The 57,671-nt window shown below is 61.7% G+C and carries 53 protein-coding genes (1 of these 53 running past the window's edge); 29 read left to right on the forward strand and 24 right to left on the reverse strand.

Annotated elements, in window-relative coordinates:
- Window positions 1-354 precede the first annotated feature (354 nt).
- The 8 genes from AC1DZV_RS09815 to AC1DZV_RS09850 all read left to right on the forward strand — a co-directional run bounded on the left by AC1DZV_RS09815 (window position 355) and on the right by AC1DZV_RS09850 (window position 5,292).
- Window positions 355-1,257, forward strand: a complete 903-nt coding sequence (locus AC1DZV_RS09815; RefSeq protein WP_476953571.1) for a DNA/RNA non-specific endonuclease — start codon at window positions 355-357, stop codon at window positions 1,255-1,257.
- A 212-nt stretch (window positions 1,258-1,469) separates the two neighbouring features.
- The gene (locus AC1DZV_RS09820) at window positions 1,470-2,117 is read left to right on the forward strand and encodes a helicase associated domain-containing protein (RefSeq protein WP_476953572.1); all 648 of its coding nucleotides are present in this window, start codon (window positions 1,470-1,472) and stop codon (window positions 2,115-2,117) included.
- Window positions 2,118-2,324: 207 nt separating this feature from the next.
- Window positions 2,325-2,657, forward strand: coding sequence for a hypothetical protein (locus AC1DZV_RS09825; RefSeq protein WP_476953573.1), 333 nt, complete (start codon window positions 2,325-2,327; stop codon window positions 2,655-2,657).
- Window positions 2,638-2,949: a hypothetical protein gene (locus AC1DZV_RS09830; RefSeq protein WP_476953574.1), complete on the forward strand. Its 312-nt coding sequence runs from the start codon at window positions 2,638-2,640 to the stop codon at window positions 2,947-2,949. The genes AC1DZV_RS09825 and AC1DZV_RS09830 overlap by 20 nt, the downstream gene beginning before the upstream one ends.
- 12 nt (window positions 2,950-2,961) lie before the next feature.
- Complete coding sequence (locus AC1DZV_RS09835; protein WP_476953575.1) at window positions 2,962-3,336, forward strand: hypothetical protein; 375 nt, start codon at window positions 2,962-2,964, stop codon at window positions 3,334-3,336.
- A gap of 43 nt (window positions 3,337-3,379) precedes the next feature.
- Complete coding sequence (locus tag AC1DZV_RS09840) at window positions 3,380-3,664, forward strand: hypothetical protein (protein ID WP_476953576.1); 285 nt, start codon at window positions 3,380-3,382, stop codon at window positions 3,662-3,664.
- 76 nt (window positions 3,665-3,740) lie between these two features.
- Window positions 3,741-4,694, forward strand: coding sequence for an ATP-dependent DNA ligase (locus tag AC1DZV_RS09845; RefSeq protein WP_476953630.1), 954 nt, complete (start codon window positions 3,741-3,743; stop codon window positions 4,692-4,694).
- 70 nt (window positions 4,695-4,764) lie between these two features.
- Window positions 4,765-5,292, forward strand: coding sequence for a hypothetical protein (locus AC1DZV_RS09850; protein WP_476953577.1), 528 nt, complete (start codon window positions 4,765-4,767; stop codon window positions 5,290-5,292).
- Between the two features lie 489 nt (window positions 5,293-5,781).
- On the opposite strand, the gene AC1DZV_RS09855 is transcribed toward AC1DZV_RS09850, so the two are convergent.
- From AC1DZV_RS09855 to AC1DZV_RS09870, 4 genes are all read right to left on the reverse strand, one after another.
- On the reverse strand, window positions 5,782-5,994 hold the full coding sequence (locus AC1DZV_RS09855; RefSeq protein ID WP_476953578.1) for a hypothetical protein: 213 nt from the start codon (window positions 5,992-5,994) through the stop codon (window positions 5,782-5,784).
- A 76-nt stretch (window positions 5,995-6,070) separates the two neighbouring features.
- On the reverse strand, window positions 6,071-6,943 hold the full coding sequence (locus tag AC1DZV_RS09860; protein WP_476953579.1) for an NgoMIV family type II restriction endonuclease: 873 nt from the start codon (window positions 6,941-6,943) through the stop codon (window positions 6,071-6,073).
- Complete coding sequence (locus AC1DZV_RS09865) at window positions 6,943-7,902, reverse strand: DNA cytosine methyltransferase (protein WP_476953580.1); 960 nt, start codon at window positions 7,900-7,902, stop codon at window positions 6,943-6,945. The genes AC1DZV_RS09860 and AC1DZV_RS09865 overlap by 1 nt, the downstream gene beginning before the upstream one ends.
- A 58-nt stretch (window positions 7,903-7,960) precedes the next feature.
- A complete protein-coding gene (locus tag AC1DZV_RS09870; RefSeq protein WP_476953581.1) occupies window positions 7,961-8,758 on the reverse strand; it encodes an HNH endonuclease in 798 nt (265 codons plus the stop codon).
- Window positions 8,759-8,959: 201 nt separating this feature from the next.
- Between AC1DZV_RS09870 and AC1DZV_RS09875 the strand changes: the two genes are divergently transcribed.
- The 3 genes from AC1DZV_RS09875 to AC1DZV_RS09885 are packed head-to-tail and all read left to right on the forward strand — an operon-like array spanning window position 8,960 to window position 17,373.
- Window positions 8,960-10,996 carry a hypothetical protein gene (locus tag AC1DZV_RS09875; protein ID WP_476953582.1) on the forward strand — a complete coding sequence of 679 codons (2,037 nt, stop codon included), beginning with the start codon at window positions 8,960-8,962 and terminating at the stop codon, window positions 10,994-10,996.
- The gene (locus tag AC1DZV_RS09880) at window positions 10,986-11,894 is read left to right on the forward strand and encodes a hypothetical protein (protein WP_476953583.1); all 909 of its coding nucleotides are present in this window, start codon (window positions 10,986-10,988) and stop codon (window positions 11,892-11,894) included. The genes AC1DZV_RS09875 and AC1DZV_RS09880 overlap by 11 nt, the downstream gene beginning before the upstream one ends.
- Window positions 11,895-11,952: 58 nt before the next feature.
- The gene (locus AC1DZV_RS09885) at window positions 11,953-17,373 is read left to right on the forward strand and encodes a DEAD/DEAH box helicase (RefSeq protein WP_476953584.1); all 5,421 of its coding nucleotides are present in this window, start codon (window positions 11,953-11,955) and stop codon (window positions 17,371-17,373) included.
- Between the two features lie 137 nt (window positions 17,374-17,510).
- Here AC1DZV_RS09885 and AC1DZV_RS09890 read toward each other — a convergent pair whose 3' ends face one another.
- The 3 genes from AC1DZV_RS09890 to AC1DZV_RS09900 form a co-directional block, all read right to left on the reverse strand.
- Window positions 17,511-18,752 (reverse strand): UPF0158 family protein, encoded by a 1,242-nt coding sequence (locus AC1DZV_RS09890; RefSeq protein ID WP_476953585.1) that lies wholly within the window; start codon window positions 18,750-18,752, stop codon window positions 17,511-17,513.
- Window positions 18,753-18,828: 76 nt separating this feature from the next.
- Window positions 18,829-19,131 (reverse strand): antibiotic biosynthesis monooxygenase family protein, encoded by a 303-nt coding sequence (locus AC1DZV_RS09895; protein WP_476953586.1) that lies wholly within the window; start codon window positions 19,129-19,131, stop codon window positions 18,829-18,831.
- A gap of 49 nt (window positions 19,132-19,180) precedes the next feature.
- Window positions 19,181-19,903: an AAA family ATPase gene (locus tag AC1DZV_RS09900; protein WP_120949988.1), complete on the reverse strand. Its 723-nt coding sequence runs from the start codon at window positions 19,901-19,903 to the stop codon at window positions 19,181-19,183.
- Window positions 19,904-20,602: 699 nt separating this feature from the next.
- Here AC1DZV_RS09900 and AC1DZV_RS09905 point away from each other — a divergent pair.
- Window positions 20,603-20,803 carry a hypothetical protein gene (locus AC1DZV_RS09905; RefSeq protein WP_476953587.1) on the forward strand — a complete coding sequence of 67 codons (201 nt, stop codon included), beginning with the start codon at window positions 20,603-20,605 and terminating at the stop codon, window positions 20,801-20,803.
- Between the two features lie 420 nt (window positions 20,804-21,223).
- Here AC1DZV_RS09905 and AC1DZV_RS09910 read toward each other — a convergent pair whose 3' ends face one another.
- The 12 genes from AC1DZV_RS09910 to AC1DZV_RS09965 all read right to left on the reverse strand — a co-directional run bounded on the left by AC1DZV_RS09910 (window position 21,224) and on the right by AC1DZV_RS09965 (window position 32,677).
- On the reverse strand, window positions 21,224-21,724 hold the full coding sequence (locus AC1DZV_RS09910; RefSeq protein WP_476953588.1) for a HEPN domain-containing protein: 501 nt from the start codon (window positions 21,722-21,724) through the stop codon (window positions 21,224-21,226).
- Complete coding sequence (locus AC1DZV_RS09915) at window positions 21,721-22,845, reverse strand: DUF262 domain-containing protein (RefSeq protein ID WP_476953589.1); 1,125 nt, start codon at window positions 22,843-22,845, stop codon at window positions 21,721-21,723. Before AC1DZV_RS09915 ends, AC1DZV_RS09910 begins: the two co-directional genes overlap by 4 nt.
- Before the next feature lie 423 nt (window positions 22,846-23,268).
- Window positions 23,269-24,228, reverse strand: a complete 960-nt coding sequence (locus AC1DZV_RS09920) for a hypothetical protein (protein ID WP_476953590.1) — start codon at window positions 24,226-24,228, stop codon at window positions 23,269-23,271.
- A 270-nt stretch (window positions 24,229-24,498) separates the two neighbouring features.
- A complete protein-coding gene (locus tag AC1DZV_RS09925; RefSeq protein ID WP_476953591.1) occupies window positions 24,499-25,047 on the reverse strand; it encodes a recombinase family protein in 549 nt (182 codons plus the stop codon).
- A 195-nt stretch (window positions 25,048-25,242) separates the two neighbouring features.
- Window positions 25,243-26,970, reverse strand: a complete 1,728-nt coding sequence (locus tag AC1DZV_RS09930) for a hypothetical protein (protein ID WP_476953592.1) — start codon at window positions 26,968-26,970, stop codon at window positions 25,243-25,245.
- An 89-nt stretch (window positions 26,971-27,059) separates the two neighbouring features.
- On the reverse strand, window positions 27,060-27,428 hold the full coding sequence (locus AC1DZV_RS09935; protein WP_476953593.1) for a hypothetical protein: 369 nt from the start codon (window positions 27,426-27,428) through the stop codon (window positions 27,060-27,062).
- Entirely contained in the window at window positions 27,425-28,339 is a 915-nt protein-coding gene (locus AC1DZV_RS09940) for a ParA family protein (protein WP_476953594.1), read from the reverse strand. The genes AC1DZV_RS09935 and AC1DZV_RS09940 overlap by 4 nt, the downstream gene beginning before the upstream one ends.
- Window positions 28,340-28,593: 254 nt before the next feature.
- A complete protein-coding gene (locus tag AC1DZV_RS09945) occupies window positions 28,594-30,375 on the reverse strand; it encodes a hypothetical protein (protein WP_476953595.1) in 1,782 nt (593 codons plus the stop codon).
- 210 nt (window positions 30,376-30,585) lie between these two features.
- Window positions 30,586-30,789, reverse strand: a complete 204-nt coding sequence (locus tag AC1DZV_RS09950) for a hypothetical protein (RefSeq protein ID WP_243182081.1) — start codon at window positions 30,787-30,789, stop codon at window positions 30,586-30,588.
- 240 nt (window positions 30,790-31,029) lie between these two features.
- Window positions 31,030-31,338 (reverse strand): hypothetical protein, encoded by a 309-nt coding sequence (locus AC1DZV_RS09955; RefSeq protein WP_476953596.1) that lies wholly within the window; start codon window positions 31,336-31,338, stop codon window positions 31,030-31,032.
- Between the two features lie 11 nt (window positions 31,339-31,349).
- Window positions 31,350-32,114, reverse strand: a complete 765-nt coding sequence (locus AC1DZV_RS09960) for a hypothetical protein (RefSeq protein ID WP_476953597.1) — start codon at window positions 32,112-32,114, stop codon at window positions 31,350-31,352.
- On the reverse strand, window positions 32,111-32,677 hold the full coding sequence (locus tag AC1DZV_RS09965; protein ID WP_476953598.1) for a hypothetical protein: 567 nt from the start codon (window positions 32,675-32,677) through the stop codon (window positions 32,111-32,113). The genes AC1DZV_RS09960 and AC1DZV_RS09965 overlap by 4 nt, the downstream gene beginning before the upstream one ends.
- A 379-nt stretch (window positions 32,678-33,056) precedes the next feature.
- On the opposite strand from AC1DZV_RS09965, the gene AC1DZV_RS09970 reads away from it, so the two are divergent.
- Genes AC1DZV_RS09970 through AC1DZV_RS10025 form a run of 12 tightly spaced genes read left to right on the forward strand, consistent with a single transcriptional unit; the run spans window position 33,057 to window position 45,526 of the window.
- The gene (locus tag AC1DZV_RS09970) at window positions 33,057-34,124 is read left to right on the forward strand and encodes a CHAP domain-containing protein (protein WP_476953631.1); all 1,068 of its coding nucleotides are present in this window, start codon (window positions 33,057-33,059) and stop codon (window positions 34,122-34,124) included.
- Complete coding sequence (locus tag AC1DZV_RS09975; RefSeq protein WP_476953599.1) at window positions 34,121-34,636, forward strand: hypothetical protein; 516 nt, start codon at window positions 34,121-34,123, stop codon at window positions 34,634-34,636. The genes AC1DZV_RS09970 and AC1DZV_RS09975 overlap by 4 nt, the downstream gene beginning before the upstream one ends.
- 40 nt (window positions 34,637-34,676) lie before the next feature.
- A complete protein-coding gene (locus tag AC1DZV_RS09980; RefSeq protein WP_476953600.1) occupies window positions 34,677-36,152 on the forward strand; it encodes a MinD/ParA family ATP-binding protein in 1,476 nt (491 codons plus the stop codon).
- A 33-nt stretch (window positions 36,153-36,185) separates the two neighbouring features.
- Window positions 36,186-36,800 (forward strand): DUF6668 family protein, encoded by a 615-nt coding sequence (locus AC1DZV_RS09985; RefSeq protein ID WP_476953601.1) that lies wholly within the window; start codon window positions 36,186-36,188, stop codon window positions 36,798-36,800.
- Window positions 36,801-36,811: 11 nt separating this feature from the next.
- On the forward strand, window positions 36,812-37,081 hold the full coding sequence (locus AC1DZV_RS09990) for a hypothetical protein (RefSeq protein ID WP_476867135.1): 270 nt from the start codon (window positions 36,812-36,814) through the stop codon (window positions 37,079-37,081).
- A gap of 25 nt (window positions 37,082-37,106) precedes the next feature.
- Window positions 37,107-37,859, forward strand: coding sequence for a DUF8175 domain-containg protein (locus AC1DZV_RS09995; protein ID WP_476953602.1), 753 nt, complete (start codon window positions 37,107-37,109; stop codon window positions 37,857-37,859).
- A gap of 1 nt (window position 37,860) precedes the next feature.
- Window positions 37,861-39,144, forward strand: coding sequence for a TrbL/VirB6 family protein (locus AC1DZV_RS10000; protein WP_476953603.1), 1,284 nt, complete (start codon window positions 37,861-37,863; stop codon window positions 39,142-39,144).
- On the forward strand, window positions 39,131-40,639 hold the full coding sequence (locus AC1DZV_RS10005) for an SCO6880 family protein (RefSeq protein ID WP_476953604.1): 1,509 nt from the start codon (window positions 39,131-39,133) through the stop codon (window positions 40,637-40,639). Before AC1DZV_RS10000 ends, AC1DZV_RS10005 begins: the two co-directional genes overlap by 14 nt.
- Window positions 40,639-42,225 carry a helicase HerA domain-containing protein gene (locus AC1DZV_RS10010; protein ID WP_476953605.1) on the forward strand — a complete coding sequence of 529 codons (1,587 nt, stop codon included), beginning with the start codon at window positions 40,639-40,641 and terminating at the stop codon, window positions 42,223-42,225. Before AC1DZV_RS10005 ends, AC1DZV_RS10010 begins: the two co-directional genes overlap by 1 nt.
- Window positions 42,222-43,991, forward strand: a complete 1,770-nt coding sequence (locus AC1DZV_RS10015; RefSeq protein ID WP_476953606.1) for a type IV secretory system conjugative DNA transfer family protein — start codon at window positions 42,222-42,224, stop codon at window positions 43,989-43,991. The genes AC1DZV_RS10010 and AC1DZV_RS10015 overlap by 4 nt, the downstream gene beginning before the upstream one ends.
- The gene (locus AC1DZV_RS10020) at window positions 43,988-44,416 is read left to right on the forward strand and encodes a DUF4913 domain-containing protein (RefSeq protein ID WP_476953607.1); all 429 of its coding nucleotides are present in this window, start codon (window positions 43,988-43,990) and stop codon (window positions 44,414-44,416) included. Before AC1DZV_RS10015 ends, AC1DZV_RS10020 begins: the two co-directional genes overlap by 4 nt.
- 51 nt (window positions 44,417-44,467) lie before the next feature.
- Window positions 44,468-45,526 (forward strand): PDDEXK nuclease domain-containing protein, encoded by a 1,059-nt coding sequence (locus tag AC1DZV_RS10025; RefSeq protein ID WP_476953608.1) that lies wholly within the window; start codon window positions 44,468-44,470, stop codon window positions 45,524-45,526.
- A 568-nt stretch (window positions 45,527-46,094) separates the two neighbouring features.
- On the opposite strand, the gene AC1DZV_RS10030 is transcribed toward AC1DZV_RS10025, so the two are convergent.
- Together AC1DZV_RS10030 and AC1DZV_RS10035 are read right to left on the reverse strand one after the other, a co-directional pair.
- The gene (locus AC1DZV_RS10030; protein WP_476953609.1) at window positions 46,095-46,772 is read right to left on the reverse strand and encodes an AfsR/SARP family transcriptional regulator; all 678 of its coding nucleotides are present in this window, start codon (window positions 46,770-46,772) and stop codon (window positions 46,095-46,097) included.
- Between the two features lie 595 nt (window positions 46,773-47,367).
- On the reverse strand, window positions 47,368-47,595 hold the full coding sequence (locus tag AC1DZV_RS10035) for a hypothetical protein (protein WP_476953610.1): 228 nt from the start codon (window positions 47,593-47,595) through the stop codon (window positions 47,368-47,370).
- 346 nt (window positions 47,596-47,941) lie between these two features.
- Between AC1DZV_RS10035 and AC1DZV_RS10040 the strand changes: the two genes are divergently transcribed.
- The 4 genes from AC1DZV_RS10040 (at window position 47,942) to AC1DZV_RS10055 (ending at window position 52,213) form a co-directional block, all read left to right on the forward strand.
- Window positions 47,942-48,925 (forward strand): hypothetical protein, encoded by a 984-nt coding sequence (locus AC1DZV_RS10040; protein ID WP_476953611.1) that lies wholly within the window; start codon window positions 47,942-47,944, stop codon window positions 48,923-48,925.
- Entirely contained in the window at window positions 48,925-50,313 is a 1,389-nt protein-coding gene (locus AC1DZV_RS10045; RefSeq protein WP_476953612.1) for a peptidoglycan-binding protein, read from the forward strand. Before AC1DZV_RS10040 ends, AC1DZV_RS10045 begins: the two co-directional genes overlap by 1 nt.
- Window positions 50,314-50,764: 451 nt before the next feature.
- Entirely contained in the window at window positions 50,765-51,073 is a 309-nt protein-coding gene (locus AC1DZV_RS10050; protein ID WP_476953613.1) for a hypothetical protein, read from the forward strand.
- 84 nt (window positions 51,074-51,157) lie between these two features.
- The gene (locus AC1DZV_RS10055; protein WP_476953614.1) at window positions 51,158-52,213 is read left to right on the forward strand and encodes a hypothetical protein; all 1,056 of its coding nucleotides are present in this window, start codon (window positions 51,158-51,160) and stop codon (window positions 52,211-52,213) included.
- 284 nt (window positions 52,214-52,497) lie between these two features.
- Here the strand turns inward: AC1DZV_RS10055 and AC1DZV_RS10060 are convergent, their stop codons facing one another.
- Both AC1DZV_RS10060 and AC1DZV_RS10065 read right to left on the reverse strand, forming a co-directional pair.
- Complete coding sequence (locus AC1DZV_RS10060; RefSeq protein ID WP_476953632.1) at window positions 52,498-53,031, reverse strand: ATP-binding protein; 534 nt, start codon at window positions 53,029-53,031, stop codon at window positions 52,498-52,500.
- 510 nt (window positions 53,032-53,541) lie between these two features.
- On the reverse strand, window positions 53,542-54,684 hold the full coding sequence (locus AC1DZV_RS10065) for an endonuclease/exonuclease/phosphatase family protein (RefSeq protein WP_476953615.1): 1,143 nt from the start codon (window positions 54,682-54,684) through the stop codon (window positions 53,542-53,544).
- Between the two features lie 463 nt (window positions 54,685-55,147).
- On the opposite strand from AC1DZV_RS10065, the gene AC1DZV_RS10070 reads away from it, so the two are divergent.
- Window positions 55,148-57,487, forward strand: coding sequence for a hypothetical protein (locus tag AC1DZV_RS10070; protein ID WP_476953616.1), 2,340 nt, complete (start codon window positions 55,148-55,150; stop codon window positions 57,485-57,487).
- Between the two features lie 55 nt (window positions 57,488-57,542).
- Here the strand turns inward: AC1DZV_RS10070 and AC1DZV_RS10075 are convergent, their stop codons facing one another.
- Window positions 57,543-57,671, reverse strand: the 3' portion of a protein-coding gene (locus tag AC1DZV_RS10075) for a hypothetical protein (RefSeq protein WP_476953617.1). The gene runs 621 nt beyond the window's last position; only the last 129 of its 750 coding nucleotides appear in the window; its start codon lies beyond the right edge, outside the window — the gene reads right to left on this strand; its stop codon occupies window positions 57,543-57,545.

The raw sequence follows: 57,671 nt of genomic DNA on the forward strand, positions 1-57,671 counted from the left end.
ATTCCTGGAGGAAATCAGCGACGCAGGAGCGCCGGAGGGAAATTCCTGCACCGCAGGCCCCGGTGGAGCTTGCGGAACCGGGGTTAGACGGGGTGGAGCGGACGCCTAGAATCCGCAGGACAGCAACCAAAAAACGTCGCAGACGTAAGGAAGGGCCAGGGATGACCGGAGCCCTGCGACGGACAGCACTGGACCCCACAGCCGGCCGCGCCAGCGGACGCCCGAAAGCAGTGTCTCTGGACCCGCGGTGCACGCCAGCCGGGCCAGGGGTTTCCCGTTCCGCCTTCGGCCCCTGGACCGTTGAGCGGGCGGCTCATTCACTTCGTTGTCACCGGCGGCTGTTAGGGTCCGGGCATGGATGAACTGTTGTTGGGACCGGGCCCCGCTGCTGCACGCGACATGTCGGACCGGGCCGGTTTCGACGCCGGCTTCCTCAGTGTGCCGGTGCCCGTTCCGACCCTGGCAGGGGTCGAGACGGTCCTTCTGCCCTACACGCATTTCTCGGTGCTCATGCGGCTGGACAAACGCCTGGCCGCGGTGACGGCCCTGGGGATTGACGGGGCGAAGCTGATGGACCTGGACCGTTCCGGTATCCAGTGGCGGCTCGATCCCCGGCTGGGCGAAGACCAGCAGACCGGCGAGAGGGTCTACGCCCGCAACGATATCGACCGCGGCCACCTGGTACGCCGGGCCTCAGCCGTCTGGGGCGAGACCCGGGACGAGGCCGCCAGGGCCAACGAGGACACCTTCCACTACACGAACGCAGCGCCCCAGGCGGCAATGTTCAACCAGGGACTGGGCCTCTGGCTCGGTCTGGAATCGTACCTGCAGGACAACGCAGCCGACAACGGCCGGCGGCTCGTCGTGTTCACGGGCCCGATCTTCAGTGACACCGACCCCGCCTACCGCGGTGTGAATATTCCGCTGCGGTACTTCAAGGTCGCCGCTTTCCTCCATCACGGGGACCTCGCCGCCACCGGCTATATCGTGGACCAGACACCCGAACTCGCGAACCTGCCCGACGTCCCGCGGCCCGGCGCCATCGACGAGGCTCCCCCGCTTGGCCCGTTCCGCACCTTCCAAGTCCCCGTCCGAGACATTGCAGCCCTGACAGGCCTGAACCTGGACCAGCTCGTGGCCGCAGACCGAATGCCAATCTCCCGCGCCCTGACCACCGCACCAGTCACCTCCACCTGGAGACGGCTGAACTCGCCGCTGGACCTCGACCTGGACTTCGACCTCAACGGCACGGACTGACATCCCCCGACCTGACCTAACCCGGCACCGGAGCCACCCCGGCAAGGCAGGCTCCCACGGTGGCAAAAGCAACAGTTTGGGCACGGCAAAGACCTGCGACGGCCGCCCACACCAGACCGGGCAGCCGGCCGCGTCAGCGGGCGGCCATAAGCAATGCCTATAGGCCGGGTGCACCCCCGACTTGCGGGGAGGGCCGTGGCAGGATGGGGCCCATGGACAGGCGGTTGCGGCGCGCCCCGGACGCCGAATGGGTGCTGATGTACCGGCTCGGGCTGAGCCGGCAACGCATCGCTGCCCTCGTCCGCGCCGAACCTGCCGCCGTCGGATACCACCTGGCCATCGCCCGCCGCCAGGATCCGGGCCTCGAGGCCGAACACCACGCCGCCGCACCCATGCCGTACCCCCCGCCCACGGATCTCGCCCGTATGGATGAGGTCATCGCCTGGGTCACGGCCGAAGGCCGGCTGCCTGAAGGCCGTTCCGGCGACCGCGGCGAACGGTCCATGGCGCGGTGGCTGTCCGAGCGCCGGCGCGAAGCAGCCGAAGGCACCCTGAACCCGGCCTACGGCTCCGGTCTCTTCCGGGTGCCGGGGTGGCTGGAGAACCGCAGGGAAGTTGAGGATGATGCCCGCTGGCACCATCGCCTCGCCCAGCTCGTGGACTTCCGGGAGGAAGGCAACGACTGGCCACGCCACCGGAAGACCGACTCGGACCGTGAACACACCCTCGGGGTGTGGATCCACACCCAGCGGTACAAACGCCGCCGCGGCGAAATCGACCCTGCGAAACTCAAACTCCTGGACGACGCCGTTCCCGGATGGCAGGTAGGGAGGACCAGAGGCCGCCCTCCCCGGCAGTAGCCGCTGGTTGTGCCCATTGTGGGCAGGCGGAGCCCTGGCGAAGCTCAAGGCTGTCCACACTGGGGGTGCAACCGGCTGTAATGTCGGTCCCTGCGTGCAGAGTAGTTCACAGCGGCTTCTTCCAGGCCGCTTTTTACGGCCGCACATGTTAGAACACACTTTCCCAACAGAAAATATGCAATCGAAGATCAGTTCTAGACTAATGATATGAACCCGGAGCAGGCGAGCCGGCTGCAGGCGCGGTATGCGCGGCGGGCGTCACCGATTGGGCTGACGGTGGAAGAGCTCGATTTCGAGCACTTTCCGTCCAAGAACGGGTTCCCCGGGATCCCGGTGAAGGCGTGGATCCGGTTTCCGAACTGCGCCGAGCTGGTGGACGGCGAGGTCTACGCCTGGACGGCCAAGGCCGTCGAAGTGACGTGGAAAGACGGTCCGGTGACCTACCGGACCTGGGTGTGGAGTTCGGCGGTCACCCGCCGGGAAGAAATGATGACCAGGAACTTGGGAGAGCGCGTAGACCGTGACAGCAGTAGCGAATGAAACAGCCCTGGACGTTGCCGTGGACGTCCGGTTCACCCCGGCCGACACACCCCTGGCCGTCCGGCACGAGGACCGCATCTGGGCCGTGGCGGCCGATCCGGTGCACTGGTTCACACGGGACGCCTGGTGGGACACCCGGCGCACCGCTGCCGTCGGCAGCGGTGACCTGGTGAGCATCGAATACTGGCGCATCCAGGTCCGCCTCGGGTCCTCAAACTCCGCGCTGCGGACCTTCACGCTGCGACGGAACCCGCTCTCGACCCAGTGGTTGCTGGAAGACATCAGCGACTAGGCCACGGCGACAATGAACACCCAGCCGATCGGCGATCAGACCTGGGAAGGGATCCGGGCAGAATTTACGCTGCCTACTTTGGAACAGGTGCGCCGCCGGCTCTCCGAGTTCATCGAAGACCCCGAACCAGTCATGCGCCAGCTTGTGCGCATTTTCATCGACGACGGCACCTTCTGCCCGGGATTCCAGTTCCTCCGCGGCGGACAACTCCACCCCACGGTCGTTGCGCTCTTTCAACGAGCGCTGGAGCTGCAGATCCCGCATAACTACTTCACGCTCTGGATGGTCACCCCATCCCGGGTCCTTGCCGGAGCACGCCCCGTCGACCACCTGAAAGGCGGCCCCGCTCACCTGCTGCGCGCGCTGGAATCCTACCGCTGGCGCTAGCACTCGCTCTTGACCGCGCTGGCGCGGTGGGTAGCGTTGGCCCATGGGACTCATCTACGACAACCCCGACCTCGCGGCCCTGACGCTGACGCGGCTCGCCGCGGAAGAATCCGAAGGACCCGGCGCCCTGGAAGGGCGCATGCTCGACTATCTGGACGGCTTGGAACAACGCAACGGCACGCCCTACCTCGAGCTGGTGGCCATCACCCTCGCCCGGGTCCACTTCAAAGCCCTGGACGACCTGGCCCGGGCCACCGGCGAGGATTCGGCAGCTTTGCTGGACGTTGCCGAGGTCGAGGCGCTGGAAGGCCTCGATGGCGGTAGCTAGACCGCCGTCTGGGTCCGGGCTGCCGACCGGCCTTGTCCCGCCGCTGAAGGTGGCCCTGGCCCGGCCCATCACGAGGATGCCGCGAGCTGATGCGTTGCCCGGGAGTCTGTCCTATGAGCCCAAATGGGACGGTTACCGGGCCGTGGGAATCCGTGACGATAGTGGGGCCTCATTGTGGTCCAGGCAAGGCAAGGACCTGACCCGTTACTTCCCTGAACTCGTTGCCGCCATCGCATCAGACATCCCTCCCGGGTGCGTGGTCGACGGCGAAGCGGTGATCTGGGCCGGGGGCAGGCTGGACTTCTCCGCATTGCAGCAGCGCCTGGGCGCCGGCCCTAAGACCCTCCCCGGACAGGTTCGGCAGACTCCGGCCAATTACGTGGCCTTCGATGTTCTGGCCGTGGCCGGACATGATGCGAGGGCACTGCCCTTCCGTGAGCGGCGGGCGCTCCTGGAAGAACTGGGCCGCGGGTGGGAGCCCCCGCTGTCGCTCTCCCCCGCCACCACGGATCCGGACGAAGCTGCCCGGTGGTTTGAAGACCTGCCTCGCACCGGGATCGAGGGACTGGTCATCAAAGGCACCGACCAGCCCTACACCCCGGGCGGCCGCTCCTGGCTGAAGCTCAAACACAGGGAAACCGTGGAAGTGATCTGCGGGGCGGTCATCGGACCGATCACCCAGCCCCGGGAGGTCGTGGCCGGCCTCGTTCTGGACGGCGAACTGCGGATCGTCGGCCGCTCCACTCCGCTGAAAACAGCCGCCGCCCGTGAGCTGGCACGCTGGCTGGAACCGCCGCGGCAGGTGCATCCGTGGCCCGAGACGGTGAAGGGCACGGCCCTGGACCGGTTCAACCGCGACAAAGAACCCGTGACGCTGACACTGGTGGAACCAGTGGCCGTTGAAGTCTCCGCCGACACCGCCTGGTCAGGCCGGTCCTTCCGGCACCCGCTCCGCCTGCTCCGGGCACGGCCGGAACTGTCGGCGGCAGATATCGGCCTTCCGCCGACGCTCGGACCCCCCACTGAATAAGATGCCGTGGAAATTGTCAGAGACCCCTGACAAACTGTCTGTCAGGATTGCCTGACAGAAGGATGTGGTCATGGGCTGGGTATCGAACGACAACGAACATGAGGGCTGGGCGGCCGCCGTCGCACCGGACGGGCGCTTGTCCTCATCATCATCTGGCGCAGGAATGCTCGTGGAAGGCACCACCGGCCGCTACAAGCCGGACAAGATCTTGCCCGGCCACGAAGTGGTCCCGGACAGCGAGATCATCGGCTGGCGCGGAGCCTGCAGCTGCGGCTGGCGAGGCGAGATGTGGGAACGGGTCACATCCCCGGCCGCCGCCGATCTCACACACCGGCGGGACTACGTTCCCCCACACGAATTCGCCGACGCTTCCAGCAAGGTCGAAGACGCCATCCACGACGAGTGGAAAGCCCACATCGCACCGTCGGAAGCGGTCCTCGGTGTGGAAGCGGCAGCGCGTGAATACCACCAAGCCGGCCACCGGCTGGACAAGACAGTCGCGGCCGCGAAGGCCGCAGGGGCATCCTGGGCCGATATCGGCCGCGCAGTAGGCATCAGCCGGCAGTCCGCACACGAACGCTGGGCCGACAAACAGTGAGCCTAAGCTCAATCACACTGTGGGTGGTCCTGGCTCAAGCCGCCACCCCCGGTCCGGACTGATGCTCTTCCATTCGCTTTTCACCTGTCCACTAAAGGGGACGAGACACCCTAGTCACGGCCCGAGTATTCAGGCAAGGACGGCGTCTCAGCTCCGACGAATCGGACCCCAAACTACAGCCCAACTGTCTGCACACGGGCTACGGTATTTCCGAACAACAAACTCGGAAGGTCCTTATGCACCCAGATGCCCAGCACCAGCGACCCACTCAACTTGAGGGTCAGACGTCCATTAATGACTACATCGCCCCAACTCCGGCGATAATTCCGGTCGAATTGAGACAACCAACTGACGTTGAACTGGCCACCTTCCTAACAGGAGAGACGCCCTAGCCTACGTGCAGCGCGCGTCTGCCGACTATCTGGGGTGAAGAGACAGACAGCAGCTCTAGCCGGATGGACTTCGACGCGTTACCGAGCCCCGCAGGTCCTAAGTGCCTGCTAAACGACGTGGCAATAAGTCGACTTCAACAGCCAACATCCACTCACCGTCTCCAAAGCGGATCTCGAACACTTGCATCCCCTTCGGATCAGCGCCTCTTGAGTGAGCCTCAAAGTAAGGCCATCCATCTCGGGTTTGTGCCACCGCGTCCCGCGTCTCGACAGCATAAAACCACCCCAGCGGTTCCTGCTGCGCGCCCATTGGCCACTTCCTTCAACTGTGCCTGGGAGTGATCCCGTCGGCCAGCATCACATTCTGGCTCAGGTTATATCGGGATTTAGACGGCGAGATCCAGAGGCAGATCGGCTATGTCCTTTAAGCGCTTGCCCTCAATCATCATGGTAAGCAGTTCGACGGCATCGCCATGCCCGACGTCTTCGACGGATGCCACCAGTTCAGGTAGTGCGAAGTGGTAGACGCAATCAATGTCACCCGTTCCAAGGGCCACGGAAGCAATCCGTGAGGGAAGTGGCTCTCCGGTAACTACTGTGATGTGTGGAAGCCGCCCCTTCCGGTTCCGGATAAGGTTGAGCGCCTCCGACCGCGAATTCTGAGCCCTATCGCTTCGGATCGTCCATTTGCATGAAACGACTGCGTGGAGGATTCGGCGCTGTTGGTTGAAGGAACGTAACGGTGTATGCAAAGCGATGGAGTCATCAATCAGAAGGTCGTCTGCATTGATGACGGCATCATCCACCGGCGCTCTGGATACAACAACGTCGGGGGCGATTGCATACCCGTTGCCCAGAACGGCCCGCAGCTGCGGGTTGGTTTTCACCGCGAGATCCAGATCCACGAGGTGAGCGTATTGCTCGTACACCGCGGCTTGGGCTGCCGAGCCTCGTCCGCTGACCTTGCGAATGTCCCATTCCCCAGGTCTGAGCATGCCAAGACGGGGGAAGGTTGCCGACACGAAGTTGGCGCATGCCTGTTCAAATCCTCCGCCGGAGGTCTGACCTGCAAGACGCTCGCTGACCGTCTCGACTTTCAGCGCCGTAGCAACACGTTGGGCGTACTGCTTGCTGGCTTCGTTGCTTCCATCAGCGTTGCTGGGGATGCCCGCCGCATTGACCGACAGGATGCCGCTGTTAAGTAAGCCGGCATGAAATTCCCTACGTGCCTCCGCGAAGGCTGCTTCAGTCTGCTTCACTACGCGACAGCGTGCAGTCGCCGTGTTGCTATGGCTTTGTGGATCTGACGGCCCACAGCGGCGGCTACGGGCGGCGGGAAAGCGTTGCCGATCTGGCGGTACGCCGCAGTCTTACGGCCGGAGATCTGCCAGTCATCCGGGAAGCCCTGGATTCGGGCCGCCATTCGTACAGTCAGGCGCGGCATGCCCTCGTGGTCTGCGCCCGGCACGTCGTCGGCTATGGTCCGGCCTTCCACGCCGAGCGAGGCCCATGCGGCACGAGCGCGGGTCGGGCCTAGATCCGGCCCGCCGTGCTTCTTAGAGCCGCCAACAAGAGTGGGTGCGATCGAAGACGCCCGGGCGGCCCACTCATCGGCACCCTCCCAGCCCTTGGAAGCCATGAGGTCCTTCAGGAGCTCGCCCACGGTGGGCGGCATGATTTCGCCAGGAACTGGCCAGTGAAAGTGCTCTGAAAGGTCGTTACGGATGCCGACAAAGACAACGCGGGGGCGAAGCTGGGAAACGCCGTACTCCGATGCGTTCAGAAGCCGCCAACCGGGCGTGTATCCCAGTTTCTTCAGTTGGGACTCGACGTCTTTACGGTATGTGTCGAAGACCGCGTCCAGGAGGCCGCGAACGTTTTCCAGCATGACGGCTTTGGGGCGGATCTCGTCGACGAGATGGATCGCTTTGGGAAAGAGGTTGCGCTCGTCCTCGGCGCCCAGTTGCTTTCCGGCCTTCGAGAACGGGGGGCAGGGCACGCCCCCGGCCAGCAAGTCCACACCCTCGTAAGGCTTACCGGACCAGTCGAGGAGGTCCTTTTCCAGGACATTCCACTGGGGGCGGTTCATGCGAAGCGTTTCGCATGCTGGGGGCTCGATTTCGACCAAGGCTTCATGCCCGAAGCCCGCCATTTCCAACCCCAGGGCTTGTCCCCCAGCCCCTGCACAGATCTCGACTGACGTTAACTCTTCGGCCACTTCGTTCCTCCCGCTGATTGCGCCTCTAAGACTACCTTGGGGGGACCCGCCGACATTCTCACGCGCCGGGGCCGGAGACCATCACTTGGAGTTTTTCTATGAGTTCAGCGCGCTCTGTCGGGGACAGACGCCGAGTGTCGTCGTAGACCACGTCCAGCTTGTCCCGCGAACGCTGACCAGCCAGGAGCCAGGACAGGATCCTTGCCTTTTCGGGCCTCTTGAGATTGGTCACGTCGGGCAGAACCTCTTGGAGGGACTTTGGCACCCGGATTTCTTGCCGCGATGGCTCGTTGCAGGGTTTGCATTCCGTCTGCAAGTTGTCGAGGTCTGAGCTACTGCCGCCGTGGGCGTTGGCGATTCTGTGCCCCACGGTCATGACAGCCGAGGAGCCTGGTTTGCCCGGGTATTCCTCCCCACTGCCAACATTGCAGACCCGACAGCGACGTCCGTCTCGTTCGAGAACGCGGCGTTTGACAGACTCGGAAATGTTATTGCTGGAGGCACGGGGTGTGCCTAGGCCGGGATGCCAGCCGACCGTCTGAATTTTGTAGGTGCCGACCGGGATGCTGCCGTCGTCCTTGTTGCTGGGGATCACCCAGCCGTCACGCGATCGCAACTGACGTAACCGACGGTTTAGGTGCTCGTCGTCGTTGGCGACGTCCGAGCCCAGGGCCGCACGAAGCTCACGCATAGTGAACGTGGTCCCGATAGGCCGATTGAACGCCAGCCAAGCGCAGATTTTCAGTTCAGCGCCGTATTCCATCTTCTTGCCGGGGTGCGTAACGAGCTCCCACCAGAGGACTCCGTTCGGGGCGTACGCTTCGGGCGGGTACTCGTCGACGAGTTCGGCAGACATTCCTAATTAATAGCCGGCGTTTGCAAATACTTTGGATAAGTCCGCGAATCGGGGTCGTGCCCCACCAGCCTGAAATCAGCGCCGAAGTGACGGACGCTTCAATGGCCTCAACCCAGTCGCGTTCAGTGATCGTTTGTTCCGTCTACTGCGCCGCTGTCCTGGCCAACACTGAGTGTCAGTGACACCGAATACAATCATGACGTGGGGGACGAGGAAGTTTTGGGGATTCATATGGACTACGACAGGTGGCAGTCAAAGCTGTCCGATGAATTTTTCCCGATGAACCAACCCGATGAACCCGTCATTATGTTTCTCGATGATGAAGAAATGACGCGGATTTGCCCTCTCCTACCTGATCCTGTGGAGTCGCTGCGCTCGGCTGTTCTCGCGGAGCTCCGGCAAACCGACAAGTCAACAATATTCGAGCCTATCGACCGGCGGCTCGCCTCCTGGAGGAAGGGTTCGCAGGATCAACCCCCACCGTGCCTGCCTCTGTTGGCCGCCACCGTCATCGCAGGATCCAGAATGCGAAACGACGGGAAATTCTCCTCTGCCGCTTATTACCCTCGGCTGGTCACCCTGATGACGTCCGGTACAAACAGACTCACCGCCACGGGTATCCAGAAGCACTTCGATGTAGTTGCCGAGATGTGGCAGACACTCGATACCTGGATAGAACGAAACCACGACCTCTTAGGCCCGAGCACTATCCGCACTCACGACACCTTCAACAAAATCGGCTATCCGCTTTCGCAAACCGTGTTGAAAGCGTCCGACCGGGATCGGTTGTCCGGTTTTTTTGACCGGCTCCGTGTTGATCGGAACCACAGGTCGTCACCGGATCAGTTGTTGGCCCTACTCCGCCTGTGGCTGGACAAGCCACGGGGATTCTCCACGGCATTCGTGGACCTGGTTCAAAAAGGCTCTGGAAATCCATTGCTCTTGGCGGTGATTGCCAAATTAGCTGCTGAGCAAAGTTCCGGTCCGACTGCGGCCAAGGGCCGGGTGCGTTTGGACCTGAGCCTGTGCATTGACCCAGAGGACTGGTCGATCAGCTGGGTGATCCCTGTTGATCCGCGGTTGGAAACGGACGAGCTTAGGCAGGACAACGGTTCACTCTTCTCAATCCAAAAACCCGATTACGGTTCTGTCTACGACGTTGTACTGGGCAGCCTCCCCCAAAGCGCTAATCTGATCAATCACCGTTTTCGGGCAACAGGAGCCCGATCTGTCCTGACCAAGAATGTGCGTCAAATGTGGATCTTGCGCATCGACCCTTCATCGGGCCACTGGCAGTCGGTGCCAGACGCCACTCCGGACGAGCCCCACCTGTTCGTTGTGCAGGACACCGATGTAGCGGAAATGGAAGAGCTTCTCACCAAAAGTGCCGCGTCCGGGTACTGGAAGCTTCGCGGCAAGGTCCTCCCAGGATGGGCCGTATATGTAGATGTGTCCCTCGTGGAGCCGATTGACCTGTCAGCGGCAGGGTCGTTCAACAGCCTGGGCCAGCTCCTGAAGCCACCTCCCAGCTCTCGGCCCAAACTCGCGAACGGTCTTGAGTTGCGGACGGATGTCGGGGGCCGCCACTACCTGCTGGGGGGCGAGCCGGATGTGCAGCTCCCAGAGGAATCTTCTGACGAGTACGTTCACGTCGTCCTTGACAACAGACTGCCCGGAACACGAGTGAAGGCCAACGGTTCCCTCTTTCCCCTTCGGCTCGCCGGACCCTTTACGCAGGGGAAGCACTCAGTTTCTGTCGCTGATTTCACCTTGGATTTTTTCGTCCACTCCACCGGTTCTGCCGCTCAGTGGGAGGCGGCGCAGACCAAAGGTCACGACGATGTCATGCCTCCCGGTCCTATGCCAGAAGCGGGGGCTCCCGAGTATGTGCTCTGTAAACGGGGACGGGATGCCGCTGTATGGTTCGTATATTCCTCGGGACTGGTACGAAGGTGTGGTGAGCCTCCTATTCCCTCCTTCGTTACAAGTCTCGGATTTCCCGAGTCCTACCAGTGGAAAGTCTCTGTCCCGAAGGGTACAACCTGGGTTTTGACTGAACGGGCAGGAAAGTTTTCGCAGCCCCAGCGGATTGCGACTGCCCCACCGAACTTCGGATCGATAGATGGTCCGGCCCAGGCTTTTTGGCGCCGGGCCGCTAGGGAAACCATCGGTAACCCGGACCGCTTGTGGAGATCATATTTGTCACAGTCAATGGAGGACAGCATCTATGGACGGTGATCTCGTCTTAGAGTGGTTGAGTTTTCGTGGTCATGGCCGCATTTCTGACGTGACGTCATCAGTCGCCGCGTTGATGACCGGCCTTCCGCGGGCCAGAACGAATGCGGCTCGAGCGTATCTGCGGCGTCTGGAGGTGCTGGGGCATCTGGATTTGTTGTGGTCGGAGAGCAAATGGCGAATTCGACCAACAGTGTTGACGCAACTTCCAGGGTCCTCGGCGTTTGCATTGGTCATCGGCAAACGAACAGCGGAACTAGAGGACCGGCTTGAAGAGGAGGCGGTTCTGCACAAGGTGGGACCCCCGAAAATCGGGACAGCGGCGCTCGGCGACCCAGAGATCCTTCTCCTTGAATACGACAGTGAAGCAGAACTCGGCGAGGTGGCCGCCAACGTAGGAGCATCGTTCATCCCGTGTGCTGCTTTGTCGGTAGCAGCGAATCTTCCTCTGCTTGGTCCCGGGCCTCGATCAGCAGGACCCAACACTTTCGGGTCAGCAGTTGAGATGTTCAACATCTCCCAACGGGAGTTCACTCACGTTGAGGCTTTTCGCCGGGATGGACTGTTCAGGCAAACGGTGAACGGACGGTGGCAATACTGGTTGTTCAGATCTGGACTCTGGTCCTCAGTCGGCTATGCGGAAGGTATGTGCCTGACCATGTCCGAGGTGGACAGCAAGTGTCTCCAGTTGAAGATCCTCGAAGACGTCGAAGATCCCATCGGGACACTCCGTGTCAATGCCACCCTCCCGCTTCCGGTGCAACACCGGCAAGCGCTGGCCCTGTGTAGCGGGGTCAGCCCCGTGAGGCCTCCGGGCGGAGCGTGGACCTATGAAAATGTACCCAACTCTGTTGCTCTAGCCGTCGCTCGATCCATTCACCAACACCTGCAAGTGCGCTAGAGCATATGCAGCGCTCCCGCTCGTTCTACAGAAAGCCGACATCATGCCTTTGGACATAGTGGAAACGTTCAACCACTTGCGGGAGTCATATTTTCGTTATTACGACACACCGTTCGGACTTGCCGATGAAAACCTTGAAGCAGAACGACGTCGGATCCTCGACAAGGACAACGGCGTCTACAGGGAACCCTTCATCGAACTGCGCCCCGAATACCTGGCTTCCACTCAGTCCTTCGAGGATTCAGTACAAAAGGCCCACGCCTCGAAGGACCTGGCTGAGTTCGCGCGAACCGGTCTCATCCCTGCCGGTCGGGACCTGTACACCCACCAGGAGTCAGCCCTGATATCGGTCGTAAAGGATAAACGCAATGTGGTAGTGACCGCGGGCACTGGTGCAGGTAAGACCGAGGCCTTTCTCCTGCCTCTACTTTCTAACCTTTTGGCCGAATCAACCTCCTGGACCGGTCATGGATCATCTTTCGCGACGTGGTGGAGAGGGGCAAATAGTCCGTTCGTGCCACAGCGGGAGACAGAGGCTGGACGCACCAAAGCTGTCCGCTCCATCATTTTGTATCCGATGAACGCGCTGGTTGACGATCAGCTAATCCGGCTGCGCAAGGCACTGGACAGTGATGCGGCCCGGATTTGGTTGGATAAGAATAGGCGCGGGCACCGCTTTTACTTCGGTCGGTACACCGGGGCAACGCCCGTCACAGGAGCACTGGACAACAAAGTTGCAGTGGGGAATCTACGCTCGTATCTTCAAGATATTGATCATCGCAGCACCCAGATGCAGCAGCTCGATGACGAGTCTAAGTACTTCATGCCCCGTCTGGGCGGAGCCGAAATGGTCTCCCGGTGGGACATGGCCCACGCTGCCCCCGACATTCTCATCACCAACTATTCGATGCTCAACGTCCTGCTCCTGCGCGAGCGTGACAGTCGATACTTCGACTCAACCCGTGAGTGGCTTCAAGCCAGTTCTGACCATCGATTCACATTCATCGTCGATGAACTGCACTCCTACAGAGGTACCGCCGGAACAGAAGTCGCGCTGCTCATCCGCAACCTGAAGATGAGGCTCGGACTGGCTGAAGACTCCAACCAGTTCCAAGTCATCGCCGCCTCCGCCTCCCTGGAATCTGACCGGGACGAAGCCTTCGTCGAGGAATTTTTTGGTGTGCCGCGCGAATCATTCGATTTTCTTTCCGGACAGCTCATCCGCGCACAGGATCCGGCTCTTGACCTGTCGGAAACGGGATTCGCAAGCCCGGAGGGAGTCCCGGGCCACACGGACGAGCTCACGGGAGCCAGTGCCCTGAGTAACGTCTTCTTCCTGGCCGACAATGGCGAGCCTCAGTCAAAACCGCAGGCGAAGTCTCTAAAGCAGATGGAGCATCATCTATTCCCGGCGCTGCCTGAAGGATCACGCCGTCAGGCAGTACAGAAGCTCTTGAAAACTGCTGCAGCCTCTCCGGAAAAAACAGGCGCGATCAAATGGCCTTTACTGCGAAGCCATCTTTTTTTCCGGAACGTACCGGGTATGTGGGCCTGCACCGACCCGGCGTGCCCTGAAGTTCCGGAAGGAGGCAGTCAGACGCGTCCTGTAGGGCGCCTGTACTCCGAACCGGTCAGCCGGTGCCTATGCGGCTCCAGAGTACTGGAATTCCTGTACTGCCAGAATTGTGGAGACGTCTTCCTGGGAGGGTACGTACCCGCTGGGTCGACCCAGCCTCCGGGGAAGCCAGTAACCCTGCTGGCAGACCTGTCCGACATCGAACATCTACCCGATCAGGTGGGTCTCGAGCGGACAGCCAATAACTACCTTCTTTACTGGCCTCAGAAGCAGAACCCGGATCTGGAGGATCGGGAATGGAGTGCAGACGGCAACAAGGTAGAGTACGCATTCAGACGCTCGATCCTCAGGCCGGAGACGGGCGAGCTCCGTCCGACCGGAAGTAATGACCACACCGGCTGGACGTTCCAGGTGGCCACACCAGCAGGCAAGCGCGGCCAGAACTCGGGTGTGTTCAAGCGAAACCCCGAGCAGTTGTCGCCGTTCCCGACGAGGTGCCCTAATTGCGCCGATGACTGGGAGATAACCCACACCGCCGATGGGGTCGTGCCGGCGGCAGACAAGAAACGTCAAAGATCACCCATTCGGGCCATGCGCACTGGTTTCGAGAAAATAAATCAGGTGCTCATCACAGAGCTACTTCAAGACCTCGAGCCCGCGAACCGAAAAACCATCGTCTTCACGGACAGCCGACAAGACGCAGCCAAGTTATCGTCCGGAATCAGCCTCCGTCACTACCAAGATCTGTTGCGGTTGCTCCTCCGTACAGAACTTGCGGCATCAGATCAGGTTGCAGCCGATATTCCGGTAGCCAAAGAACATATCGTGGATGGAAAGAAGACAGCAGAGTCGAGGGACGCGATCAAACGCCTTCGCGCCAAGGATCTGAACGCATTCACCCTCCTGCAGGACGTGTGGGAACTTGAGAGTGACGTGCCGGAAACGGAGGCCATCCGCCAGCTTGCCCAATCTCCTTCACTTCCCGTTCTTACTGACCGCGTTAGTCAGAGGCTGGTGGAGATGGGCATAAATCCCGGCGGTCCATCGGCTTCCCTCCAGCAAACTGACGAGAAGGTCCCCTCATCCTGGTCGCTCATCTACCGCTGGGAACCTTCACCAGCACGGAAAACAGACCTATCCACTGCCCAGAAGAAGCTCGAGGGTGCCATAGACAAAAACTTGCAGAAGGAGATCATTGACGGGTTATTCTCCGGGGTAGGACGCGATTATGAGTCTCTAGGCTTAGGTTGGGTTGGACTCGTCGGCTCTGTCAGCGCCGCTGAGAATGTTCCCTCCTCTCCGGCTGCCATCGCACAGTCCAGCCTGCGCATTCTTGCCGGAATGCGCCGATTCGCCGGTATGAGAAACGTATCCGACACGCCACCGAGGAAGCTGAAGACCTTCTGGCAGGCAGTCTCGGTGAAGTTCGATATGGACATTGATGACGTTCAGACGTTGGTCCGGAAGGTATGGGGCGACGCAGTATCCAACTTCCTCATCCACGCCGAGATGGCAACCATCTACCAGCCCTCCAGCAGTGAATGGACGTGTCAGACTTGCCGACGGCGGCACCTGGTATACGGGTGCGGTCTGTGCACGTACTGCGGTAAGGACCTCCCAGAGGCGACTGCTCATGGGACAGATCTTGATTACTACGGGCATAAGGCCACTTATGGCCAGGGCCAGTTCCGTCTCACCGCGGCTGAACTTACCGGCCAAACCGATCGGCTCGCCGCCCAATCCCGACAAGCCCGGTTCCAGAATGTTTTCCTCAACCAGACGGAGAACAAGAAGTCCGATGGGATTGAGCTACTCTCCGTCACCACAACGATGGAAGCGGGCGTCGATATTGGCGCCCTCGATTCCGTCATCTTGGCCAACATGCCACCTACCCGCTTCAACTACCAGCAGCGCGTAGGGCGTGCCGGCCGACGTCTGACGCCCATGGCGGTGTCACTCACCGTGTGCAGGGGCCGCAGCCACGATGAGTATTACTTTGGACGGCCCGAACTCATCACCAATGAACCGACACCGCAGCCATACCTGGCCCTCAACCGTCCCGAAATTTATACACGTGCTTTGAGAAGTGAAACGCTTCGGCGTGCATTCATCGGCTTTACCGACGCCCTTTCTCTGGATGACGGATTCTCCGGATTAGGTAACAACACACATGGCCAGTTCGGGTTGGTGTCGGACTGGGCCAGGGTGAAGCCACTGCTAAGTCGATGGCTCAATGACAACTGGTCAACAGTTGAGGAGGCGGCGACTGGTTTGGCGACGTACACGAACCTAAGCCAGGATGACTTGGACATCGCACGTGCCAGTATCGCCTCCCTGGCTGAGGATATTTCCGTAGTTGCCTTCAGCGACATCCCCGGCCATTCCGACCTTAGTCAGCGGTTGGCCGAAAGCGGCCTCCTGCCGATGTTCGGGTTCCCCTCAAAGGTGCGGGACCTCTACCTCAAAAAACCAAGCTCCGCTTTCCCCTGGCCGCCGGACAATGTGATCGACCGCGATGCAGCGATGGCAGTTAACCAGTTCGCTCCGGGCAGTGAGCTGGTGCGCGACGGGAAAATTTATCCTGTCATCGGAGTGGCCTCCTTCTACCCCGCTGGTCGCACAGTCACGGCTGAAGACAATGCATTGGGCGACGAACGACTAATCGATGTATGCAGGCAGTGTGCATACGTGGAAGAAAAACCAACAGGCTCAGAATACGCAGCAGGCTATTGCCCACAGTGCGGAGCTGACCCCGGAACCTTCAGTACCATCGATCTCCGGGAGCCCAAAGGATACCGCGCAGGCACCCCCCGAGACTTCGACGGCAACTTCTCCTGGTCACCCAAGTCGACCTCTACCCGGGCCGTGGCCGACCTCCAAAAACTGCTACCCGTTTCCCTCCCCGGTTCAGTCGCATATTCGGGCCGCGGGAAGAGGTATGTGATCAATGACAACTCCGGCAAATCCTTCCAGTTCAAGCAAGCCCTCCCGAACGATTACTGGGGCGGCTACATAGCCATAGCTCCTGACGGGACGAGCGCGGTGCACACCGACCAGTCCGAACCTTCCATCGCTGCTGCGCTGGGAACTATTCAACCGACGGACTTCCTGTTCTACGGACCGCAGTCAGCAGTAATCAAACCTCAGGGGCTACGGCTGGATCTGAGCACCGGAGCGCCTCAACAACACGGCGCGTATGACTCTATTCAAGGCCGCCGAGCCGCTTGGTACTCACTGAGCTTCCTGATGAGGACAGTGGCTGCGAAGAAGCTAGACATTCAATCCCAGGAATTCAACGCCGGAATCTATACCGGGCTGAAGGACGGCGAGCCAACCACGTTCGCTTTTCTTGCCGACACCTTGGAGAACGGCGCGGGCTTCAGCAGCCACTTGGGAAGACCCGAGATCCTTCACGAATACCTCGCTGACATTGACACCTACCTGGACGAACTGGCGGGTGAGCACTCCCGGGAGTGCTCGTCTTCCTGCTACCGCTGCCTGCGCGATTATTCCAATATGGCCTACCACGCACTTCTTGACTGGCGTCTAGCCAAAGACCTGAAAGCAGTACTCGACGGCCGGAACCTGACCATTGAGCTGGACAAGCATCGGCAAGCAATCAAAAACTGGGCCGCGGTCTACAACGTCTCCACACTCGAGAACAACTTCGCCGCCTGCGCCCTGTGGGACAAACCAGCTGAAGGACGCATCGCTGTGGTGCTGCGGCATTCACTGGAATCAGGAGAAGCTGATTTGATGTCGGACAGACTAACAAGGGCGGCGGCACAGATTATTGCAGAACATCCCGGCCTAGACGGATTGGTTTATGTCGATACGTTCATGCTTGACCGCAACCCAAGCCATGTCATCAACCTGTTCCGAAGTCTGAGGACGAACTCATGAGCCTCCGTCTGTCCCGCCGCTGGAGACCGTAAAAACGCCAACGGGCTGTGACGTTGATCGGTTACTCAGCTGCTCCACGGTTGAGGGTATGAGACGGGCGGTACGGTCTTGTGCCGACGCTGACTGGGCCGGGCTCGCTAGCCCACGCGGATGCCATTGTCAGCGAGGAACTCGCGGGCACGGCCCATCTGGCGGTCGGTGGAGAAGGCGTGCCACTGTTCGCTGAGGTTCTCGCCGTGGAGGAGGTCGCGGAACCGGTAGAAGGCGCCTTTGCCTTCGATCGCCCGTTCCAGCCGCTCTCGGAGGGCCTTATCGTGCTGCCGCTCGGCGAAGGCCGCCATGTCCTGCCAGCCGTTCCGTGAACCGGTGCGGTTGAGTCGAAGCCAGCGGTCCGGTTCCTCCTCCACGTCGATGGCGGCGTCTTCCCCGACCATCATCGGGTCAGTGGCGGTCTCGTCGTACACCTGCCCGGTGCGCAGGTCGAGGTAGCCACCGGTCGACAGGTCGGGATCCCCTTCCAGCACGGTACTGAGCATGTCGAGGTCTACCGGCATCACACGGCCTGCTAGCGGCTCGCGGCGCAGACCGGCCAGCAGGTCCTCGGCCAGCAGCCGGTCACCGGCGCCGTCGCGCCACGTCAGCCGGTTGATGACCGACAGTGCCACCGGCTCGGCGTCCCGGCGTCTCTGCTGAAGCGCCATCGGTATGCCGGCGCCCACCTGTTGCAGAGCATCATCGATGTCACGTCCCGTCACCGCTTTGAGGAAGCGGGCCGCATCTGCCGCCGCGATGGCTCCACGCAGCTCAGACAGGTCGAGCCCCGGCACCTGCACCTCTGCGGGCCACTCGTGCAGCAGCATCGGGTGCGGCCGGCCCGGCCTTCCCGGCGCCCGGCCCTCCCCGTCGTCGGCCGCCCACCGGCGCCCATACTGGTCCGGGATGCTGCCCCAGCCCCAGTACGGCAGGGGGACATCAGGCCGGACACCCAATACCTCCAGCGGGTCGACCTTCACCTCCCCGACCACGCACCGGTGCATCCACGCGTCACCGAGGTCGAACGTGAACTGAAATTCAGCCCCCGGCTCCACCGTCCGGGCGACCTTGGCAGTAGCAATGTCGATCGGTGCGATGATCGGGCCGCGGAACGACGAGGTCATTTCGGCTCCCGTCTCTTCATCAGTGATGACCCGGCCATCGGCCAGGGTAAACAGTGACAGGTGCGAGCGGTCCCACCGGGCGAAGGCATCGTTGATGGCATCGGCGAAATCCATGAAGGTGTGCGACGGTCCCACGGCGAAGACGCGCCCGGGCCACGGCCACAGCTCCTCACCACGACCACCGAGCAATTCCACAGTCACCGACAACCAGGTTCGTGCCATACCCCAAGGATGGCATGCGCCGCGGCTACCCCGTTTGAGGATCCCCTTCCGGGGTGCCGCCCACGCTAGGCGCGCTCTACTGAGGAGCTGAGCTCACGAGCTCGTAGTGTTCGACCAACGGAAACGGCTCGTAAAACTTGTGCAGAAGCTCCCGCCACTCCTGATACTGCTGGGATCCCCTGAAGCCAACGGTGTGGTCCTCCAAACTGTCCCACTGCACGAGAAGTAGGTACGTGTTGGGGGTCTCGATCGAGCGCGAGAGCGACAACGAGACGAAGCCGGGCATCGACGCAATAATCAAACGAGCGCGGTCGAATGCTGCCTCAAAATATTCTTCCTGGCCGGAAATGACGGGAAGCAGCGCGTGTTCGGTAATCATCGGGCAAGTCTCGCAGATTCCCGCAGAGGGATCCCTGACCGGGACTTCCCTAAAGGTGGCGCAGGTATCTTTCAGGCGAGTCCAGGAACGACCGCCAGTTGGAAACCAGATCGAGGTCGGACCATTTCTGCTGCCGAAGTCCCCACGGGCCGACTTCGAGAATCTGCGCGCCCGGAAGTGCTGCGAGGACAGGCGAGTGTGTTGACATGATGACCTGTGAGGAGCCTTCGGCGAGGAGATCTTTCAAGACAGTGAGGAGGCTGAGGCATCCGGCGAAGGAGAGCGCCGATTCCGGTTCATCGAGCACCCACAATCCACGTCCTCGGAAACGATCCACCGCCAGTTCCAAGAACGATTCGCCGTGTGACATGTCGTGGAACGAAATGTCCGGACCCGACGTGCTCGGGTTCTTCTCGAGGTAAGTGAAGAAGCCGTGCATTGTCTCCGCCCGCAGGAAGTAGCCGCGTCTTGTGGCACCGGCGTTCCGGACGAGCTGCAAGTGATCGGCAAGGATGGATTCGGTAGATCTGGTGCTGTGGCGGGCCCCTGTAGATCCGCCTTCAGGAGACAATCCATAAGCCAGCGCGATGGCTTCCACGAGAGTGGATTTTCCCGACCCATTTTCACCGACGAAGATAGTGGCCGGAGTCAGATCGAGCCCCTGGTCGAGAACCTGGGCGACAGGGGCCAGGGCACCCGGCCACCGACCGCGGCCGAGAAGGTGGGCCGGGTCTTCAGCCACCCGTCTGATCGGGAAATTATGTGGAGGCATGCCCCATTCTTACAGGCACCTCTCGCCGTCTTCCCCCAACGGAGAGGGGGTGAACGGGAGGCAAGAAGTGCCCCGAACCATCGACGGCACCCCTCCGGGCACCCATCACCCTCGAAACACAGCGAATAATGTCTCGCACCCCGTCCGTACAGACTTGCCCGTAAGCCGGTCGATTACCGTGCTACGGAAACCCGGCGGCACAGCCCGCGCAGTTGCTGATTCAGGCTACGTACGTAAGACCCGCACGATGAAATGCACGGTGATGGGGGGATTACTGCAACTATGCCCTCATGAAGATCGGCTTGCCCAAGTCTCAACGAACGACCAGGACCTGACCGCCCAACGCAATGCCCTACGTCAAGGTCAGCAAGCGCGCCCTCGACGTTGACCCACTCCGTCAACTGTTCCGTCCGATACTGCATTAACACGGCATCATCGGGACTGACCGTAGAACCGAGCAGGGATAGCTGGTGGTACGCGTCGGCTTCGTCCGCTTCGGTCAGTCCGGCGCGCGGAATGCGACGGACCGGCAGCGCCCAACAGCCGGCCGCGAAGCGGACGCCCTTTATCAGTGCGAGCCCTGCGAGCATGTTTCTCCCTGGGTGCCGCTTATCAGGACTCGGCCCCCGTCCCCCACGGCGTCGGGATTTGGCTTTACCTTCGTCAGGACAGATCAATCGAGAGCAGAAGGACATTGCCGTGAACTCAGAGAACACCAGGTTGGACCTCGCCCGGATGACCGCGAGGGTAGGAGTGCTGGAAGGTGAGCCGGTATCTCACATCATGGCCGTTGCCAGGCACGAGGCGGAGGAGATCAGCCTGTCCTTGTCGGAATCAACGTTGCGGGCATGGGCACATGCCGTTCATTACGGCATGGATTTCAGGTTTCCGCTGCGCTGACTCCGGTCGCTTGCCGGGCAGGCCGCATCAGTTACGCGGCTCGTCACGTTCCGGCCCTGTGGAGGTAAGGCTCAGTACGCGGAGCCGGAAGAAGGGTTCCCCAAGTCATTCACCGGACGGAACCCGCGCTGGTAGGGCAAGCAGTGGCCCTACGGGACGGTGGGGGTGAGGACGTAACGGCCTCACTCCCCCGCCCGTCCCCCAAAGGGTATGGATCACTGGCCCCCATGCAACCCGCTGAGTGATTGTTCCCCGACCCAGCACGGGGTGGGCCGACCTCAGCCGGGCTCCGCTTGCTAGGACTCAGCGTCGTGGTGCCCGGCCCCGGTTCTCGGGATGTATCCGGGCTTCAGCGACTTGACGGAGCTGGTCGGGGCTGAGGGGGGTCATCCTGTTCTCGAGCCGAATCTTGTCTGGATCCTACTTCTTCGGGTCGAAGCAATCGACGAGCCAGTCTGCGATGTCTACTGCGTAGTCACACAAATCCAGAGCTTTCCTCCGTGTGACTCCCTCGCTTTGGCCGTGGGCTATCTTGTTGCGTCGATCGACAAGAAAGTCGAGCTCACGTTGGTAGAGGCCGAGATCCTGCCCGATGAAACTCTCAAAGTCCGCTGCCCACTCCGAATCGAATCGGCGAAGTACTTCGAGCATTGTTCCCGACTTCGGATTTCGGCCGCGGAAGAGACCGCCTCGGACGTATGACGCGACGTTAAGCCTGGAGTGGGCGGAAACAAAACTTGCGATGGATTCATCGAACGAGAACTCGACGTGACCGCAGGAGCGCACAACGAGGAATCTCGCCAGTTCCACATCTGCGCCTGTGCCGTCAACAACTAGTCCATTCACCAGTTCTCGGAGAGCGAGTAGCTTTCGCCTGCTATTTTCGAGTTCGACGGATGGCCAGCGAGTGGGCGTGGTCATACCGCGCAAAAGGCCTTGATTGCTGCCGCAATTCGACCTCGCACTAGTTCCTCATCTGCACTGGGGCCGGTAACAAACTTCTGAAATGTCGGGTCTTCACGAAGATGTTGGTGTACGTCGCTGAATTCCTCAGTAGTGAGAGGCGCTTGGGACAGACGACGCATCACACCCACGAACAAGGCATCCGTCCACGCGTTGTTGACTTGGCGTGATGCACGGCGCAGAGCCGGGGCTCCCTCCGCCTCGTTGATTAGTTTTGCCGCCGCCCGAAAGAGACGGCCTGCTTCCAACACTTCAGGACGCGTAGATTTTCGGTTGCTACCAACAAAAGTGTTCAGGAATGTCTTCTGCGGGCGAGCATACTCATCCACGTCGACATACATAGCCAAGATTCGAGCCACCAGCTCCTGGTCGCGGATACGTTGGTTTGGGGGGCCGTAGAGTGCGCGCCAGTTGTCGTCGCAATTGAGATCTTGCAGATAGTCGATGAACTGTCCTGCGAACAATGCGACACGGATTTCATGGGCCGTCAGCTGTGTCCCGCCAGAGTTGAGTCGCTCGAAAATCTGGTAGATGGCATCGAGATTTTCCGAGTCTCCAGAAACCGCCACGATAGTAGCCTGAATGAAAGCGTTGTCCAGGGACCGGCGAAGTTCGGGTGGAAGACTCTTGTATGTCATGCCTTCAAACTTCGCAGCCACGTTCTTAAGCGCAAACGTGCGGTCTTTGAATATGCCGCTATAGAAGTGTTGCAGCGTGCGGAGCCGTTGTTGGCCGTCCAGCACGAGGAACACGTTGTCCGTTTGCCGCACAAGAAAGATGCCTGGGATCGGGTAGCCCAGCAGAAGTGATTCCAGGAACCTGTCCATTTGAGAGCGGTTCCACACAAAGCTCCTCTGAAAGCCGGCCGAGTCAATACCGGGATCCTCGTGACCGAACTGCGGGATCTTGATATCGCCATTGTTGAGCCGTCGAACCAGACCGTCGATGTCGAAGTCTTGTCCGGAGTAACTGACGCTTGCAACTTCCGCCTCGGCCTCAACCAGATCTGATTGTTCCTCGATGCTAAGTTCAAAATCGGAGAGCTGTTCGGGGTCGTCTATGGTCCAAGCGTCGGTCATACCGGACAGCCTATATCGCTGAGTTGATGCAACCGAACGAGCGACGTGGTGGTTGATTCCGTAGGAACGAGCTGGCATTGCGGGAAGTCGGCGGCGACCGCATAAAGACCTCAAATATCCAGGATGCCCTGAAGCATGCCGGCCGGGTCCTTCAACGGATTGCACAGGATGGCGTGTAACCCACCGCAGAAACAGCTTCGCAAGAACGATCGATTATTTGTAGTGCGCCAAGGCTCAGGAGTCGCTCGTGGCCTGCCCTTGTCCGCCCTTGACCCTCGTTTCTCAACGATGGGTCCTAGTCCGAACGATTTGAGTCCGTACATGACTCTAGGACTGATGGTGTAGCCGACTGGTCCGCTGAGGTACGCAGCGGCCTCTTGGGTAGTCATCTCCATGCCTGCACCAACGTCATGCAATGGATCGCTACTCATCAACAACCTTCTGAACGAGTCGCTTGAGCTCCTCAGCCCCGGTGTCCTGATTCCAGACCACAATCGACGCTCCTTCAGCTGCAATTGCTTCCAGGGATCTGGGCGACAATTCAGCATCAGTGATAAACAGACACTTTTCTGCACCAGCCCGGGCACTCAGGTCAGCCATAGAGCGGGCTAGCTTTCCCCAAGTTCCGGCCGAAGCGCCTGACAGCCGGAACTCGAGTCCAATCTTCTTTTTTCCACTGGTGAGTATGGCGTCCGGGAAACCGTTACTGCGGGCGACAACATCTAGTCCTAGACCAATTAGCCCCTCTATACCCCGAGCTTCGTAGTCGAAAGCTGCGAGTGCTCTCAATGCCGGCGTGGCAGCTCTGGGAGAGTTTTTTGAAGCCTTAACGAAGTTGCGAAGAGAGCTGGCTTCCTTCTCATCTATGGCTGGTTGCTGCGATGAGGCTTCCTCTGCGGGGCCCGAAGGACTGAGATGGTGATCCATGATCCCGCCTACCGCATCTTTTTGGAATGAAGCCCTTGCCGATTTCACTAGGGACGTCAGCAGGTCGACGGCGAGGGGTCTTGCCAGCTTGGAATCGGATCCATCCTGGGGCATAACTCGATCTGTCACCCACTCGAATTGCTCCCACCACGCTTCATCGGCTGCTTTCTCCTTGGCGTGAGAGAGCTGCCGTGCCAGGGCGTTTGCGCCGATTACCGCGGCAACTACTGCAGCAAAGCCACCGACGGCCGGGCTCGTCACGAAACGTGCACCAAATGAAACCCAGTCATCGTACGGTCGCCAGAGAAAGAGTAGACAAACAGCTTCGATGCTGATCACGAGAAGCAGCGCCACTGCGTAGAAGGTTGCGCCCCAGTACAGCCAGTTGGGCAGGCGTCTCTTCGGCCCTACGTCGATGTCGTCTTGCACCGTTTTATCGATGCCCAGGTTATTCACATGAGTGAGTATATGCAGGCCTGCATTGCGGGCTCATTCGGCTACTAACTACTGCTCGATGTTGCCGCCTCGTGAGCGATCTACGCTGTATCCACCGCGGCAGGCGGGCCCCGGGTGGGTGTTGCCTGGACCGCTGGGAAAGGTCATGGCCTGGAGTTTGAGGTAGCGAAGGACAGCACGGATCGTCAAGTTTGGCGAGAGAGACTCGGCCAGCCCACCACCTCAAGGCTCGACCCGCGTTCTCATCGCCGGGGCTGCTCTCCATACTGCCTAGAGAAGGTACCGGTAGACCGTTGCGCGGGAGACTCCAAGCATCTTGCCGATGTCCGTGGCGCTGATGCCTTTGCCTTTGAGCTCCCTGGCTCTGGCAGTGGCGGCGTCGTCTACTTTGCGGGGCCTGCCGCCGTGGCGATTGTTGGCCGCGGCTGCAGCGAGGCCGGCCCTGGTGCGTTCGATCATCGTGTCGCGCTCCAGCTGAGCGAACGCGGCCATGATCGTCAGCATCGCGGTTCCCATAGGCCCGGTAGTGTCCAGCCCTTCGGTCAAGGATCGGAACCCTGCGCCCTGTTCCCGGATGTTCTCGATGATATCCAGGACGTGGCGGGTGTTGCGGCCTAAGCGGTCGAGCTTCCACACGGTGAGTACGTCGCCGGCCTCCAGCCGGTCCAGAGCTTTGGACAGCTGAGGGCGTTCAATCGTTGAACCGCTGACACCGCTATCGGCAAAGGTCCGGGCTGCGCCGGCGGACTTGAGCGCAGTGAGCTGCAAATCAAGGTTCTGTTCCGTAGTGGAAACCCTCGCGTACCCGATCACAGCCATGGCCGCCCCGCTATTCTCTAAATGCCAAGCAATTTGCCATTGTGAGACTACCTGTTGTTGGACGGCATTCTGAGACAGTGGAGGGGCGTGTCGAACCGCGAGATCCTCGATACTCCTGACGCGCTCTGAAGAACCGCCCGACCGTCTCAGTAATCGATCGTTTGTGAGACTGAGTTGAGGATGTGGGACAAGGGATTAGCGCGGGTCAGCTGGTAGTAGCTTGCCGAAGTTTCTGTGCTCCGGTATTCCGTGCAGACCCCACGGTTCTGCGATTACCTGGTCCTCGGGATTCATCCTGGAGGGGCTGTAGATACGGAAGGGTGCATTGTCGGCAGGGCGCAGGTGGACTTTCCGTCCGGCTCCCTTGCCAGCACGTAGCGCCTTCAGATGCCCCGCGGACCCATCCGCACGCGCATGGGCATGGTAAATGCCCATACTCCCCACGAAGAGTTCTTCACCGAGGACATCTATCGCCCACTCATCGTTCCCAATAAACAACGCGACTCCTTCGCCGAAAATGCCGGAGTCTTCAATTTCCCTCTTTCCGTTCAAAGTGATGTTGAACCCGTGTGCATCGGGAAGCGCCACACAGCGACCTTCCAGCATTTTGCGGGTTACCCGGATCCAGACACGCTGAAGAGCTGTCGGTAGTTCGTCGGGGAATTCAAACGCCACGTTGAGATGGGTCTCTAGGAAGGCAAGGTCATCAATAAGCTCCCGCACTGCGGGTTCCGGAGTGTACGCGGAGGCGAGTTCAGGAACTCCCAAGTTGGTGGTCTTACCGTCCAACGTGAGGGAGATCTTCTTGGCGTGCGATAGAGATTCCAGAAACGTCATTGTTTTCTGTATGTCGCGCGCAGCGAAACCCGCCGGCTTGAAACTAATATCAACAGTCCCTGGCTCGGCGAGGTCAAGGGGGAACCGCCACCGCTGACTGAGGCCTCCAACAAATTGGCATAGAAGGCTGCCTCCCTCTGTTCCTGAAGTAACGCGCGAAGTCCGTCCAGAGATGCTACTGATCCTCCGATCCTCAGCGTCGAATGAAGTTGCCGTGATCTTGAGGTCTTTTCGTGAAGACTCAGCCGGGAGCAGTTGAAGCTCGGCAGGGCCCGCTTCGCCGGCAAACCATTGGGGGCCGACTTTGGTAAATGATGTGACAACGTGGTCGGGCAAAACCAAGGGCTTTATCAAGCCGTAGCCAAGGGAGTCTTCAAAGTTCTGCCGCAGTTCGGCATCATCCGGACCGAACGCGGTTTCAACGACGAAGGAAAGCGGTTCCCGCTCAGAGGAGTCTGTCCTTTTCGCGTACAACTCCTCTGTGACCACGCCTGCCTTTACCGACCAGCTCCTGCCCCAATAGGCGCTGGTACCGTCGGCCTGACTATCTAGCCGAAGGGCTTCTGCAGCCAGGTCTCCCGGCTTTGCAAGCACTGCCTGCTCCCTGCCTACCCGGGAAAGCGCATCCAGCCCTGCGTCTCGGGTCGCCCAATCGTGAACGTTCGGATGCTCGGCAAGTAGAAGGTTGAGTTTTGTCGCATCGACGAACCGGATAATCACTTTCCGGCCTTTGGCCATAGCCCAGACGGACTTGCGCTCGTTTGGCGTTAAGTTTGCGGGGACCACGAGTGTCCAAACCGGCGGATTGTTGGCCATCGCAGCCTCAAACGAGTGTTTTATTTGCGTCTTGCGGGCGCTAAACCTGTTGGAAAAGCCCTCCGGGAACCACTTAAGTTGGAGAATCTCTGTAATTTGGCCCGTTCGTTCTACCCTTACGTCGATGTCGGTCCCACCGTCTCCGCCCCGCCCGTCAACTGCTTGGGCTACTAGACCATCCTTTGTTCGGTCGCGGACGATCAGTGATTCAGTGATTTCGTTGAAATCAACTTCAGTGATGGTTCGCCAGTTGATTTTTGACGACAGCACGTGAGCTCCTACTTAGGTTGGTACTGAAGGCTCCAGTCGCAACCAGTGACTGCCGGTTAGCGGGCTGTATATGGTCAGGCTGTGCTGCTTCAGCTGTCTTTGAGTCGCCTGCCGCCGGGAAGATTTTCACCCCAGGACGGGTACATCGCACCGTCATTGTGTTCGGCTTCGCGGCGGGCCGTCTCTGCTTCGATCGCTTTCGTCACGAAGTGACTCCAAGTGTTATCCCCTTCGGCGTAGCTAGTCGCGCGGTACGCGGCCCGCGCCCGGTGCCGCAGCGCGGTGGGGATGCTCACCGTCATATTCGCTGTTTCGGTTTCTTTGGGTTCAGCCTTCTTTGGTGTCTCCGGCCGGTGTCCGGGGAGCATCCGTGCCAGCGGCGCCTCGGCGGCCGGCGCTGGCGTGCGGCGCGGGGGCAAACCGAGTGCGGGCCGGCTGGGTGTTGGTTCGGCGCTCACGCGTTGACCTCCTGGGATTCTGCGACGGCGATGCGACGGGTCACTTCCATGGCGACTGCGTGGAGGTCTTCGGCCACGCTGGAAGCCGACTTTGGCCCGGCATTGCCGGCCTTTGCTTCACCGCGCAGGACCTCCCACCATTTCGGTCCCTTGCTGAGTTCCCGCTCGAGCTCGTGGGCCAGCAATCCACGCTCACGGCACGCCTGGGCAGTGGCCTCCGCGTGGCGGATGCTCATCGGGAACAACACTTCGTCTGTCCCAAAGTCGGCGGTGAGGTGGTCGCGGGTGACCTTGTGAACCTGCTTGGAATTCGTACCGGTACCGACGAGGACGACGCCCAGTAGGTCCAGAGAGGGATTGAGGCCGACGACGCTGTCCATTCGTGCCGCGACGGCGGCGACACCCTTACGGCTGGACATATCTGTCTTCAGCGGTACCAGTGCGTAGCGGGCGGCAGCTACCGCGGCAGCCTGCAGAGGCTCATTTCCGGGCGGGCAGTCCAGCAGGACCAGATCGTACTCCCCCGCGACGCTGGCAAGCAGTTTGGCCAAAGCCAGCTGCGCAGCGTCACGATCCTTCTGGGCTTTGGCTCCAAGGAATGCCGCAGCATCGTCGAGATGGGGGCCGCCGGCAATGACATCCATGTTGGGTCGGACGCCGGTCAGCAGGTCGGGTTCTCCCCCGAAACATAGCGAAGCCGCCAGACTTCTGCCGCCGTCACCTTGGTCGGCGTAGCCAAGGTCCTCGGCGAGGTTTCCTTGAGGGTCGAGATCCACGAGGAGCACACGCGATCCGCCTTCGGCGAGGAGTCCACCTACGTTGGCCACCAGGCTGGTCTTGAAGACCCCGCCTTTGCCGTTGATTACCGCGATAACGCGGCTTAGGGCACCGCGGTCCAGATCGTGTTTCATCAAATCCCCTTCCAAAGTGATTCCAGCGTAGCCAGCAACACTGGCTTTACTTGTGAAGCTGGGTTCCGTGTCTTCACTTTCTTAACTTGTGAATCCAGCGAACCAAGTGAACCAAGTGAAGAAAGTGAATACTTAATCACTTTGTTTGCTGAGTTCACTTGCTTTACAAGCAAACCCAGCAAACCCAGCAAACCCAGCAAACCTGCCACATCCGGGCACGCAAATACTTCCCGACGTTTGCTCCCGGCGCAGCGTCATGCCACACGCCACAACGTCCCGCCCCAATCCAGTTCGCTTTCTGAGGGAGGGATCCAGTACAGGTCCAAGTCGGGGTCTCCCACTTCGAGTTCTGCAAGTTCACGTACCAGGTTTCGGTCGAGCCATGCGTGCCAGGCAGCGCGCTGCTTTCGATGGCGGCTGATCTGCTCGGCAGCATCTTCAAGTGCCCCGAGCCGGCGGGCTAGCGCCGTCAGGCTGGTCCCGGCCGTAATTCTCCATTGCCCGTACCGACGTTCGATCATGTTGTAGCTGCTCATGGCGCCTAGGGCCGTCTCGACGGCTGTACGGCTGAGTCCTGTGGAACGGACGATTGCTGCTGTGGTGGGGGAGAGGCGTCCGCGTTCGATGGATTCGTAGACGAGGGCAGCGACATCGCCAAGGGCGCGGAAAACGGGGCGGATGCCATGGATTTTCCCGCTGCGCCAGGAGAGTTCCCGTGCGAGTTGTTCAAAGTGAGGAGGGAGCTGGATCAGGTAGACGTCAGCGTTGCGGCCGCGGGCATCGGAGACTTTGGTCAAGATGCCGTCTGAAGCTTGCTGAAGCATAGGGAGCAGTCTGGAGATGGTTCCGTGGTGTTTGCCCAATGCGGTAGCGAAGGTACGGCATCCTATGTCCAGCAGATCGGTCTCCATGGTCCGCATGTAGCCGAGCACTGCCCTGAGCAGCAGGCGCAGGCTCAGGCCCTCGCGGCCGCGTTCTTTCAGTCTGTGGTCCAGGACCGCGTAGAGGACATTTTCAAGATCGTTCACGAGCTGGTGTGCACCAGCTTTGCTGCTGGTTCTGCTGGCCCCCCCTGTGGGTTCTGGGGGGCTTGTGTCGTTAATACGGGTAGTCCTTTTGCCTGTTAGCTGGGTTCCCCGTTTTTGGATCCAGCGGTGGGCCTCGGCCCACTCTGCGTCGAGCAGGCGTTCCTGTCGGTCGGTGTTGGTGTAGAGGGCTGCGAGGCCGGGGAACTGGCCGCCCAGCTCGAGGCGGACCTGAGCCAAAGTCCAGCCACAGGCGGCGAAGTGGTTCAGGACCGCCATGCGGGCCTCTGACGGGCTGGCGTACCTGGTCGTGTCGTACAGCCCGGTACGGGCCAGCACGCGCAAGGGGGATTGGCTCCCGACGAAGTGAGTGGGGCGGATACCGTGCGCCGTAGCGGTGGCCGCCATTTTGGCCGTGCGGTCCTTCAGTTCGCGGGCGCGCTGGAGCTCGGGCGACAGAGCCCGCCGGAGCGCAGTAACAGCCCTGGAGTGATTACGACGGCGCAGGATGTCGTAGGCGATAGCCAGGGGAGTGGTCAGGATCTGGTGACCACCGGACTTATGCACGGAGCCCGGAACCCGGATACAGCCGTCGGTGACGTTCTGGTGCGGACTCGGATCGAGACTCGGAGCCAGGAGAGTCATGGCTTCGACGAGTTCCCGGGCCTCCGGGCCGCTCAAGCTTTCTGCGAGCGGGATATAGAGGTGACGTCCGCCGCTGGGGGAGAAGTCCTCGACGTAGCGGACACCGCAGCTCTCAAAGAGTTCCCCGAGGCGTTTGGCGTCGTCATCGACGACGCCCTGCAGAGCCTTGGAGGTGTCCAGGTCAAGGCAGAGCGTAGCCACCGAGCCGTCTGCACCGTGGATGAGGACGGCCGCCGGCCGTGTCGGCAACGTCGCAGTTATCAGGGGCGGGTTCTGCGGCCGCGGGTACTGGAAGCGACCGCCGATCCAGCGTCCCAAGCGGTACGTAGGTGCGCCGGCGATCAACGGAGCAAGTGCCCATGTCATTTCGGGCGTGACTTGACGCGCCGTCTGTAGTGCGTCGGATGTTGACGACACGGGCGCTACAGGTACCATAGACAACAGCTAGTCCCTTCGGGGTATAGCAAATGGAGCGCCCCTCACGGGGAGCTTGATAAGTTCAGATCGCTGATCCGCCAAGATGTGGATCTGAACGTCATACTTTTTGAAGGCCCGCGAAAGCGGGCCTTCAGTTTTTTAACTGGCCTTAGCGATAGGCAGGGCCTCCTGGCCAGAGATGCTGTCGAAGTCGATGGTCTTTAGGAAGTCGATCACCAGGCGAGCAACAACGTCGCTCTTGGAGTCGCCGGTAATGTCCGAGAATGCTTGCAGCTTCTGGGCATCAGCAGCCTGCATCCGCACGGTGATGTTCCGGCGGTCTCCCTTGAAGGGCTGTGGCATGGTGTCCTCATTCCTTGGTTTTCCATGGACATTCTCCATGGAACCTGAATCAGGTTCCCTTAAGTGGGATGTCACTGCCGTGTCGCACCAATCTCCACGCGGTCGTTCCCGCAGGTCGACCGCGCTATTCCCGTGCGGGCCCGGGTTCGCGGGTGGGCTGCAAGACGTTGACAGTGGCATGGTTCCAATATGTCACAAACTCAAAAGATTTTAGTTATGGAACAAGCTGCGGTTTCGAGATTAGCGCTTCCAGGCCCGCCGAACGACGGCTTCGACCTCGGCAGCATCGGCCGATGAGCCGGCGCCGGAGTTCACGGTGCCATGGAACAGGTTCCTAGTTCCCAGGAGTGATCGGAAGTACTGTCCGCGGCGGTCGATTCGTCGAGCCTGCACGCCAAGGAATCTAGCGGCTTCCCGTCGATTCATCCCGGAGACGATGCAGATTTTCACTGCTTCGAAGATGACCCGGTAGGCGGCTTCGTTTTCTTTGTGGACCTTGGCGAGGACGCGTTTGACGGCTAGTTGGGCGTCTTGCGGCGTGGGATTCATGAGCCAGCCTTCTAGTCGATCGAGAGAGCCGAGCGAAGCTCGGTCTGCGGTGTGCGGTTCTTCCGGGCGTAGGCGAAGAGTGCCAGACCTATCACCACGAAGGCCGTGGAGATGTAGGAAACAATCATGAAGAGGTAGGTGACGTCCCCGGTCGCGCTCAACTCGACCGGATAGGTCAAGGCGCGCATCAGTGACAGCGCAAAGCCGGCCGCAATAAGCCCGGACGCGAGCCGGCCGACCCGGAGGGGATTCTTGCGGGAGTCCTTGTAGGCGGGCCCGATGAGGGGGGCGACGATGTAGGCGACGTAGGCCAGCACGAGCCAGGTATTCAGGCGCACGCTCGGCTGCGCAGCGTAATCCAGCAGCTGCGGGGACGGGTTCGGGGCTTCGGTCGCCAGAAGGGTCCCCAGCAGGCCCGTGGAGATGATCCCCAGCGTGGTCGCCCCTGGCGCCCCGACAGTCCACCGGCGCGCAAGCGGTGAGCCGTAGGCAATGCTGAGGTGGCCGCCCAGGAACGCGACGGCCACGAGGGCAAAGTATTTGGATATCAGGTCGGTGCCATTGGTCAACGGCATGAGCGACTCCATACCCATGTAGACCGGGGGCAGGAGCAGCAGATAGGCCAGGGTCAGGAAAATACCCGAAAGGGCAATGCTGCTGGCTTTTCCCTGCAGTGCGTGCTGGTGTCCCAGCACAGGGGTATTGATGCGTTTGAACGTCAGGCTGCCCAGGAGAATGAGCATCAGGCTTACCGGGACGACGGTGAGCGGGTTCATCCCAGGAGTTCCGTCATTTTCTCCGCGTATTCGCGGGCTTCCTTCCGCTGCTTCACACGCCTCTGCAGGAGATGAATGCGGGAAGAAATGGCCTCGACCAAGACATCGTCAGAAACTTCAAGCAGCTCATCCTCGCGTGCCCGGATCTGCCACCCTCCCTCGGCCGGCGTGATCAATTCAGTCACCACAAGGCCGGCCGCATACGAGCCTCCACCGGCCCGGGACGCCGCGATGGCCAGGTGGGGATTGAGCTTGTTCTCGGTGAGCTGTGTGGCGATATAGGTAAGTGCCATGCCCGTGTCCTGGGACATCTTCTGGCGGATGTCTCCTGGGTCCATGGCGTCGATCCACGCCCGGACAGAACCGTCATGGGGAAAAGCAATGAGGTCGATACCCTTGCGCATCTCACGGGGATAGTGCTTTCGAGAGGTGCGAAACTGCAGCTCAGCCATCAGGTCTGCGTGGTGGATCTGGCTCAGGACCTCTGCGGCGGAGGGCTCTATGGGCCGGGACTTAATGATCCTGTAGGGGCTAAAAACGCTGAGCGCATCGATTACGTTCATGCCGGTAGCCCTGGCGATGGCAATCACCGTGGACTCGGCAACATTTCCACGCCTGAGCTGATTGTTTAGAGTGCCCCGATTTATTCCGGTCAAAGCACTCAGCGCAGTCGGGGAAGGGCTGAGGGATCGCCCTTCCAACCACTCCCGAAATTCGGCGGCTGAGACAGGCACGGACACTCCTTAGGCAAAGGGCATAGACAAGCGCGGATGATCAATACCTGCTAGGTTTGACCCAATAATTAAACAATCTTCGATATTTCAAAATTTGTATTAATCCAGCGTAGCTTCTGGGATCGAGTTTAGCCGGGGCCCGCCTACCAGACATGACAGCAATGCAACACAGCACAGAAGCGCAGGGGGAAGCGTGAAGCCGTCCAAGATGCTCAGCACTGGCGCCGCCGTCGCAGCACCCATGGTGCTGATCGGCCTGATCTTCTCCATGCTCCTGTTGCTGGCCCCCGCGAAACCTGCTGCTGCTGACTGTGGTCCGGCCGTTTCCGTCGTCATTGACGGCAGCACCAAGGTTGAGGGGTACACCCAGGAGCAGCTGAAGAACGCCGCAGCCATCATGGGCGCCGGCAAGGCACTGGACTTGTCGGTAAACGGCCAGATGATCAGCGTCATGGTGGCCCTGGGGGAGTCGGGGTTGCGTGTGCTGGACAACGGCGACGGTGCCGGTCCGGACTCCCGGGGGTTGTTCCAGCAGCGCGACAACGGCGCGTGGGGGTCCTACGCAGACCGCATGGACCCCACCACGAGCGCGACCAACTTCATCAAGGCCCTGCGGGCCGCTGCCGGCTGGGAGCTGTTGGAACCGACCATTGCCGGTAACAAGGTCCAGCGCAACGCCGACCCGTACCACTACCAGAAGTACTGGCCCGAGGCCGTCAAAATCGTTCAGGCGCTCTCGAGCTCGAAGTTCTCCCTGCAAGGCAGCGACTGCGCCATCCCGGGACAACCCGGCGCGGGGGATGACTACCCGTGGAAGAACTCCCCGACCTGGTTGCAGGTCGGCGCGAGCACAGCCAGCACCTCACCGCTGGGCATGTACTACCGCGAGTGCGTGGACTTCGCCCTGTGGCGGGTGAACCAGCAGATGGGCTCAAGCAGGGCACCGTTCAAGTTCCTCAACAGCACCTTCCGCCCGGACGGGCAGGGCCTCGGTTCGGCCCTGACGTGGAAGGCCGGCTGGGATGCCAAGGGCTGGGACGCCGGCAGCACACCCCGGGTCGGCGCCGTTGTCTGGTACGCGTCGGGAGCCGGGGGAGCGGACCCGAACTTCGGCCACGTCGCGGTGGTCAAGGAAGTCAAGGACAAGGGGACCTACGTCGAAGAGGGCTACAACGGCAACCCGGCCCCGGCGGACCACAGCTACTACACCCGGACAGTCAACAACGCCGTCCCCTCAGCCTTCCTGTACCTGCCCACCCAAGAGGAGAAAAAGTGAAAAAGCCCATGACCCTGCTCGCCGTGGCGCTGCTCTGCGCGTCCTGCGCACCGGTGGCGAACACGACGCCGGCACCGGCGGAATCAACCAGCCAGCCCACAGCGTCCGCGCCGGTCTCACTGAGCGCCAACAGCGGACCCCAGGCACCGGGCGGCACTATCCCCGCCACCATCGGCATTACCTGGGATCAGGCCAGCAAGGACGAGGCCATGGACGCCGCAGAGAACGCTATGACGGACTTCGCCCGCCCCGCCATGGAGGACAAGCAGTGGGCCAATGACCTGGCCCGCTGGCTGACCCCGCAGGCCACCGCCGACTACTCGGCAGTGGACCCGGCCAACATCCCGGCATCCCGCGTTACCGGCCCCGCCACCCTGAGCGTCGATGAAGCCAACGGCTTCGGCGTCATGGCAGCGGTCCCCACCAACGCCGGGACCTACACGGTGCAGCTGCTCCGCACGGGCAAGGACGCCCCGTGGAAGGTCAACCGGCTCACCCCGCCCTCGTCCTAAACGCCGCACCCTCCATCTCACACACGTAAGGAAGAAGCCCATGGGTACTACACCAACCGAGGTCATGGCCTTTCCCAACATCAGGGCCATCGTCCGGGACAACGGAACCGCCGAGGTCGTCGTCGCGGGCAACTCCCGCATCGTCCCTGCCGGAGATTCCGTGCAGGAACTCCGCAACAACGCCCTGGCCCTCATCGTGGGCGAAGCGCAGACCCTCCAGCGGCCCGTCCGGGTCCGCATCGAGGACCCCGAAGGACACGGCGAACTCATCGTCCACCCGGACAACAAGATCGAATCCGTCTCCTACGAGCCCACTCCGGCCCGCAGCCGGGCAGAAGCCCCCGGAACCACACCCAAGACAGCCGCGCCGGCGATCATTGAGACCGTCCCCGCATCCGAGCCCGTGGCCACCCCAGCAGAGTCCGCGCCAGCTCCTGCCCCTGCAGCACCGGTGGACGCCCAGCCGTGGCCCCCCGCCCCCGTCGCAGCCGATACCGTTCCGGTGCCGGCCAACCCGGAACCGCAGACGGCCGCCGCCACTACTGAGGAGGCGGCGCCGACGCGGCGCAGCCTGAAGGAAACCTCATTCCTGGTCAGCGCCCCGGTTCTGGAACCGGCCACTCAGGGCTGGCGCGGAACGCTCACGCGCCTGGGACTCCGGATGGACCCCTCGGCGGAAGAACTCACCGAACGCGAGGACATCCGCACGGTCAGCCAGCACTGGCCCGGCCCCCGGACCATCGCCGTCGTCAATCGCAAGGGCGGTGCCAACAAGACACCTACCGTGGTGATGCTCTCGGCGATCCTTGCCCGCTACAGCGGCGCCGCCACGGTCGCGTGGGACAACAACGAATCCCAGGGCACCCTCGGATGGCGGACGGAAAAAGGCTCCCACGACCGCAGCGTCCTGGACCTGATCGACGCCTCCATCGAATTGCTTTCGCCCTCCACGAACGCGGCCGAAATCGCAAAGTTCGTCCATCACCAGACCGCCGACAAGTTCGACGTCCTCCGCTCGGATGAAAACGAAGAAGGCGACCACGAAGTCACCGCCGAGGAAGTCGACATCGCCCACCAGGTCCTCACCCGGTACTACCGGCTCGTGGTCATGGACTCGGGCAACACCGCCCGGGCCGCGAACTGGCGGCGGATGATCGATCACACCAACCAGCTCGTCGTCCCGGTCACCGCCATTGAGGACCGCGCCGAAGCCGCACGGCTGACGCTGCAGACGCTGGAATCCCGCGGCGGGCACGACGCGGAACTGGCCCGCAACGCCGTCGTGATCGTCTCTGAGTCCACCGATGCCAAACGCAGCATGAGCGGGGATGCCTTGAAGCGGGCGAAGGACGAGGCCCAGCGGATTGCTGACGGCTTCGCCTCTTTCGTCCGGGCCGTCGTCCGAATTCCTTACGATCCGGCCCTGGTCAACGGACCCATCCGCTATGAAGCCCTTCAGGCCGCCACCCAGCGGGCATGGCTGGCGGCCGCGGCCGCCGTCGCCGCGGGCTTCTAAGCCACCCACCACCGGACTTTGAGAGGAGGAACCATGCAACAGTCCCTGAACCCCTGGATTACCCGCCCGGCTCCGTCCGACGGCGCGGAGGCGGCAGCTCCGGAGGCGCACGTGCCGCCGGCGGCCGTGATCAGTGCACCGCTGAGGGGAATCGTTGAACCGGACGCCGCAGACAGGCTGGGCCGCCGGACCGTCGCGGGCTCTGCAGCACTGTGGGTCACCGGCGCCCACGGGGGATCCGGTGAAAGCCGGATCGCTGATCTGATCGACGGGGCACGCATCACCGATCACTGCTGGCCCATCCTCCAGGACGGCAGCAAGCCGCGGGTGCTGCTGGTTTGCCGCGCAGACATGCGTGGGCTGACAGCGGCCCGGAGTGCTCTCACCCAGTGGGTATCAGGTGCGGCACCCGCGGTTGATCTGCTCGGCCTCGCCGTCCTGGCGGACGCACCGGGGAAGACTCCCAAACCCTTGCGGGACTTCGCCGCCATTGTCGGCGGGGGAGCGCCTCGGCTCTGGACCCTGCCCTGGGTCGAAGCCTGGCGGCACGGGGATGCCACCACCCCGCCGACGGTTCGCGAGTACCAACGCTTCATCTCTGACTTAGCCGCTCTGGCTACCGACACCACACCCAGCATCACCAACTGAAAGGTCTCACCATGAACTCCTTCTCCGCACTTGCAGCAAGCGTCATCCCGAACCCGACGCCCACCGTCCCGGCAGAGGCCAAGGGTTTGCTGACTGTCCTGAACTGGGCCTCCGGCATCGGCCTGGTCCTCGGCGTCCTGGGCGTGATCATCGTCGGCATCGGCATGGTCATCCAGCTCCGCCGCGGCGAAGGTGGCGAGTCCATCGGCAAGCTCGGCTGGGTTCTGGCCGGCTGCATCATCATCACCGGCGCCTCCGGCATCGTCCGCGCCTTCGTCTAAATCCCGACTACCGGAGAGGTTCATCATGAGCGAATCCACCCAAAGCAGTACCGAACGCAGCCCGTTCACCAAGCCCGGATTCATCATCTCGGCCGCCCTGGTCATCGCACTGATCGCTGCCGTCGCCGTGATCTTCTTCCTCCCCAAGGCAGACAGCACGGCCCAGCCCGCCCCCGCCTCATCGTCTGCCGGTGCCTCCTCATCGCCAGCAACGACAGCAGCCGCGGCTGGAAAGAGTGTTTGCGGGCTGCCCTCAAGCATGGAAACGGCTTTGGGAATCGCGCCGAAGTCCAAGTGGGAGCTCGTCGGCAAAATGGCAGCCCCCACGGATCCCAAGACCTTCGGCCCGGGACTGACGGACGGGGACGGGTTCCGGTCATGCTTCGCCCAGAGCCCCATGGGAGCGCTCTACGCGGCCGCCAATATGATCGCCCTTGGCTCGTCCGGGACGCAGGATGAGCTCAAGCTCGCCGACAAACTTCTGGTGCCGGGCCCCGGACGTGACGCGGCTATTAAGGCTGCCAAGGCGCGGACTTCGACTGCGGGGAGCGGTGAGACCGCTCAGGTCAGCGGCTTCCTGGTTAAGTCCTATAGCCCGGCTGAGGCAGATGTCGATCTGGCTATCAAGCTCCCGAACGGTGCGCTGGCGCATTCGGTCCTTTCGCTTCGCTGGGTAGCCGGGGACTGGAAGGTGAAGGCCTCTGATGATGGTCAAGTATTCAATGGGGTCGCCCAGCTCAGTGATCTGAGCGGTTTCATTCTGTGGTCAGGTGTCTGACGTGGCTGAGTGCAGTTTGGGGGACATGACGTGCGTGGCGGGCAACATCGCCTCAGGAGCGGTCAACGACGCCATAGCGAACCTGGCGAAGTCGATCCTGGAGGGCATGAGCCAGATGGTGACCACGCTCTCCACCTTCTGGGTAAGCATGCCCACGGCCAACCTCGCATCCCAGGATGGGGTCACCGCCAGTCCTGTGGTCGGTTTCGTCAATTCAGAACTGGGCTACTGGACGCTGGCGCTGGCGGTTCTGTCGGTCATCCTTGGCGGCACCCGGATGATCTGGGAACAGCGCGGGGCACCGTTGAAAGACCTGCTCCGGTCACTGCTGACCCTCACGCTGGTGTCCGGGCTTGGGCTGGCGGTGATTTCCATTCTGGTGATCGCGGCCGACGCGTTCTCGGCCTCGATCATTGACCGGGCGACCGACGGCAAGGGCTTTGCCCACGCGATGGCCATCCTGGTGATGACGAACCAGACCGGCGTCGGGGTCTTCATCCTGATCATCCTCGGCCTGGTGGGTTTGCTTGCCTCGCTGGTGCAGATCGTCCTCATGATCGTCCGCGGCGGCATGCTCGTAATCCTGGCCGGCATCCTCCCGACCACCGCTGCGTTCACCAACACCGAGATGGGACGCCAGTGGTTCCAGAAAGCCATCGGCTGGACCATCGCGTTCATTCTCTACAAGCCCGCCGCTGCCATCGTCTACGCCGTGGCCTTCAAGCTCATGGGATCCTCGGGCGGCAACGTCCTACTGGGATCCATTACCGGCTTCGCCCTCATGATTGTCGCGCTGCTGGCGCTTCCGGCGCTGATGCGCTTCGTCACCCCGATGGTCGGAGCCGTCGCCTCCGGTTCCGGCGGGGGAGCAGGAGCGGCGGTGGGGGCCATGGCCACCGGTGCTGTCTCGATGGGCCGTTCCGGCAGTGGACGCGGCAACGCGTCCCCCACACCGGCCAGCCAGCCCGGCCAGAGCGCCAGCGCACAGGGCAGCAAGGGCGCAGGCGGCAGTAACGGCGGCAACGGCAAACGCACCTCTGGCTCAACGGGCCCCGGAGGGGCGCCCGGCAAGGGCACCACCGGAAGCGCCGCTACCGCCGGGGCAGGCAGCTCAGGCTCGGTTGCAGGAGCCGGCGCGGACACCGCCGGCGCGGGAGCGGCGAAAGCCGCCGGACCCGCCGGGCTCGCCGTCGCCGCAGGAGCACAAGTAGCGTCCAGGGCCTCTCAAGCCGCACAACAGACCGCGCAGGATTCAACCGGGGAGGGCCCCAGTGGCAGCAATTAATACCGAATACAAGGAACCGTCCTACGGCAACTGGCGGGTTCCCCGTTCCGCCGGGCTGGGAAGCCTGGGCGCGATCGGCACCGGCATCGTCATGACCGGCCTGCTGGCCGGCATCATCACCTTCGCCATCTGGGGCCTGCTGCCGGGCCTGACGGTCCTCGCCGTTGCGGGTCTGCTCGTGCTGCTTCTGACAGTCAAGGACAAGCACGGACACTCCACTGTGGACCGGTTCGCGACGCGGATGAACTTCCGTCTCGCCCGTTCCAGTGGGACCAATCTTTACCGTTCCGGCCCGCTCGGGGTCACCGGATGGGGCATGTTCCAGCTCCCCGGCCTGGCCGCGAAGTCCCGGCTGTACGAGTTCAACGACTCCTACAACCGCCCGTTCGCCATGCTCCATGTCCCCACCACGAACCACTTCACCGTGGTCTTCTCTACCGAACCCGATGGTGCGTCCCTGGTGGATCCGGAACAGGTCGACGCGTGGGTTGCGAACTGGGGCGGCTGGATCGCCGGACTCGGGGATGAGGCGGGGCTGGAGGCCGCGGCCGTGACCGTGGAGACCGCACCGGATTCCGGTTACCGGCTGCGCAACGAAGTCGAAATGAACATCCATGCCGACGCCCCGGAGGCGGCTAAGGCGATCCTCCGCGAGGTTGTCCGCACCTACCCGGAAGGCTCTGCCACCGTCCGGGCCTGGGTGTCCCTGACCTTCACCGCCGCACTGCGCTCCGGATCCCGGAAGCGCGAACCCGAAGACGTCGCCCGGGACCTGGCATCCCGGGTCCCCGGGCTCGGTGCCCGGCTGCAAGCCACCGGCGCCGGCATCGCTCGGCCCATGTCCGCGCAGGAACTCTGCGAGGTCGTCCGGATCGCCTACGACCCGCCCGCGGCATTGATCATTGATGAAGCCCACGCCGCCGGATCCCCGGTCGCCCTCACCTGGGGCGAAGTCGGCCCCTCTGCGACGCAGGCGAGCTGGGATGACTACCGGCACGACGGCGCGTTCTCTGCCTCCTGGACCATGACAGGTGCCCCGCGCGGGTCGGTGAACTCCTCCGTTCTCTCCCGGCTGCTGGCCCCGCACGGGGACATCGACCGCAAGCGCGTTTCCTTGCTGTACCGTCCGATGGATTCGGCCCGGGCCGCCGCCGTGGTCGAGCGGGATCAGAACAACGCCAATGTCCGCATCACCTCCGGGAACCGCCCGTCCGCCCGCGCCCTGGTCGATGCCCGCTCCGCCGCGCAGACCGCCCAGGAAGAAGCCCAAGGCGCCGGGCTGGTGAACTTCGGCATGGTCGTCACCGCCACCGTCAACGACCCCGCCCGGCTCGCCGATGCTGTCACCGCCGTCGAGCAGACCTCCGGTACCGCCCGGGTGCTGTTGCGCCGCGCCTACGGTTCCCAGGACACCGCCTTCGCCGCGTCCCTGCCGCTCGGTCTGGTCCTGCCCAGGCACATCCTGCTGCCCACCGAAATCAGAGAGGCACTGTAATGCAGAAGCTCTTTCGACGGAAGAAGAATCCGCTCCTTGATGGTGTGGAATCCGAAGCCCGTGACCGCCGCGCCTCCACGGCTCGTCCGGCCCGGTTGCGTGTCCCCGGGTCCCGTGGCTGGGGCGGGCGCGGGGGCGGGGCCGCGGCCCTGGTCCCGGCCGTGCGCGAATACCGCGGGACCACGGTGCAGGTCTGCGGGCTATGGCCTTTTTCCTCGGGCACGTCCTCGCCCATGATCGGTGTGCCGCTGGGCCGGCACGAGGAAACCCAGGCCACGGTCTGCTGCGACCCGATCAGCTGGTTCCAGCGCGCCCACCTAATTTCCAACCCCTCCGCGTTCATCCTCGGCAAGCCCGGGCTGGGAAAATCCACCCTCGTGCGGCGCATGATGCTGGGCCTCTCCGGCCAGGGCGTCCACCCGCTCGTGCTCGGGGACCTGAAGGGCGAACACGTGGACGCCGTCAGCGCCATCGGCGGGCAGGTCATCGAACTCGGCCGCGGCCGCGGCTACCTGAACATCCTCGATCCGGGACAGGCCATTGAGGTCGCCCAGCTCCTCGAGGAGCGCGGACACCACGGGGCCGCCGTCCGGGTCCGGGCCGATGCCCACGGCCGACGCCTGAACATGGTCGTTTCCCTCATCACAATCAGCCGAAACAACCCGCCCACGGATCAGGAACAGACCATCTTGGACCGCGCCCTGCGCGTCCTCGATGAAACCTTCGACGGCGTTCCGGTCCTGAAAGACCTGCTCGACGTCATCACCGCCGCCCCGGACGAGCTTCGCCAGGTCGCGTTGGACCGCGGAGACATGACCGTCTACCTGCAGGAAACCCGCGCACTGGAAGCCACCCTGCTCGGGCTGACCGGGGGCGGGAAACTCGGGGAAATCTTCTCCCGTCACACCACGAACGCGATGCGGCGCGACCGGGCCGTCGTCTTCGATGTCTCCAGCATCGACGAGACAGAAACGGATCTGCAGGCCGCCGTGCTGCTGGCGTGCTGGTCCTACGGCTTCGGCACCGTCAACGTCGCCAACGCCCTCGCCGACGCCGGGCTGGAACCGCGCCGGAACTACTTCGTCGTCCTGGATGAGCTCTGGCGGGCGCTGCGCGCCGGCAAGGGCATGGTGGACCGGGTGGACGCCCTGACCCGCCTCAACCGGTCCGTCGGCGTCGGGCAGGTCATGATCTCCCACACCATGTCCGACCTCCTCGCGCTCCGGGCAGAAGAAGACCGGATGAAAGCCCGTGGCTTCGTCGAACGCTCCGGCATGGTCATCTGCGCCGGCCTCCCCGCCTCCGAGATGCCGCTGCTGACCGCAGCTATCCCGCTCTCGCGGCAGGAACAGCAAAAGCTCATCTCCTGGCAGGACCCGCCCGCCTGGGATTCCCGTGGCGGTGACGTCGAACCTCCCGGGCGCGGGAAGTTCCTGATCAAGGTCGGCGGCCGCCCCGGCATCCCCGTCCAGATCGGTCTCACTTCCATCGAAGCCTCCCTGAACGACACCAACAAAAAATGGAAAACTCCGGTCGGGTCCCTGGCCGAAGCGTCCGCTCCGGTCCGGGAAGAGGATGCGGCATGAGTGCTCCGAACCGTAAAGGCACAGGGCTCGGCGACGGGCTCGGGATCTGGCTGGCCATCGGCGCAGCTGTCGTCATTGGGGGCGGCAGCTGGGTCTCGGCACATCTCGGATCCTGGCTGGCCGGCCTTGCCTCGCCCCCGGCCCACCCGATTGATCTGGTGGCCGGACTGGCCAAGGGCCGGGTGCCCTGGCCGGTCCAGTCCACCATCGTCGCCTGCATACTCCTCGGAACAGTGATTGCCCTGACGGTGACAGTGCTGGTAGTCCGCTCCCGAACAGCGCACAAGCGCACCCGGGTGGATAAGGCCGCCGTCCACATGGGCCGCGGGAAAGACCTCGATCACCTAGGCACCAAAGGGGCCACGGCCACCGCCGTGCGGCTTGGCGTGGAGAACTCCACTGGTGTGCGGCTCGGACGCAGCGTCGCCGGGAAGCGCCCGCTGTGGGCTTCCTGGGAGGACATGCTGGTCCTCATCGCCGGTCCCCGCACGATGAAGACAACCTCCTACGCCGTCCCGGCGATCCTGGACGCACCGGGTGCGGTGATCGCCACGTCGAACAAACGCGACATCGTGGACGTGACACGTCCGATCCGGTCAGAGGCCGGCGCCGTGTGGGTCTTTGACCCGCAGGCCGTCGCGGAAGAACAACCCACCTGGTGGTGGAATCCGCTGTCCTATGTGAAGAACGAGGCCACGGCCGGGACCATGGCCCAGCACTTCGCCGCCGGCTCCCGCGAGCCGGGGACCAAGCCCGATGCCTACTTCGACCCGGCAGGGCAGAACCTGCTCAAAGCCCTCCTGCTCGCCGCCTCCCTCAACTCCGCCCCGGTCACGCAGGTCTACACCTGGTTGACCCGCCCGCACGACGAGGCCCCCGCAGAACTGCTGAAGACCGCAGGGTATGACCTGCTCTCTGACATGGTCATGGGCCACATCCGCGAACCGGAAAAGCAGCGGGCCGGAGTCTACGGAACCGCCCGACAGATGGTCTCCTGCCTCACCGACCGGGAGGTCAGCCAATGGGTCACCCCGCTGCGGGACACGACCGTTGACACTGATCCGCGGCCGCGGTTCGTCCCCGAAGAGTTCGTGCGCGGAAAAGGCACGCTCTACAGCCTCTCCCGCGAAGGCGTCGGCACCGCCGGGCCCCTCGTCACCGCCCTGACCGTCGCCGTCGTCGAAGCTGCCGAAAAGTACGCCACCTCCCAGCCCGGCGGCCGGCTCGCCACCCCGCTGCTCGGGATCCTGGACGAGGCCGCGAACGTCTGCCGTTGGAAGGCCCTGCCGGATCAGTACAGCCACTACGGCTCCCGCGGCATCATCCTCATGACCATCCTGCAGTCCTGGTCCCAGGGCGTGGAGGTCTGGTCTCTGGAAGGCATGCGGAAGCTCTGGTCCGCGTCGAACGTGAAAATCTACGGCGGCGGCGTCTCCGAAGTCGGCTACCTCGACGAGCTCTCCCGACTGATCGGCCAGTACAGCTACATCAACGTCTCCCGCAGCCACAGCAAACACGGGTCCTCGTCCTCCCGGCAGGAGAGCAAAGACGAGATCCTGTCCGTGGCCGACCTGACCGCCCTGCCCAGGTTCCGGGCCATCCTGCTCGCCTCCGGTGCCCCGGCAACGATGATCGAAACCATCCCCTGGATGAACGGCCCCCACGCCCAGAAGGTCAAAAACTCCTTGGCCAGTCAGGAGATGGTCGAGCGCGAGCCTGTGGTCGTTCCGGCGCACAATCCCTGGATGGACGGTGACCCTGCGTGAGCGAGGAGTTCGCGGACGCGTTCGGCGACGAAGACGCCCACACCGCGACCGGTGGTCACAGCTATGACGAACCTGGACCGGAGCTGGTGTACTCCAGCGCCGTGGAGTTCTTCGCCGATCTTCTGGCCCAGTCTTACGTTCGGGAAGTCAACGAGGGCGCAACGTTCGTCTGGTGCCCCGAATGGTACAAACACCCCGAAGCCCTGATCCGGATGGAAGCAATTTGGCGGGCCTGGGAACACCTCCGCATGGAGCCGGCCCTTGGAGTCAGCACCTGGTGGCTGAACCATGCCGACCCGCACATGCGCGTCCTCATGGACAAAGAAGGCCCCTTCAAGAAATGCGCCTACGACGGGCACAAAACACCAACGCCCGGGAAAGCAGCGCTGCCCCACGTCGCACCGGAGGCGGGCATCTTCGACTAGTGTCCACACGCGTGCGCGGCCAATCTTCTACTGCTCCTTAGGATGGAATCCATGACCGAACCGCGCGACCTCGCCCTCCCTACCGGCTACACCGATCTCCTCGGGGAACTCAAGGACAGGGTGAGGGCCGCACGCACCAAGGCACTGCGGACCGTCAACACGCAGCTGATCGAGCTGTACTGGTCCATCGGACGAACGATTCTGGAACGTCAGGCCCTCGACGGCTGGGGGAGTGGAGTCATCGGCAGGCTGGCGGAGGACCTGGGAGCCGAGTTCCCCGACATGACCGGCCTGTCACGGTCCAACCTTCAGTACATGCGCAGCTTCGCGGAGGCCTGGCCAGGGTTCGACGCAAATGTCCCACAGCCTGTGGGACATTTGCCCTGGGGCCACATCCGCACCATTCTGGATAAACGGCTGGAGCCGGAGGCGCGGGACTGGTACGCCGCGGCCGCCGTGGAGTACGGCTGGTCCCGGAATGTGCTGATGAACATGATCATGAACAAGACCCTGGAACGCACCGGGGCGGCACCGTCGAACTTTGTGCAGCAGCTCGTTGCTCCGGATTCGGAACTAGCCCAGCTGGTCGCCAAAGACCCCTATAACTTCGAGTTCCTCGGCCTGTCCGGGGAAGTCGCCGAACGCGATCTCGAGAACGCCCTGACCAGCAGGATCACCGAGACCCTGCGCGAACTCGGCCCCGGCTTTTCCTTCGTCGGCCGGCAGGTCCACTTCGACGTCGACGGCGACGATTTCTACGTGGATCTTCTGTTCTTCCACATTGAGCACTCCCGGTACGTTGTCGTTGAGCTCAAGACCGGTAAGTTCCAGCCCGAATACGCCGGCAAGCTCAATTTCTACGTCGCGCTCGTCGATGACGTGCTCCGGCGCCAGCACCATAACGAAACCATAGGAATCCTCATCTGCGGCACCAAGAACGACCGCAGCGTCCGATACAGCCTGGGACGATCCACCTCACCCATGGCCGTCGCCGCCTACACGTACGACAACCTTCCCCCGGCCGAACAGCAGGCTCTTCCCAACGAAGGACACATCGTCGCGGCGCTGGAATGGGCCGAACCCGAGACCCCGGCGGCGCAAGACCGTTAAGAACTCCGGGATAACTCCGGGGTGCGTTTCCGCCACAGTCCCCGGATAGGCTCCGGGACCAATTGGCGGGCTCCCCAACGTGGCCTGCCAGACCCCGCGACGGGGGAACACCGGGGCCATCGTGTACGTTGCAGGATCAAGACAGCCGGGGATTTGCCGGCTCGGGTGCCTTCCATGGCCGAAACGCCCACAGCTGCTAGCGGCTGAAAAACGAGGCGGACTCGGCGGTGGAAAGTCCGCGATGTTCCACATGTGGGTGGTCGCTGATTGAGAGTAAGGTGAAACACGATGACAAACGATGATCGTCCGCCAAGAAGCTCCGACGAGGACGAGACAGACCCGGCGATGCCGTCCATGGGCACGCTAGTCATCCGCACTTGGCACGAATTAGACCAGACGCCAAGTTTTCGCGCAAGGGTCATTTTCAGCCAAGCCCCGGGCGATGAGCCAATCACGGTCTCCACTGCCGATCCGGACGAGGTCCTAAGCGTTGTGCGCCAGTGGCTCTTTGCCCCGCCTGTCCCTCCTACCAGGGTCTAGAGGTCTCCCGCTTGTTTGCGCGTGGCTGTCACGAAATGTCCGCAACGAGGCGCCGAATGACCTCCGACGGGACAAGACCCATGTCCTCCTTCAGCTTCGCTTCATACCTTTCGAAGGCCCGAAGCGCGGCAGCAATGTTGCCCTGCTGCCTTTCCGCCTGAATGAGAAGTCCGACGGCACTTTCATAAAGCGGTTCGAGTTCCAGTGCCGCCTCCGAGGCCTCCAAGGCAGACTCAAAATCACAGCGTGCCAGCGACTCGCGAGCAATGATGTGGAACGCGTGGAGCCGGTCCTGCCGCAACCTGCTCTGTTCAAAAAGCACCCAATCGTCATACCAGCCAGGGAGCAATTCAGCGTCCCGTAGCTGGTGCAGACAGGAGGCCACGTTTCCGTTGAGCCCACTTCGGCTCAGCTCCCGGATCTGGTCCCGGACCCTGTGGAGGTCGACGTCGACCAGTTCACTGAGGGACAGCACGTTCCCGCCATTGATCAGCAGGCCAGGGACCTGCCGCGAAACGAGATGCACGCTGACTCGGAGGCTTTCGAGCGCCCTGGACTCGCGACACTCAGGCCACAACAGACCGACCAGATATCTTCGGGGGCGGGGACCGTTGATCGCCAGCGCAGCAATGAGCCGTTGCTGCCGCGTTGCAACGTGCACGACGTCGGCGTCCCGCCGTAGTTGCCACGATTGAAGCAGGCTCAAGTGAAAACCATAGCCGCCATTGCCCATGGGTACCCCCCCCATCCAGCGTGGGTCTGAAGAGCTGGAAACCTATGTAACGACTTTCCGCAGTCCCGAGCGTGAAGTCAATGGCCCACGTCATCTGGCAGTTTCCCGAAGCAAAAAAATAGCGTGAGCCCCAGCATCCTTGGGTTAACAGGAGCGACAATTGCACATGCTGGTCCGAAAGAGACAGCCTCCTCCGGAGCCTGACGAGGGCCTCGCCCACTCTTCCGCGCATCGCAGCTGTCGTGACGATCGAAAACTGAGCCATTGTGACGCGCGTGGCGTCCAGTGATCGTTGCAACACCTGAGTGATTCGGAGTTCCGACTTGCAGAGATGAAGAGACCGAGAAGGGGCCGGGGCGCCCTCCGAAGAAACGCTGCCCGGGCTGACTATGACCAACTGATGAAACAGGGAATGGGCAATTCCGGAGCCTACAGAGTCGGAGGGATCAGTCGCAGTTCCGGCACGCGCGACGGCACGGCCACGCGCGGCGCTCGTCCGTAGCTGTCCGGACCTGCGTGGCCGGGTGGGTCGGGGCAGGGCCTTTTGATCCTGGCGCTGCCGGGAAACTCACGATGTGGAGCCTGCGGTGCCGGGCCGGCACCGGATCAATCGCTCGGCCGTGTCCGGGACGTCCGCCTGTACCGGTTTGGCGGGTTCAATGGAAGCTTTCAGCTTCTCGTCCAGATCTGCGCATTTCGCCCTGGCCTGGGCCCGGTTGTCTTCGTACTTGAAGGGCTTGCCGGCCTGGTTCTCGACATCGGCCAGCACTGCCTGCTTTTCCGTGATGCCCTCCACCGAATCCAGTGCGGTTCAGATCAAGGTTTATGCGTCCCAACTCGACCACTCTGGTCCAGTAACGGAGTTGTAACGCCTTGATGCAACACTTTCTAACAGGTTATCTGGCAATCAACGAGTCCAACGGTAACCTCACAAGGCCGTCTAGGAATGTGTTGAATAATTCATCGTCAGGCCGAGGGTGACGAGCAATGCCGCAGGTCAGCGGCTTTGCTGTCCCCTGCTGGTCAATTTTTCAGCGGCTTCCTAGCCCTCGCGGTCGCACATGACACCGCGCCTGCCGCCTATCAACAGGCGGCTGCCTCTTCAGAAATACCGAGCTTCGCATCCGAGGAGATTCAGCACCATGACCGCTACAACAACAAGCGCCTTTGTTCTGCCAGGCGCAACACGCACAGGACCCGGTACCGGTACCGCCTCGCGGGCCACCGCCGCCGAACTTGAGCGCGGCGTCTGGGACGTCTTCTGGCCGGCCGTCACCGAGACGCTGCCCCTGGTCTTCGACTTATTTCGCTCCCAGGCAGCCGCTGTGGATTCGCATGACTCACGGTCTCCAGTAGCGGCGGAGCGGGATATCGCAGAGTTCATGGCCTGTCTGCAGCCAGTGGTGAAAGCTCTCATTCCGAACCTCATCGACATCTTCCGAGATGAAGCGAGTTCGCGCGCTTCCCGCGGAGAACCCGCCGAGCCCGACAACGAGGCAATTGAGCGCTTCTGGCCGGCACTGCTCTCAGCCGCCATTCCGCTAATCGTCGACAACCTTCCCGGTGCCATCAAGACCATATCGGGACTCTTCCGTGGCCCCGAGATGAGCGGGAATGGAAAGACGCCAGCAGATGTTTACGTCGTCGACAAGGAAGTATCAGCCCGTTTCCTGGGCCCATTGCTGCAGGTGTTGGTTCCTGCCCTCAGTACAACTTTGCCGGACATCTTCAAGCTGGTCTTGGGGCTCGGCCGATCTCGAGACATCACGGCTTCTTGGACTGACTTCACGACGACCCACCGCTTCTGGGACGGTGACATCCTTGAGCTCCGCAACTCGTCCGACATCGGAGATCCGAACTCCATAAAGATCAGTCTCGAGCTCGCAGCTCACAAGAGTTGGTGGAAGGGGATTCAGGCTCTCGATGACAACGGGGACGTCATCGCCGAAATCGGCGTCGACGGCCGTGCTCCATTCAATGAAATGACCGTGTCTGCAACTTCCACGCGATACTTGGTGTTCGGCAAGGCAAAACTCTTTGGAGTGCACACGTGGATGTATCGCCTAGCCACAGAAAATCTCCATTTCGAAGGCAAGCAACTCAACTTCGCCTGGGAAGCAGACTGATGCGCCCCCTGCGCCGCGGCGATAGCGGTGATGATGTGCGGCAACTTCAGCACGCACTCAAGCGACTGGGCCTCTACTTCTACGTTGCGGATGGCTCCTTCGGCTATTCCCTCGAGACAGCCGTCACGGCCTTTCAACGCTCCTCAGGGCTCACAATCGATGGAATTGCGGGCCCCGAAACCCTAGCGGCTCTTGGTCTCGATAAACCCACCCCGGGACCGACCCCCACTCCCACCCCGGCACCGGCTCCTACCCCGCCCGGAAGCCGGAGGACCATCTCGCTTCACGTTGGCTTGAACCAAGTGGATTCCAGTAAGTATGGCGGATGGGACGGAAAGCTGAATGGGTGTGAAAACGACGCTCGAACGATGGTCAGGATCGCTGAGGCTGAGGGTTTCGACGAGGTCCACACGATGTTTACTCGGCAGGCTACAACGGGGGCGGTTCTTCAGTTCATTAACGACGTGGCCCGGCGGTTGAACCCTGGCGATCTTTTCCTGCTTACATACGCCGGGCATGGAGGCCAGCTACCGAACCAGAGCGCTCAGGACGATCCGGAGGAGGACGGATTCGATGAGACCTGGGTGCTTTGGGATGAGCAATTGCGCGATGATCTCCTCTGGGAAGCATGGGCAAATTTTCGGCCGGGAACGAATATCGTCGTCTGTTCGGACAGTTGCCACAGTGGATCCATTGCGCGACTCTATCTCCCGGACTATTCGGCCCGCAGCTCTCTAAGCGGCGAGCGGGATTACCAAGAGATCTGCGCCGCTGCTAAGAAGGCCTTCTACACCGACCTGACGTTTCCTCGTCCGGGTCCGAACAGTTATGCAATTGAGTACCTACCTCGGCCGAGGCAGCTAACTGGCCACGTCGTGTCGGAACCAGCAATGGCGGGAGCGGCGGGTCGATCTTACGATCCCTCCACCGAGCGGGCGGGGATTAAATCTTACGCCTATCTCGCGCGGGCATACCTTGAGAGCAATCAGGGCACGGCCGCGCGCGCTTACGATGGCAACGGCGCGGTCGGGGGAAATGACAATTACGCGACGCGGGAAATGCCGTTGGACGTAAATATGGCAGATTATATGGCACGCAGGGAGCGCTACGAATCGCAGGAAACGCCATCAAGCTCCCGCGGAGCGTTGCAGGCCAATTTATTGGCGATATCTGGTTGCGCAGACATGCAGCTATCACAGGAAATCAACGGAGCAGGTGTTTTCACGACGACCCTCAATCGGGTGTGGGCGAACAACACGTTTGCAGGTTCTTTCATAGCGTTCCACAGGGATATCCTGGGTCAAATGACCGCCAACCAGACTCCCCAGCTGACGCAGTACGGACCTTCCGTGGCCGCGTTAACGGCGGCAACTCCGTTCAACCGATGACGGGTACGCTTCACGGGCCATCTCAGCTTTCCGTATAGCCGCCTGGGATGGTCCGTTCAGCGTTAATCAACCTCCTGCCGGTGCTTGCCGACTGGATGAATGATTGCGCGTTGCCTGTTTTGGAGCCGGGAGGGGGTCCGGGGCCCGCCGTGGGGGTTTCGGCGCGCCGGACTGCGGGGCCAGGTTCGGCGGAGGTTCCGACACCCGCGGCCAGTGCGGGCCGGGCTGAGTTTGCCGGGGTCGTAGGTCGGGGCCTTCGTGGCTCCGAGCTTCATAGGGAGTTGATTCCGGCACTCGATGTAGCGTAGCTGCTGTTCCTCACGTCCGAATGTCCGAGACACACAGGAAGCGATAGATATGAGCGATTTCGGGCAAGACGCCACAGCGTCGTTCATCACTCACGCGTGGAAGTTCATCAAGGGGGGAGAGCGCGATAAGCAAGGTGAAGGCGATGACGCCGGCTGAACTTGCGATCTGGCGCCCCAAGGAGCTACAGCGGATCCACGACGAGGCGGTAAAAATGGCCAGCATGCACAGTGATAAGGATCTTCAAAAGATGGGTACCAACCGGGCCGAGGAGATCCGCGGGTTCGAGGTACTGCTTCGCAACCGACGGGGCGTGATGCTTTCGCAGTACCTCCTGGAGGAAATGAATGTCAGAGGCCTCGACATATCGCAATGGATGAAGGGGGCCTTAATCAGCAGCAAATCGAGCGCGCCATTGGGGACAAGATCAGGAAGCTCCCGCCCGACATCGTGATGATGCCGGCGAGGTGGCGGTCGCCTACGGCCGGCTGCGGCGAGACCGATCTCTGAATTATCAGCACGAGGAGGTGTTTTCGTCATGACCGCGCCCGCCGATTCCGGTGGTCCGTTCTGGCCTTGGACCCGGCGTAAAGCGATTCTTGCCGGCCCTTTCATCCTGGTCATCCTGCTCACCCTGCTGGCCTTGGCCCGCGCCATCATCGGGTGGCCGAGTGAGGCGGCCGAGGGAGCAGTACTTGCGGGCCTGATCGTGCTCGCCTTACTGCCCGTCATCCTTATGTTGCTCGGCCATCTGGCAGGTAGTGGCGGATCGGTCGAAGCCTTCGGCGTGCATATCCGTTTTGCCGCCGAGGAAAAAGTACGTCGGGGTATGGTCGTTCCCCCAAGGCTGGGTCTGCAGCCAGGGCTAACGCTGAACGACAGCAGCACCTTCCAAATCCTCGACATACTTGGTGAGGCGGTCCATAATGACGTCGTCGTAGTCGATCTCGAGGACGGAACGTCGTGGTGGGAAACCCGTCTCTTCGTGCTCAGCGCCGGAGCGGCTCGGCTCGGCCGCCCACGAGCCATAGCGTTCGTGGCCACAACCGGCGGCACCCTGCAGGTGTTCAAGGGATGGGCGCCTGCCGGTGAATTATTCCGCTGTCTGCTGGAGAAACGACATGACCTCAGGGCCGCATACGACCGGGCATTCGCAATTTACCGAACGTGGGAACTAGCCATTCCGGCATTGCTGCCGGATGCCGCCAACCAGCCGAAGCTTCCCTTTCCACATAGTCCCGAAACGGGTGCTCACGCGGTAGAGAGCGCTGTTTTCCCCGACGGGACGACCAAGAGCTTACTGGCACCCGAACAGATCCTTGCCCTTCACCTCAGCCCGATCGAAAATGACACGACGCACGGCGTCATTACCGCCACCCGGTTAATCGAACTCTTCGATACGGTCCTCCGGGTCCAAAGCATCGATCTCGACCAAAGCGAAAACGATGCCAAGTGGGTCCAAACCGTTCTCTCCACGACGGATAGTTTCCTGGCGCTCACCCGAAGCGGACAGTATGCGGGCATGTTACCGCGAGAGGCAGCGATCAACGACATCATGAGAGCACTTGTCGCAACTCATCCACCTCATCAATAGCCAGAGTGGCTGGATGACTGACAGCTTCCCCACCCCATCAAATGTGGATCAACGTCGGTTAGGCCCCACATAGATATCCGTGTGGAACAAAGCACCAGCTTAGCTCGGGATGACGGCCTCATAGCTGGGATTGGCCCTCCTAAGGCCATGGATGTCGATGGCCAGTAGCTTCTGCCCACGGGCGGCCAGCTGAAGTTCCCGCTGGTGGCCAGTAAAACTGCCCGGTGATGGCCAACAGATCTGCCCACTGATTGGTTTCGGCGGGGTTGGCCATCGTTGGTTGGTCAGTTCAGCCGGGTCACCCCTTTTCCGGCGAGGGCCTGGGTCAGGCGGATGGAGTCGCCGCTGGTTTGGCAGACGTGTACGTCGTGCAGCAGCCGGTCAACGGTGGCGGTGGCGAGGTTTTTGGGCATGGGTTCATCGAACCCGGCGGGGTGCAGGTTGGAGCTGATCGCGACGGAGCGTTTTTCGTAGGCTGCGTCCACGACCCGGTAGGGGCCTTCGGCGGCGTCCGTGGCGACCGGCAGCAGGCCTATATCGTCGATGACCACGAGCTCGGCGCGCAGGATCGTGGACACTGCCCGCGTGACGCTGTCATCGGTGCGGTGCGCGCGGATCAGGACGCCGAGGTCCTCGAGCCTGAACCAGGCCACCCGCATCCCGGCTTCCGCGGCCTGCTGGCCGAGGGCTTCGAGAAAGAAGGTCTTGCCGGTGCCGGAGGGCCCGCAGACGACCAGGTTCTCCCTGCGGGTGATCCATTCCAGGTCCGCAGCGCCTGCTGTGTCGGAGCCGGGATGGAGGATGCTGCCGGGTCCCAGGCATCGAAGGTTTTCCCGGTCGGGAAGCCTGCGGCTTTGCGGCGGGACGCAAGCATGGACCGTGCCGGCCCGCGGCTTCCTCGGTGACGAGCGCCTTGATGACCTCGACCGGTTCCCAGCGCTGCGCGCGGGCGGTCGCGATTAATTCCGGGGTCAGCGCCCGGGCATGGGGCACTTTCAGGGACCGCATCAGAGCCTCCAGGTCGGCCGGCAGCGGTGCAGCCGCGGTGTTCGTCGCGGTGACGTGATGGGCATTTCTCCCGGCGGGTTTATACGCGATTTTCAGAGTGCAGTATTTATGAGGCTTTCGGAGCGGGAATCAGCGGAAGAGTGCCGCGGTGGAGGACCGGCTTACGGCATCTCCTATTGCTTCATGTCAACATCTCCGCGGAGATTGATTCGTTGACATAGAAACCCTCCGCGTAGCACCATTCATTACCTCAGAGGGAGACATCCGCTACGGCGTGGTTCTGCAATGAGGCGATGGTTGCGTGTTGCAGTCTGCTCCGCTCAGTCAAGTTCAACGTCCGCGTAGATCGCCGCATGATCCGATCCAGCATGGACCGATGAGGTCATAGTCGGGTAATGCGGAAAAAGCGTGCCGTTCTTTCCACCCCAGACGCCTTTCCGGAAGATCGCACCTCCCGTGACGCGGGAGTACAGCGCCGGTGACAACAGCACATAGTCGATCTTCTGACTGGCCGTTCCATTCGCATACGTCCCCGGCCGACCGTCGCTGGAAAACGTAGGGTGGGTCGAGATGTCGCGCAGATCTGTGTCCTGCAGGAGCGGCTTCAGCGGATCACTGGGAGGAGTGTCGTTGAGATCCCCAAGGACCACGACATTCTCCTCGCCCCTTGCCCGAAGTGCACCGTAGATCTCCGCGACCCTAGTTGCCTGTCGACGCCGCTTCGCGTCATTGTCCGATTGCAGTCCATACCCTTTGCTTTTGAAATGGTTGACGAGCACGACAATTCTCGTGCCGGACGCGAGCTGCACCGTGTATTCAGGGCAGTCGCGCCCGAAGATCAGGCGACCGCCGGCATCTTGGTCATCGACATGCGGGTGAACGGCAAGGATAGAGTGCGTCGGTTTCGTCATGAGCCCGACGTCGATCCCGCGGTCGTCGTTGCCGTCGATGACCATGACGTGCGGGTAGGCGGGTCCACCCTGACTGGTGACCACGCCAGCATCCGTGAAATGCTTCAAAGCGATCCGGCTTTCCGCCTCGACGACCGCGATGATGTCAGCATCCACGTCCTCGATCACCTTCGCGGTGTGGGTCATGGCGAGCTCGTCCACTCTTTCCTTGACCAGGTCGACCCAGCCAATCCAGTCGCCTCGGCCATCCGCGACGACCTCGATGCTCGCCGGATGATTGGCTGTGGCGCGGTGGCGCGTAACAAGCCGGTCGCGTATTTGTCGGAGGACGGCGAAAGACGCGGAATCGGAGGCCGTTAGGCCGAGTAAGTCCAAAAGCTGGAGGATCTCAATTTTGACCGCCGACGTGTAGCCGTCCTCCTGGAAAAGCGCGTTGATCCTCGCGTGAGCAGCGAGAATTGGGTTGCCGCCGGGCTGCATTTGACCGGTCATCGCTTTCGGTCGCTCGAAGAGGTTCTCCACGTTCAGCGACGCGATTCGGATCCGTGCCATCCCCCACTCCGTCCGCTAAGCCGCGCAGGAGCGCGACCATTGCCCTCGGTTGGAAACAGAGTACTCGCGGATTGAGCTGCAGCGAAAGATATCCACTGTCACACACAGCGCCCGCCGCGCCGCTGGTGGACCTCACAACAACGCGGACAGGTGACGCCGCCATTTAATACGAAGGAACAACTGCCGAGAAAATTCAGAAAGTCGCAGAGAACGACAGGCCAATGTCGGAGGAACCTTCGTCGACAAGACACCCGCCGGCCAGGTATCCCACCGAGCAGGAGAACTCCTGTTCGGACTTTTAAACACACCATTCCGCGCCGCACCCGTGAAACTCCCGGGCTAGTGAGACCACTCCCCGCCGACGCGTTGACTGATTCGTTATGCTCTTGACCTCGTGGTCGGTTAGGGTCCAGCCTTTAGGTCCGGAGCCTCAGATGGCCTCCCTAAAGGGAAAGGGGCGGTCATGCCTCTGGTACTTGCAAAAATCCTTGGACCAATCACTCCGCTGTCGGACTCTGTCCACGCGGAGCATGTTCTGCCTGGCGCCGTGGCCAGCATCCTGGTCAATGGGGACGCTATTAATCGAACGCAAACCGCGAGCAGCAACACGGTCGAAATCCCCCTTACAGGTTTTTCCTTGCAGCCGCAGGACGTGATCACGGTTCTCTGGAGCCTGGACGGTGAAACAAGCAAGCCGAGTCCCCCAGAGATAGTTCTGGACTACCCCAAAAAAAGCCTGCCGTCGCCTGTTTTTCTGTCCAGCGTTCATACCGTCGTTGACTGGATCGCCATCAGCGGACTGTACCCCGGTGCCACCGTTGAAGTCTTTTCCAGCAGCAACACGTTGATAGGTGGGCCGCAAACGGCCGACCTAGGCGTACTTCAGGTTGAAATCCACGGGCCCGTTTCCGCCGGCGATGAACTGAAGGCAGTCCAAACGGTTCAGGTTCCCGGCGTTGGGCCAGTTGCCAGTACGGATGGAAAGTCACTTCCAGCGGAGCGTCGATTCAAAGGAGATGAATCTCCTGCGCAGCCGGTGATCATTGGTCCCATTCATGAGTGTGCCCGCGCTGTACTTGTGGGCGGGGCGGTGCCGGGATGCTACGTGGAATTGCGCACAGGAGGCGATGTCTTCGAATACCGGGCTGTGGAAGAAACGTTCTGGGCAATGCTACCCAGAGATGCACATGCCCCTGCTACTTTCGACGCGACTTCGGCCCTGAGACGGCTCGGCAGAAAAAGCATTCCCTCCGGACCCGTTGTTGTTGATCCGACACAGCAGTTGGATGCGCCCTTACTTGCACCCTCGACCCAGTATTGTCCGCTAACGGTGGCCGTAGCAGCCAGCCGCATGAGCCCGGGGACTGAACTCACCTTCGAGATGCGGGGTGGTGTTGGGGGCACGACTATGCTGGGTAGGGCCGGCGCCCCAGTAGACTCCACTTCGGACAGCTACTACTTCGGCGACCTGTCCTCCCTGGTTCCGGCATCGCCCCCATATCCATCCATTGTTCTTACGGAACGGGCCTGCGCCCTGAGTTCTGAATCGGATCCCGCCCACGTCTGGCCGCCTTCATCCATTCAGGAGGTCCCGCCCGGTTTCTTTACCCCGCCTGTGGCCTGCGCATGGTGGCTAAACGTGCTGAACGTCGTTGGGTGTGTGATCACAGTCCATTCTGACGCGTCCGATTGGCCCCTGCTGGCCTACTGGAAGCAAACTGACATGGATGGATGGATCCTCTTGAACCGAAGCCTGCGGGCCGGCGAGCAGATATGGGTAACGATCGAATCCGGGTGTGTGCACGACAATCTGCGCAATTCTGCGCAGATTGAGGTCCTGGACCATGGAGACCTCAACGCGGTTCGTCTGGACGAGCCGATACGTCCCGGGCACAACCGCACGGTGTGGGTTTCCGGCGCCATTCCCGGCGCAAGGGTGCACGTGTTCGTCAACGACGTACTAAGGACCAGCGTTTGGGCGACAGGTAACGTCACCAGTACCCTCTTGCCAATCTATGTGGGGGACCTCCGAGAGAGGAATAGGGTCAGGGTTCGCCAGGAAATGTGCGGGGAAGTCGGTGCTCTTTCACCAGATAATGTCTTCGCCACGACGGGACAAATGATTCTGGAGGTCTCCCCAAGCTTCGTGGACCGCGGTCAAAGCGTCGCCGTGACCATACATGCCAGAGATGCGGAGACGGGCACCATCCTGTTGTATACAAGCGGCAGCTCGCCCGTATACGGCCCCGTGGGCTTTGTGGGATATACCAGCCAGCCCTTCACGGTCACCACTTCGGACAAGACGCCGTCTCCCATCCACTTCACCGTCAACGCGGAGGGCTACACATCGGGGTCCGTCGATCTACCCATTCATGAGCCCGCCCCGCCTCCGCCGGCCACTCTAGCCATCACATCTCAAGTGGCCATTGGTGTGGGCTATCAAGTCATCACGGAGCTTGAATGGACCTTGATCGGTGGGAACCAGAAATTCGTTGGATCGCAGAAACCGAACACCACCAGTTGCGTAATAACCATCCCCCTACCTACCCCTCCGGGAGGCGGGCACGTTGACTACGCTTTGGCAGGGGAGGCGACGATCGAATTCATCCACCCGAAAACAGGGGACAAGATGAAGCACGCCGTCACCGTGTTCAGATCCCTTGATGTTTTCGTGGGATCAATAACAGTCGCCAACTGGAATGGGACGCCTAAGTCCATGGAGGTCAACATCGCTTGGACAGCTCTTGTTAATAATCAGACAAAAGAACAAACCGGCGAGGTTTTCTACTTCGTCCTCGCCTGAGATTCACTTAAGAAACCCCTGCCGTGACTACAAGGGACGCTCCTCCCCTCGCGTATTAGCGTTCGATCCCGCCGCGTTCCAGTGCTTTGCCTTTGCCGCCTGTTCTGGACATCTTCGATGTCCTGGCCACCGAGGGCTTCTGCGCAACGGCGGCCGCGGGGTGGGTGCCTTGGTGCTTGTCTGC

This window comes from Arthrobacter sp. P1_D12 (assembly GCF_056406175.1).

Coding starts and splice junctions, on each gene's coding strand:
- AC1DZV_RS09815 (WP_476953571.1), top strand. CDS start 355: ATGGATGAACTGTTGTTGGGACCGGGCCCCGCTGCTGCACGCGACATG.
- AC1DZV_RS09820 (WP_476953572.1), top strand. CDS start 1,470: ATGGACAGGCGGTTGCGGCGCGCCCCGGACGCCGAATGGGTGCTGATG.
- AC1DZV_RS09825 (WP_476953573.1), top strand. CDS start 2,325: ATGAACCCGGAGCAGGCGAGCCGGCTGCAGGCGCGGTATGCGCGGCGG.
- AC1DZV_RS09835 (WP_476953575.1), top strand. CDS start 2,962: ATGAACACCCAGCCGATCGGCGATCAGACCTGGGAAGGGATCCGGGCA.
- AC1DZV_RS09840 (WP_476953576.1), top strand. CDS start 3,380: ATGGGACTCATCTACGACAACCCCGACCTCGCGGCCCTGACGCTGACG.
- AC1DZV_RS09845 (WP_476953630.1), top strand. CDS start 3,741: ATGCCGCGAGCTGATGCGTTGCCCGGGAGTCTGTCCTATGAGCCCAAA.
- AC1DZV_RS09850 (WP_476953577.1), top strand. CDS start 4,765: ATGGGCTGGGTATCGAACGACAACGAACATGAGGGCTGGGCGGCCGCC.
- AC1DZV_RS09855 (WP_476953578.1), bottom strand. CDS start 5,994: ATGGGCGCGCAGCAGGAACCGCTGGGGTGGTTTTATGCTGTCGAGACG.
- AC1DZV_RS09870 (WP_476953581.1), bottom strand. CDS start 8,758: ATGTCTGCCGAACTCGTCGACGAGTACCCGCCCGAAGCGTACGCCCCG.
- AC1DZV_RS09880 (WP_476953583.1), top strand. CDS start 10,986: ATGGACGGTGATCTCGTCTTAGAGTGGTTGAGTTTTCGTGGTCATGGC.
- AC1DZV_RS09890 (WP_476953585.1), bottom strand. CDS start 18,752: ATGGCACGAACCTGGTTGTCGGTGACTGTGGAATTGCTCGGTGGTCGT.
- AC1DZV_RS09895 (WP_476953586.1), bottom strand. CDS start 19,131: ATGATTACCGAACACGCGCTGCTTCCCGTCATTTCCGGCCAGGAAGAA.
- AC1DZV_RS09900 (WP_120949988.1), bottom strand. CDS start 19,903: ATGCCTCCACATAATTTCCCGATCAGACGGGTGGCTGAAGACCCGGCC.
- AC1DZV_RS09910 (WP_476953588.1), bottom strand. CDS start 21,724: ATGACCACGCCCACTCGCTGGCCATCCGTCGAACTCGAAAATAGCAGG.
- AC1DZV_RS09915 (WP_476953589.1), bottom strand. CDS start 22,845: ATGACCGACGCTTGGACCATAGACGACCCCGAACAGCTCTCCGATTTT.
- AC1DZV_RS09925 (WP_476953591.1), bottom strand. CDS start 25,047: ATGGCTGTGATCGGGTACGCGAGGGTTTCCACTACGGAACAGAACCTT.
- AC1DZV_RS09940 (WP_476953594.1), bottom strand. CDS start 28,339: ATGAAACACGATCTGGACCGCGGTGCCCTAAGCCGCGTTATCGCGGTA.
- AC1DZV_RS09945 (WP_476953595.1), bottom strand. CDS start 30,375: ATGACATGGGCACTTGCTCCGTTGATCGCCGGCGCACCTACGTACCGC.
- AC1DZV_RS09950 (WP_243182081.1), bottom strand. CDS start 30,789: ATGCCACAGCCCTTCAAGGGAGACCGCCGGAACATCACCGTGCGGATG.
- AC1DZV_RS09955 (WP_476953596.1), bottom strand. CDS start 31,338: ATGAATCCCACGCCGCAAGACGCCCAACTAGCCGTCAAACGCGTCCTC.
- AC1DZV_RS09960 (WP_476953597.1), bottom strand. CDS start 32,114: ATGAACCCGCTCACCGTCGTCCCGGTAAGCCTGATGCTCATTCTCCTG.
- AC1DZV_RS09965 (WP_476953598.1), bottom strand. CDS start 32,677: ATGAACGTAATCGATGCGCTCAGCGTTTTTAGCCCCTACAGGATCATT.
- AC1DZV_RS09970 (WP_476953631.1), top strand. CDS start 33,057: ATGCTCAGCACTGGCGCCGCCGTCGCAGCACCCATGGTGCTGATCGGC.
- AC1DZV_RS09980 (WP_476953600.1), top strand. CDS start 34,677: ATGGGTACTACACCAACCGAGGTCATGGCCTTTCCCAACATCAGGGCC.
- AC1DZV_RS09985 (WP_476953601.1), top strand. CDS start 36,186: ATGCAACAGTCCCTGAACCCCTGGATTACCCGCCCGGCTCCGTCCGAC.
- AC1DZV_RS09990 (WP_476867135.1), top strand. CDS start 36,812: ATGAACTCCTTCTCCGCACTTGCAGCAAGCGTCATCCCGAACCCGACG.
- AC1DZV_RS09995 (WP_476953602.1), top strand. CDS start 37,107: ATGAGCGAATCCACCCAAAGCAGTACCGAACGCAGCCCGTTCACCAAG.
- AC1DZV_RS10010 (WP_476953605.1), top strand. CDS start 40,639: ATGCAGAAGCTCTTTCGACGGAAGAAGAATCCGCTCCTTGATGGTGTG.
- AC1DZV_RS10015 (WP_476953606.1), top strand. CDS start 42,222: ATGAGTGCTCCGAACCGTAAAGGCACAGGGCTCGGCGACGGGCTCGGG.
- AC1DZV_RS10025 (WP_476953608.1), top strand. CDS start 44,468: ATGACCGAACCGCGCGACCTCGCCCTCCCTACCGGCTACACCGATCTC.
- AC1DZV_RS10040 (WP_476953611.1), top strand. CDS start 47,942: ATGACCGCTACAACAACAAGCGCCTTTGTTCTGCCAGGCGCAACACGC.
- AC1DZV_RS10045 (WP_476953612.1), top strand. CDS start 48,925: ATGCGCCCCCTGCGCCGCGGCGATAGCGGTGATGATGTGCGGCAACTT.
- AC1DZV_RS10050 (WP_476953613.1), top strand. CDS start 50,765: ATGACGCCGGCTGAACTTGCGATCTGGCGCCCCAAGGAGCTACAGCGG.
- AC1DZV_RS10055 (WP_476953614.1), top strand. CDS start 51,158: ATGACCGCGCCCGCCGATTCCGGTGGTCCGTTCTGGCCTTGGACCCGG.
- AC1DZV_RS10065 (WP_476953615.1), bottom strand. CDS start 54,684: ATGGCACGGATCCGAATCGCGTCGCTGAACGTGGAGAACCTCTTCGAG.
- AC1DZV_RS10070 (WP_476953616.1), top strand. CDS start 55,148: ATGCCTCTGGTACTTGCAAAAATCCTTGGACCAATCACTCCGCTGTCG.